The sequence below is a fragment of the Arenimonas daejeonensis genome, from assembly GCF_007993735.1.
Classification (GTDB): Bacteria; Pseudomonadota; Gammaproteobacteria; order Xanthomonadales; family Xanthomonadaceae; genus Arenimonas; species Arenimonas daejeonensis.
This window is the reverse complement of record NZ_CP042453.1, coordinates 450,069-507,739: the sequence shown is the minus strand read 5'-3', so window position 1 is coordinate 507,739 and position 57,671 is coordinate 450,069. Positions and strand designations below refer to the sequence as shown.

The 57,671-nt window shown below is 69.5% G+C and carries 38 protein-coding genes and 17 pseudogenes (2 of these 55 cut by a window edge); 29 read left to right on the top strand and 26 right to left on the bottom strand.

Going from position 1 to position 57,671, the window contains the following annotated elements; all coding sequences use genetic code 11:
* From FRZ33_RS02495 to FRZ33_RS02485, 4 genes are all read left to right on the top strand, one after another.
* Positions 1-51, top strand: partial view of a hypothetical protein gene (locus tag FRZ33_RS02495; RefSeq protein WP_158637057.1) — the final stretch only. It extends 879 nt beyond the left edge of the window; the window shows 51 of its 930 coding nt (coding positions 880-930); its start codon lies beyond the left edge, outside the window; its stop codon occupies positions 49-51.
* Complete coding sequence (locus tag FRZ33_RS16685; RefSeq protein WP_265468704.1) at positions 48-590, top strand: hypothetical protein; 543 nt, start codon at positions 48-50, stop codon at positions 588-590. Before FRZ33_RS02495 ends, FRZ33_RS16685 begins: the two co-directional genes overlap by 4 nt.
* Positions 536-1,144: a TRAP transporter substrate-binding protein gene (locus FRZ33_RS16680; RefSeq protein ID WP_265468703.1), complete on the top strand. Its 609-nt coding sequence runs from the start codon at positions 536-538 to the stop codon at positions 1,142-1,144. The genes FRZ33_RS16685 and FRZ33_RS16680 overlap by 55 nt, the downstream gene beginning before the upstream one ends.
* Before the next feature lie 111 nt (positions 1,145-1,255).
* A complete protein-coding gene (locus FRZ33_RS02485; protein WP_158637056.1) occupies positions 1,256-2,155 on the top strand; it encodes a c-type cytochrome in 900 nt (299 codons plus the stop codon).
* Positions 2,156-2,283: 128 nt separating this feature from the next.
* On the opposite strand, the gene FRZ33_RS02480 is transcribed toward FRZ33_RS02485, so the two are convergent.
* The 4 genes from FRZ33_RS02480 to FRZ33_RS02465 are packed head-to-tail and all read right to left on the bottom strand — an operon-like array spanning position 2,284 to position 4,913.
* Complete coding sequence (locus FRZ33_RS02480) at positions 2,284-2,709, bottom strand: GNAT family N-acetyltransferase (protein WP_146907406.1); 426 nt, start codon at positions 2,707-2,709, stop codon at positions 2,284-2,286.
* Entirely contained in the window at positions 2,702-4,084 is a 1,383-nt protein-coding gene (locus FRZ33_RS02475) for a TRAP transporter large permease (protein ID WP_227978029.1), read from the bottom strand. The genes FRZ33_RS02480 and FRZ33_RS02475 overlap by 8 nt, the downstream gene beginning before the upstream one ends.
* Positions 4,081-4,602: a TRAP transporter small permease subunit gene (locus FRZ33_RS02470; protein WP_146907404.1), complete on the bottom strand. Its 522-nt coding sequence runs from the start codon at positions 4,600-4,602 to the stop codon at positions 4,081-4,083. Before FRZ33_RS02470 ends, FRZ33_RS02475 begins: the two co-directional genes overlap by 4 nt.
* Positions 4,593-4,913 carry a DUF2782 domain-containing protein gene (locus FRZ33_RS02465; RefSeq protein WP_227978028.1) on the bottom strand — a complete coding sequence of 107 codons (321 nt, stop codon included), beginning with the start codon at positions 4,911-4,913 and terminating at the stop codon, positions 4,593-4,595. Before FRZ33_RS02465 ends, FRZ33_RS02470 begins: the two co-directional genes overlap by 10 nt.
* Positions 4,914-5,019: 106 nt before the next feature.
* On the opposite strand from FRZ33_RS02465, the pseudogene polA reads away from it, so the two are divergent.
* Positions 5,020-7,753 (top strand): annotated as a pseudogene (polA, locus tag FRZ33_RS02460) (DNA polymerase I).
* A gap of 286 nt (positions 7,754-8,039) precedes the next feature.
* On the opposite strand, the gene hemF reads toward polA, so the two are convergent.
* Positions 8,040-8,942 (bottom strand): oxygen-dependent coproporphyrinogen oxidase, encoded by a 903-nt coding sequence (gene hemF / locus FRZ33_RS02455; protein WP_146907402.1) that lies wholly within the window; start codon positions 8,940-8,942, stop codon positions 8,040-8,042.
* 67 nt (positions 8,943-9,009) lie between these two features.
* On the opposite strand from hemF, the gene FRZ33_RS02450 reads away from it, so the two are divergent.
* A complete protein-coding gene (locus FRZ33_RS02450; RefSeq protein ID WP_146907400.1) occupies positions 9,010-9,966 on the top strand; it encodes a chorismate transformation FkbO/Hyg5 family protein in 957 nt (318 codons plus the stop codon).
* Positions 9,967-10,066: 100 nt separating this feature from the next.
* Here the strand turns inward: FRZ33_RS02450 and FRZ33_RS02445 are convergent.
* Positions 10,067-12,432: pseudogene (locus FRZ33_RS02445) on the bottom strand (S9 family peptidase).
* Between the two features lie 118 nt (positions 12,433-12,550).
* On the opposite strand from FRZ33_RS02445, the gene FRZ33_RS02440 reads away from it, so the two are divergent.
* Together FRZ33_RS02440 and FRZ33_RS17535 are read left to right on the top strand one after the other, a co-directional pair.
* On the top strand, positions 12,551-12,805 hold the full coding sequence (locus FRZ33_RS02440; RefSeq protein ID WP_146907399.1) for a YcgL domain-containing protein: 255 nt from the start codon (positions 12,551-12,553) through the stop codon (positions 12,803-12,805).
* Positions 12,798-16,097: pseudogene (locus FRZ33_RS17535) on the top strand (ankyrin repeat domain-containing protein). Before FRZ33_RS02440 ends, FRZ33_RS17535 begins: the two are co-directional and overlap by 8 nt.
* 7 nt (positions 16,098-16,104) lie before the next feature.
* On the opposite strand, the pseudogene FRZ33_RS02425 reads toward FRZ33_RS17535, so the two are convergent.
* Positions 16,105-17,916, bottom strand: a pseudogene (locus FRZ33_RS02425) (monovalent cation:proton antiporter-2 (CPA2) family protein).
* Positions 17,917-18,050: 134 nt separating this feature from the next.
* On the opposite strand from FRZ33_RS02425, the gene FRZ33_RS02420 reads away from it, so the two are divergent.
* Positions 18,051-18,848, top strand: a complete 798-nt coding sequence (locus FRZ33_RS02420) for an energy transducer TonB (RefSeq protein WP_146907393.1) — start codon at positions 18,051-18,053, stop codon at positions 18,846-18,848.
* Positions 18,849-18,891: 43 nt separating this feature from the next.
* On the opposite strand, the pseudogene rho reads toward FRZ33_RS02420, so the two are convergent.
* Together rho and trxA are read right to left on the bottom strand one after the other, a co-directional pair.
* Positions 18,892-20,585, bottom strand: a pseudogene (gene rho, locus FRZ33_RS02415) (transcription termination factor Rho).
* A gap of 186 nt (positions 20,586-20,771) precedes the next feature.
* A complete protein-coding gene (gene trxA, locus FRZ33_RS02410) occupies positions 20,772-21,098 on the bottom strand; it encodes a thioredoxin TrxA (protein WP_146907391.1) in 327 nt (108 codons plus the stop codon).
* Between the two features lie 170 nt (positions 21,099-21,268).
* Between trxA and rhlB the strand changes: the two are divergent.
* The 7 genes and pseudogenes from rhlB to FRZ33_RS02375 all read left to right on the top strand — a co-directional run bounded on the left by rhlB (position 21,269) and on the right by FRZ33_RS02375 (position 27,967).
* A pseudogene (gene rhlB / locus FRZ33_RS02405) lies at positions 21,269-22,965 on the top strand (ATP-dependent RNA helicase RhlB).
* A 125-nt stretch (positions 22,966-23,090) separates the two neighbouring features.
* The gene (gene ftsE, locus FRZ33_RS02400) at positions 23,091-23,777 is read left to right on the top strand and encodes a cell division ATP-binding protein FtsE (RefSeq protein ID WP_146907389.1); all 687 of its coding nucleotides are present in this window, start codon (positions 23,091-23,093) and stop codon (positions 23,775-23,777) included.
* Positions 23,774-24,754, top strand: a complete 981-nt coding sequence (gene ftsX, locus FRZ33_RS02395) for a permease-like cell division protein FtsX (RefSeq protein WP_146907388.1) — start codon at positions 23,774-23,776, stop codon at positions 24,752-24,754. The genes ftsE and ftsX overlap by 4 nt, the downstream gene beginning before the upstream one ends.
* Position 24,755: 1 nt before the next feature.
* A pseudogene (locus FRZ33_RS02390) lies at positions 24,756-25,597 on the top strand (response regulator).
* Between the two features lies 1 nt (position 25,598).
* Positions 25,599-26,311: pseudogene (gene ung, locus FRZ33_RS02385) on the top strand (uracil-DNA glycosylase).
* A 120-nt stretch (positions 26,312-26,431) separates the two neighbouring features.
* Positions 26,432-27,308 (top strand): annotated as a pseudogene (rpoH, locus tag FRZ33_RS02380) (RNA polymerase sigma factor RpoH).
* A 191-nt stretch (positions 27,309-27,499) separates the two neighbouring features.
* Complete coding sequence (locus FRZ33_RS02375) at positions 27,500-27,967, top strand: DUF1203 domain-containing protein (RefSeq protein ID WP_146907386.1); 468 nt, start codon at positions 27,500-27,502, stop codon at positions 27,965-27,967.
* Here the strand turns inward: FRZ33_RS02375 and FRZ33_RS02370 are convergent.
* On the bottom strand, positions 27,940-29,220 hold the full coding sequence (locus FRZ33_RS02370; protein WP_146907384.1) for an NAD(P)/FAD-dependent oxidoreductase: 1,281 nt from the start codon (positions 29,218-29,220) through the stop codon (positions 27,940-27,942). The two genes, FRZ33_RS02375 and FRZ33_RS02370, sit on opposite strands and share 28 nt — an antisense overlap.
* 13 nt (positions 29,221-29,233) lie before the next feature.
* The gene (locus FRZ33_RS02365) at positions 29,234-31,426 is read right to left on the bottom strand and encodes a primosomal protein N' (RefSeq protein WP_146907383.1); all 2,193 of its coding nucleotides are present in this window, start codon (positions 31,424-31,426) and stop codon (positions 29,234-29,236) included.
* 462 nt (positions 31,427-31,888) lie between these two features.
* On the opposite strand from FRZ33_RS02365, the gene FRZ33_RS02360 reads away from it, so the two are divergent.
* Together FRZ33_RS02360 and FRZ33_RS02355 are read left to right on the top strand one after the other, a co-directional pair.
* Positions 31,889-32,746, top strand: coding sequence for a sigma factor-like helix-turn-helix DNA-binding protein (locus FRZ33_RS02360; protein WP_146907381.1), 858 nt, complete (start codon positions 31,889-31,891; stop codon positions 32,744-32,746).
* A complete protein-coding gene (locus tag FRZ33_RS02355; protein ID WP_158637054.1) occupies positions 32,736-33,398 on the top strand; it encodes a DUF3106 domain-containing protein in 663 nt (220 codons plus the stop codon). Before FRZ33_RS02360 ends, FRZ33_RS02355 begins: the two co-directional genes overlap by 11 nt.
* On the opposite strand, the gene FRZ33_RS15025 is transcribed toward FRZ33_RS02355, so the two are convergent.
* From FRZ33_RS15025 to FRZ33_RS02345, 3 genes are all read right to left on the bottom strand, one after another.
* Complete coding sequence (locus tag FRZ33_RS15025) at positions 33,392-33,709, bottom strand: DUF4286 family protein (RefSeq protein ID WP_158637053.1); 318 nt, start codon at positions 33,707-33,709, stop codon at positions 33,392-33,394. The genes FRZ33_RS02355 and FRZ33_RS15025 overlap by 7 nt on opposite strands.
* Positions 33,706-34,191 carry a hypothetical protein gene (locus tag FRZ33_RS15020; protein WP_158637052.1) on the bottom strand — a complete coding sequence of 162 codons (486 nt, stop codon included), beginning with the start codon at positions 34,189-34,191 and terminating at the stop codon, positions 33,706-33,708. The genes FRZ33_RS15025 and FRZ33_RS15020 overlap by 4 nt, the downstream gene beginning before the upstream one ends.
* Before the next feature lie 96 nt (positions 34,192-34,287).
* Positions 34,288-34,875, bottom strand: coding sequence for a DUF3667 domain-containing protein (locus tag FRZ33_RS02345; protein ID WP_158637051.1), 588 nt, complete (start codon positions 34,873-34,875; stop codon positions 34,288-34,290).
* Between the two features lie 58 nt (positions 34,876-34,933).
* Between FRZ33_RS02345 and FRZ33_RS02340 the strand changes: the two are divergent.
* Both FRZ33_RS02340 and sppA read left to right on the top strand, forming a co-directional pair.
* Positions 34,934-36,297, top strand: a pseudogene (locus FRZ33_RS02340) (MATE family efflux transporter).
* Between the two features lie 61 nt (positions 36,298-36,358).
* Positions 36,359-38,224, top strand: a complete 1,866-nt coding sequence (sppA, locus tag FRZ33_RS02335) for a signal peptide peptidase SppA (RefSeq protein WP_146907376.1) — start codon at positions 36,359-36,361, stop codon at positions 38,222-38,224.
* Positions 38,225-38,275: 51 nt separating this feature from the next.
* On the opposite strand, the gene FRZ33_RS02330 is transcribed toward sppA, so the two are convergent.
* Positions 38,276-38,512, bottom strand: coding sequence for a hypothetical protein (locus FRZ33_RS02330; protein WP_146907374.1), 237 nt, complete (start codon positions 38,510-38,512; stop codon positions 38,276-38,278).
* 57 nt (positions 38,513-38,569) lie between these two features.
* Between FRZ33_RS02330 and FRZ33_RS02325 the strand changes: the two genes are divergently transcribed.
* On the top strand, positions 38,570-39,346 hold the full coding sequence (locus tag FRZ33_RS02325; protein WP_146907373.1) for an SDR family oxidoreductase: 777 nt from the start codon (positions 38,570-38,572) through the stop codon (positions 39,344-39,346).
* 3 nt (positions 39,347-39,349) lie between these two features.
* Here the strand turns inward: FRZ33_RS02325 and FRZ33_RS02320 are convergent, their stop codons facing one another.
* Positions 39,350-39,895, bottom strand: coding sequence for a DUF4124 domain-containing protein (locus tag FRZ33_RS02320; protein WP_158637050.1), 546 nt, complete (start codon positions 39,893-39,895; stop codon positions 39,350-39,352).
* Between the two features lie 83 nt (positions 39,896-39,978).
* On the opposite strand from FRZ33_RS02320, the gene FRZ33_RS02315 reads away from it, so the two are divergent.
* A complete protein-coding gene (locus FRZ33_RS02315) occupies positions 39,979-41,556 on the top strand; it encodes an amidohydrolase family protein (RefSeq protein WP_146907370.1) in 1,578 nt (525 codons plus the stop codon).
* 109 nt (positions 41,557-41,665) lie between these two features.
* Here the strand turns inward: FRZ33_RS02315 and FRZ33_RS02310 are convergent.
* The 6 genes and pseudogenes from FRZ33_RS02310 to FRZ33_RS02290 form a co-directional block, all read right to left on the bottom strand.
* Positions 41,666-44,130: pseudogene (locus FRZ33_RS02310) on the bottom strand (DNA topoisomerase I); the annotation flags it as partial.
* 168 nt (positions 44,131-44,298) lie between these two features.
* Positions 44,299-44,718: a pilin gene (locus tag FRZ33_RS15015; protein WP_158637049.1), complete on the bottom strand. Its 420-nt coding sequence runs from the start codon at positions 44,716-44,718 to the stop codon at positions 44,299-44,301.
* The gene (locus tag FRZ33_RS15010; protein WP_158637048.1) at positions 44,715-44,954 is read right to left on the bottom strand and encodes a DUF4339 domain-containing protein; all 240 of its coding nucleotides are present in this window, start codon (positions 44,952-44,954) and stop codon (positions 44,715-44,717) included. The genes FRZ33_RS15015 and FRZ33_RS15010 overlap by 4 nt, the downstream gene beginning before the upstream one ends.
* 109 nt (positions 44,955-45,063) lie before the next feature.
* Positions 45,064-45,536 (bottom strand): annotated as a pseudogene (locus FRZ33_RS02300) (DUF494 family protein).
* Between the two features lie 35 nt (positions 45,537-45,571).
* A pseudogene (gene dprA, locus FRZ33_RS02295) lies at positions 45,572-46,687 on the bottom strand (DNA-processing protein DprA).
* A 64-nt stretch (positions 46,688-46,751) separates the two neighbouring features.
* Positions 46,752-47,858: a LysM peptidoglycan-binding domain-containing protein gene (locus FRZ33_RS02290; protein WP_146907366.1), complete on the bottom strand. Its 1,107-nt coding sequence runs from the start codon at positions 47,856-47,858 to the stop codon at positions 46,752-46,754.
* Positions 47,859-47,944: 86 nt separating this feature from the next.
* On the opposite strand from FRZ33_RS02290, the pseudogene def reads away from it, so the two are divergent.
* From def to FRZ33_RS02265, 5 genes and pseudogenes are all read left to right on the top strand, one after another.
* Positions 47,945-48,507 (top strand): annotated as a pseudogene (def, locus tag FRZ33_RS02285) (peptide deformylase).
* 7 nt (positions 48,508-48,514) lie between these two features.
* Positions 48,515-49,435 (top strand): methionyl-tRNA formyltransferase, encoded by a 921-nt coding sequence (fmt, locus tag FRZ33_RS02280; protein WP_146910549.1) that lies wholly within the window; start codon positions 48,515-48,517, stop codon positions 49,433-49,435.
* Positions 49,432-50,750 (top strand): annotated as a pseudogene (gene rsmB, locus FRZ33_RS02275) (16S rRNA (cytosine(967)-C(5))-methyltransferase RsmB). The gene fmt and the pseudogene rsmB overlap by 4 nt, the downstream one beginning before the upstream one ends.
* A gap of 152 nt (positions 50,751-50,902) precedes the next feature.
* Positions 50,903-52,282 carry a Trk system potassium transporter TrkA gene (gene trkA / locus FRZ33_RS02270; RefSeq protein ID WP_146907364.1) on the top strand — a complete coding sequence of 460 codons (1,380 nt, stop codon included), beginning with the start codon at positions 50,903-50,905 and terminating at the stop codon, positions 52,280-52,282.
* Positions 52,279-53,736 carry a TrkH family potassium uptake protein gene (locus FRZ33_RS02265; protein ID WP_227978027.1) on the top strand — a complete coding sequence of 486 codons (1,458 nt, stop codon included), beginning with the start codon at positions 52,279-52,281 and terminating at the stop codon, positions 53,734-53,736. The genes trkA and FRZ33_RS02265 overlap by 4 nt, the downstream gene beginning before the upstream one ends.
* Here the strand turns inward: FRZ33_RS02265 and FRZ33_RS15795 are convergent.
* From FRZ33_RS15795 to FRZ33_RS02250, 4 genes and pseudogenes are all read right to left on the bottom strand, one after another.
* A complete protein-coding gene (locus FRZ33_RS15795) occupies positions 53,711-53,962 on the bottom strand; it encodes a PH domain-containing protein (RefSeq protein ID WP_265468747.1) in 252 nt (83 codons plus the stop codon). The two genes, FRZ33_RS02265 and FRZ33_RS15795, sit on opposite strands and share 26 nt — an antisense overlap.
* A 364-nt stretch (positions 53,963-54,326) precedes the next feature.
* A pseudogene (locus tag FRZ33_RS15790) lies at positions 54,327-55,037 on the bottom strand (PH domain-containing protein); the annotation flags it as partial.
* A 170-nt stretch (positions 55,038-55,207) separates the two neighbouring features.
* Positions 55,208-55,717 carry a PH domain-containing protein gene (locus tag FRZ33_RS02255; protein ID WP_146907363.1) on the bottom strand — a complete coding sequence of 170 codons (510 nt, stop codon included), beginning with the start codon at positions 55,715-55,717 and terminating at the stop codon, positions 55,208-55,210.
* Positions 55,714-56,637 carry an LpxL/LpxP family acyltransferase gene (locus tag FRZ33_RS02250; RefSeq protein WP_146907361.1) on the bottom strand — a complete coding sequence of 308 codons (924 nt, stop codon included), beginning with the start codon at positions 56,635-56,637 and terminating at the stop codon, positions 55,714-55,716. Before FRZ33_RS02250 ends, FRZ33_RS02255 begins: the two co-directional genes overlap by 4 nt.
* 54 nt (positions 56,638-56,691) lie before the next feature.
* Here FRZ33_RS02250 and dtd point away from each other — a divergent pair, with 54 nt between their 5' ends.
* Both dtd and rpoD read left to right on the top strand, forming a co-directional pair.
* Positions 56,692-57,129, top strand: a complete 438-nt coding sequence (gene dtd / locus FRZ33_RS02245) for a D-aminoacyl-tRNA deacylase (protein ID WP_146907359.1) — start codon at positions 56,692-56,694, stop codon at positions 57,127-57,129.
* Between the two features lie 110 nt (positions 57,130-57,239).
* Positions 57,240-57,671: pseudogene (gene rpoD / locus FRZ33_RS15570) on the top strand (RNA polymerase sigma factor RpoD) (it continues 1,417 nt past the right edge of the window).

Genomic DNA, 57,671 nt, shown 5'->3' with positions numbered 1-57,671 from the left:
GCGACGCATCGCATACTGGCCGCCCTGTTTCCGGGCTGGCCCTTTCCATGAAACGACGTGAACTCCTGCGCGGCGCCGGCCTGGCTGCCGTCGCCACCGGTCTGGCGGCCTGCGCCCCGCGCCCGGAGGGCGAGGCGGGCACGACCGCCGCCGCCGAACGCCTGCACTGGAAGATGGTCACCTCCTGGCCGACCAACTTCCCGGGCCTGGGCACCGGTGCGGCCAAGCTGGCCGAGATGATCACGCTCGCCAGCGGCGGCCGCCTCACCGTCAAGGTCTATGGCGCCGGCGAACTGGTGCCGGCCTTCGAAGTGTTCGACGCGGTCAGCCGCGGCACCGCCGAGATGGGCCATTCCGCGTCCTACTACTGGAAAGGAAAGGCCGCGGCGGCGCCGTTCTTCTGCGCGGTGCCGTTCGGGCTCAATGCCCAGGAGATGAACGGCTGGCTCTACCAGGCGGTGGTCTGGAGCTCTGGCGCGAACTGTATGCGCCGTTCGGCCTGGTGCCGTTCCCGGCGGGCAATACCGGGGTGCAGATGGCTGGCTGGTTCCGCAAGCCGCTCGAATCGCTGGCCGACCTCAAGGGCCTGAAGATGCGCATCCCCGGCCTGGGCGGCGAGGTGATGGCGCGGGTCGGCGCAGCGCCGGTGAACGTGCCGGGCGGCGAGATCTTCAGTGCGCTGCAGTCGGGCGCGATCGACGCGGCCGAATGGGTCGGCCCCTACAACGACCTGGCCTTCGGCCTGCATCGCGCCGCCAAACATTGTTATTACCCGGGCTGGCAGGAGCCGGGCCCGACCCTGGAATGCATGGTCAACAAGACCGCCTTCGACGGGCTGCCCAAGGACCTGCAGGCCATCGTCGAGGCCTGCTGCCGTGCGGTGAACGACGCGATGCTGGCGGAATACACCGCCCGCAACCAGCAGGCGCTCGACGCCCCGGTGCGCGAACACGGCGTGCAACTGCGACAGCTGCCCGACGATGTGCTGGTGGCATTGCGCAAGGCCTCGGACAAAGTGCTGGAAGAAGTCGCCGCGTCCGATCCGCTGGCGCGCCGGGCGCTGGATTCCATGCGTGCCTTCCGGGCCCAGGCCAAGGCCTGGCACGCCGTGTCGGAGGAGGCCTATTACGCCACCCGGGATTGACCGGGCCGGAAGTCACGGTCTGCGTTCGCCGGCCCAATCCCTGCTGAACGCATGCCGGCCGGACTCCGCCCGGACCTGCGTACTCAGGGACCAGGTCTGGAGAACAATGTCATGAACAAGTGGTTCAAGCGGTCGGCCTGGATGGTCGGCTTTTTCCTCGGGGCGATGACGCTGCTGTACGCGGCGGCGTGGGCAAAGACCGAGCGCGCACTGGCGCGGCAGTACACGATTTCCGACGCGCCGCTGCAGTTCCGCGGTGATGACGCCGAGCAGGCCCGCGGCGCGCACCTGTACACCGTGCTGGGCTGCGTCGAATGCCATGGCGAGGGTGGCGTCGGGCGGGTGGTGTTCGACGCCGGCCCGGTCGCGCGCGTGACGGCGCCCAATCTCACGCCGGCCGCGGTGGCCGGACGTTACAGCGCCGACCAGCTGGCGGCGGCGATCCGCCACGGCGTCGGTCCCGACGGGCGTCCGCTGCGCTTCATGCCGGTCGGCGACTTCAAGAACCTTTCCGATGCCGACACCGCGGCGCTGGTGGCGCACCTGCAGAGGCTGCCGTCGTCGGACAACAGCCCGGCGCCCTTCGAGGTCCGCCCGCTCGGTCGGGTGCTGTACGCCATCGGCAAGCTCGAACTGGTGCCGGCCGAAGACCTTGACCACGCGCCGCGCGTGCGCATTTCGCCGCCGCAGGGGCCGAACGCCGACTATGGTGCCTACCTCGCGCAGACCTGCACCGGCTGCCATGGCCAGGATCTCGCCGGGCAGCGCGTGCCGGGCACGCCGCCCGAGCTGCCCGAAGCCGCCAATCTCACCCCGCACGCCAACGGGCTGCAGGGCTGGACCGAGGCCGACTTCGTCAAAGTGATCCGCCAGGGTGTGCGCCCCGACGGCCGTGAACTGCACGGCTTCATGCCCTGGAAGGTCTATGCGTCGATGACCGACGACGAACTGCGGGCGATCTGGCTGCACCTGTCGTCATTGCCGCCGGAGCCAGGTGCCGGCAAGAGCTGACGCCTTTCTCCCTCCCCTGTTTACAGGGGAGGGCCGGGGAGGGTGAGCCCTTGCCCGGAAACATCCGGCTCCGAGGTTCCACCCCCTCCCAACCTCCCCCTGCAGGCAGGGGGAGGGGCTGTCCCGGCTCAGTCGAGGTAGGCGTCAGGCTTGTAGCGTTCCATGAAACGTTCGGGCCGCGACAGCGGCATGAAGCCGTGCTGCGCATATAGCGTGTGCGCATCCGACGTGGCCAGCATGAAACGGCGCAGCTTCTGCAGCTCGGGATGCGCGTCGATCGCGGTCATCAAGGCTTTCGAGATGCCCTGGCCACGATGGTCTGGCAGCACGAACACATCTGCCAGATAGGCGAAGGTCGCACGGTCGCCGATCACGCGCGCGAAGCCGACCTGGCGGCCGTCGAGCAGCGCGCTGAAACACAGCGAGTTCGCCGCCGCGCGTTCCACCACGTCGCGCGGAATGCCCGGGCACCAGTAGGCCTGCGTACTCAGGAAGCCATGCACGATGTCGAAATCGATGTCGGCCGGGTCGGTGCTGATGCGCAGTTCAGCCATACAGCCACTCCGGAAGTGCGGTCGCCAGCGCCGGGAAGGTCGCGACCAGGGCCAGCATCAACAACTGCAGCACGATGAACGGCGCCACGCCGCGGTAGATGTCGGCGGTGCGCACGTCCGGCGGCGCCACGCCGCGCAGGTAGAACAGCGCGAAGCCGAAGGGCGGCGTCAGGAACGAGGTCTGCAGGTTGATCGCCATCATCACGCCAAGCCACACCGGGTCCACGCCCAGCGCCAGCAGCACCGGGCCGACAATGGGCACGACCACGAACACGATCTCGATGAAGTCGAGCACGAAACCGAGCAGGAACATCAGCAGCATCACCGCGACGATCGCGCCCCACTTGCCGCCGGGCAGTCCCGCCAGCGCCTCGTGCACCAGGTCGTCGCCGCCGTATCCGCGGAACACCAGCGAGAACAGCGCCGCACCGACCAGGATGGCGAACACCATCGCGGTCACCTTCACCGTTTCCCGCCCGACCTCGAACAGGCGCGCCAGCCCCAGCCGGCCGTGCAGCGCCGCGAACACCGTGGCGCCGACGGCACCGACCGCCGCGGCTTCGGTGGCGGTGGCGTAACCGCCGAGGATCGAACCCAGCACCAGCAGGATCAGCGCCAGCGCCGGCACGATCGCCTTGACAAGCTGGCCGGTTGAGCGCGACTGGGTGTCCTTCAGCGCCGGCGCGCGTTCCGGCTGCCGCCAGGCCACCCACAGCGCGTAGGCCAGGTACAGCGCCACCAGGCCGAGCCCCGGCACCAGTGCGCCGGCGAACAGGTCGCTCACCGACACCGTTTCTGGCGCGAAAATCCCCTGCTTCAACTGCGCCTGCTGATAGGCGTTGCCGAGCTGGTCGCCCAGCAGCACCAGCACGATCGAGGGCGGGACGATCTGGCCCAGCGTGCCGGACGCGCAGATCGCGCCGCTGGCCAGCCGCGGGCAATAACCGTGGCGCAGCATGGTCGGCAGCGAGATCAGACCCATCGCCACCACGGTCGCGCCGACGATGCCGGTGGACGCCGCCAGGATCGCACCCACCAGCAGCACCGCCACGACCAGGCCACCGCGCACGCGGCCGAATAACGAAGCCACTGCCTCCAGCAGCGCCTCGGCGATGCGCGAGCGTTCCAGCATCACGCCCATGAACACGAACAGCGGCACGGCGACCAGGGTTTCGTTGCCCATCACGCCGAACACGCGGTTCGGGAAAGCCTCGAGGAAACTCGGGTCAAAATTTCCCAGCAGCAGGCCGATGCCGGCGAACAGCAGCGCCACGCCGCCCAGCACGAAGGCCACCGGGAAGCCGCTGGCCAGCCCGGCGAAGAGGCCGAGCACCAGCAGCACGATCATCAGGACATGCTGGTCGTGCAGGCTCATTCCGCCCCGCGCGCCAGCGCGCGCTGCAGGGCGCGCAGGGTGTGTGCCAGGCCCTGCAGGGCCAGCAGCGCCGCCGACAGCGGGATCAGCGATTTCAGCAGGTACCAGGCCGGCAGGCCGCCCGGGTCACGCGAGCCTTCGCGCGCGGCCCAGCTGGCGCCGACGTAGTCCCAGCTGATGACGACCATGAACACGCAGAAGGGAAGCAGGAACAGCAGGCCGGCTCCGAATTCGACCCAGGCGCGCGCGCCTGCCGGCAGCCGTTGCGAGAACACGTCCACGCGCACGTGCGCGTCGTGGCGCAGCGCGTAGGCCAGGCCGAGCAGGAACAGCGACGCATGCAGCCACAGCACGGCTTCCTGCGCCGCCACCGAGCCGATGCCGAAGCCGTAACGCGCCAGCACCAGGCCGAACACCAGTGCGACCAGGGCCACGGCGAGCACGGCGGCGAATCGTCCCGCCGCTTCGCTGGTGGCATCCGCGGCGTGCAGGAGCGGCGCCAGTGAATTCAATCCCATTCGTACACGGTCCAGTACACCGGCGAAACCTTGGGCAGGCTGTCGTGGCGGTTGAAGCGGCCGTTGCCGTCGGTGTCGTGCAGGTAATAGGCCGGGCCGCGCTCGGGCGTGATCTTGACCATGTAGAGCACGCCGTTCTGGCGGTATTCCTCGACCCGGTCGCCGTTCTGTTCGACCCGGATCGCGACGGTCGGCGGTTCGTCCTGGACCGCTTCGGCCTGCACCTTTTCCGGGATGGGCACATCATCGGCCTTGGCGGTGTCGGCGTCCTGGACAGCCAGGGCCAGCAGCAGCGGAAGCATCGGGCTCATGGCGGTTCTCCTGAGGGTGCGGGGGCACCGGCAGAATGGCAAATGCGCGGGGGCGCTCAAGGGCCCGCGGGCTTAGAATCGCCGTCTCGCCACCGCAGGCCCCGCCATGTCCCGCCTCGTCCTGATCGACGGCTCGTCCTATCTGTTCCGCGCCTTCCACGCGCTGCCGCCGCTGACCGCCCCGGACGGGTCGCCCACCGGCGCGCTGTTCGGCATCGTCAACATGCTGCGTGCCACGCTGAAGGAGAACCCGGACTACACCGCTTTCGTGCTGGACGCCTCGGGCCCGACCTTCCGCGACGCGATGTACCCGGAATACAAGGCCAACCGGCCGCCGATGCCGGACGAACTGCGCGCCCAGGTCGAGCCGATGAAGCGCATTGTCGAAGCGCTCGGGTTCCCGCTGCTGTGCGTTCCGGGCGTCGAGGCCGACGACGTGATCGGAACCCTGGCCCTGCAGGCGCACGCCGCTGGCATCCCGGTCACCATTTCCACCAGTGACAAGGACTTCGCCCAGCTGGTGCGGCCCGGCATCACGCTCACCAACACCATGACCGGCAGCGTGCTCGACGACGCCGGTGTGATGGAGAAGTTCGGCGTGCGCCCGGACCAGGTGGTGGACCTGCTGGCGCTGATGGGCGACACCGTTGACAACGTGCCCGGCGTGGAGAAATGCGGGCCCAAGACCGCGGCGAAGTGGCTGGGCGAATACCAGACGCTGGACGCCGTGATGGCCGGCGCCGACCGGATCGGCGGCAAGATCGGCGAGAACCTGCGCGCCGCGCTGCCGCGCCTGCCGCTGAACCGCCAGCTGGTCACCATCAAGACCGACGTGCCGCTGGACCAGGCCCCACCGAGATGAAGCTTCGTGGCCGCGATCTCGAAGCCTTGCGAGAGCTTTATGGCCGCTACGGCTTCGGCGCCGCCCTGCGCGAGGTCGAGGGCGGCACGGCCGCGGCCCCGGCACGTGGCGCGAAAACGCCTGCGCCCACGGCGATCCCCGAGGCCGCGCCCGACGCGGCACTTTCAGTGACCGGCGAATACGAATGCGTGACATCGGAGGAACGGCTGCAGCACTGGCTGGGTGTGCTGCAGTCGGCCGCGCTGGTGTCCTTCGACACCGAAACCGATTCGCTCGACCCGATGCGCGCCAACCTGGTGGGCCTGAGCTTCGCGGTCGAAGCCGGCCATGCCTGCTATATCCCGGTCGGCCACGATTATCCTGGCGCACCGGAGCAGTTGCCGCGCCAGCACGTGCTCGACACGCTGCGCCCGATCCTGGAGGACGCCGGCAAGCCAAAGGTGGGCCAGCACGGCAAGTACGACCTGCACGTGCTGCGCCGGCATGGCGTCACCGTGCGCGGTTATGCCGAGGACACGATGCTGGAGAGCTTCGTGTACAACGCCGGCGGCCTGCGCCACGACATGGATTCACTGGCGCAGAAATACCTGGGCTATCAAACCATCAAGTACGAACAGGTCGCCGGCAAGGGCGCCAAGCAGATCCTGTTCTCCCAGGTCGCCCTGGACGACGCCACGAAATACGCCGCCGAGGATGCCGACGTCACCCTGCGCCTGCACCAGGTGCTGTCGGCGAAGCTGGCGGAGATGCCCGTGCTGCAGTCGGTCTACCGCGACATCGAGATGCCGCTGGTGCCGGTGCTGGCGCGCATGGAGGCCGCCGGCGTGCTGGTGGACGTGGCGGAGCTGCGGCGCCAGAGCGCCGACCTGTCGCAGCGCATGATGGCGGCGCAGCAGCGTGCGCACGATATCGCCGGGCGCGCCTTCAACCTCGATTCGCCCAAGCAGCTGGGCGCCTTGCTGTTCGACGAACTGAAGCTGCCGGCGCTGGTGAAGACGCCGACCGGCGCGCCTTCGACCAACGAGGAGGCGCTGGAGGCCATCGCCGACCAGCACGAACTGCCGCGCCTGATCCTGGACTACCGTGGCCTGGCGAAACTGCGCAACACCTACACCGACAAGCTGCCGGAGATGGTGAATCCGGACACCGGCCGCGTGCACACCAGCTACCACCAGGCCGGCGCCGCCACCGGCCGCCTGAGCTCGAACGACCCCAACCTGCAGAACATCCCGATCCGCACCGAGGACGGCCGGCGCATCCGCACCGCCTTCATCGCGCCGCCGGGCAAGCAGATCGTCGCCTGCGACTATTCGCAGATCGAGCTGCGCATCATGGCGCACCTGTCGGAGGACGAAGGCCTGCTGCGCGCCTTCGAAAGCGGCCAGGACGTGCACCGCGCCACTGCCGCCGAAGTGTTCGGCATCACGGTGGACCAGGTCAGCGGTGACCAGCGCCGTGCCGCCAAGGCGATCAACTTCGGCCTGATGTACGGCATGAGTGCCTGGGGCCTGGCGCGACAGCTCGGCATCGGCCGCGGCGACGCGCAGGATTACATCGCGCTCTACTTCGCGAAGTACCCGGGCGTGCGCGTCTACATGGAGCGCATCCGCCAGCAGGCGCGCGAACAGGGATACGTCGAGACCGTGTTCGGCCGGCGCCTTCAGCTCAACGAGATCCACTCGCGCAACCAGGCCCAGCGCGCCGGCGCCGAACGTGCGGCGATCAATGCGCCGATGCAGGGCACGGCGGCCGACATCATCAAACGCGCGATGGTTTCAGTGGACGACTGGCTGGCCGGGCAGGGTGGGCGGGCGACAATGCTGATGCAGGTGCACGACGAACTGGTGTTCGAGGCCGAGGCCGGGTTCGTGGACACCCCGTGCCCGAGGTCCGGGCCCGCATGGCCGGTGCGGCCCAGCTGCGGGTGCCCCTGGTCGTGGATGTCGGCACCGGCCGGAACTGGGACCAGGCGCACTGAGACAGGCTCGAAAGCGACACGCTGTGTGCCGAAAATCACCTTTCCCATCAACCGCTTGGAAGGGAATGAACGCGTCCTGAATCCAACATTTAATTAACGATGCCGTTCACGAACTTCTCATGGTGCGGGATGTCTACTAGGCGCGTCGGATGCAAGGTCCGGCGCAAGGATCACCCCCTCCCTGAGTGGATCCAACCGGAGCCGGGTTCTCCCCAACCCAGGTCTCCACCTGCCCCGCGGACTTCCCCTGGTCCGCGGGGTTTTTATTTGTGCGGCATTCCGACGGTCACTCCGACAGCCAGTCGCGCGGCTTGAGGTAATCGGCCAGGCGCGCCTCGGCGCTGCCGGGTTCCGGCGTCCACTGGTATTCGAAACGTACGCGCGGCGGCAGGCTCATCAGGATCGATTCGGTGCGGCCGCCACTCTGCAGGCCGAACAGCGTGCCCCGGTCCCAGACCAGGTTGAATTCGACGTAACGCCCGCGGCGGTAAAGCTGGAACTCGCGCTCGCGTTCGCCGTAGGGCGTGTCCTTGCGACGCGCGACGATCGGCAGGTAGGCGTCCAGGAAGGCGTCGCCCACCGCGCGGGTGTAGGCGAAGCAGCGCTCGAAGCCGTCGGCGTGCAGGTCGTCGTAGAACAGGCCGCCGACACCGCGCGCCTCGTCGCGGTGTTTGAGGAAGAAGTAGCGGTCGCACCAGGCCTTGTGTTCGGCGTAGCGGGTGGCGCCGAACGGCGCGCACAGGTCGCGCGCCACGCCGTGCCAGTGCCGCACGTCCTCGTCCACCGGGTAGAAGGGCGTCAGGTCGAAGCCGCCGCCGAACCACCAGATCGGGTCGCGGCCCCGGGGACGCGCTTCGAAATAGCGCACGTTGGCGTGCGCGGTGGGGGCATGCGGGTTGCGCGGATGGATCACCAGGGACACGCCGGCCGCGCGCCAGGGTGCGCCGGCCAGTTCCGGGCGGTGCGCGGTGGCCGAGGCGGGCAGGGTGGCGCCGGACACGTCGGAGAAGCCGACGCCGGCCTGTTCGAACACCGCCCCTTCCTTGAGGACGCGGGAGCGCCCGCCCCCGCCTTCCGGACGGGTCCACTCGTCCTGGGCGAAACGGCCGCCGTCCATGCCCTCGAAGCCGGCGCAGAGGCGGTCCTGCAGATCGCGCAGGTAGGCGTGGACGGCGGCGAAATCGGACATGGCGGGGCCGGCAGCGGGGACGCGACATGATAGCCGTCCGTGCCGACCGCTATAATCGCGCCCAGCAATGAACTCCCGACCCCTCGCCCCCGCCCGCCTGCGCATCGTCCCCGATCGGCAGGACGAGGCGCTGATCCCCTTCCTGTTCGATCCCGCGGTGCAGACCCCGCTGGCCGTCGCCTGCGCGCCGCTGGCCGGGCCCCGGAACGAAGCCTGGCTGGCCGGCGCCATCGGCGAATCGGCCGAGACCCATGGCGCCGCCTGGGCGCACGGCGACCACTACGCGTTGGTGGCGGTGGTCGTGGACGAGGCCGAAGGCGACATCGAAACCGCCGCGGCCACCGCCTATGAGCGCCTGCTGGTGGCGGTGCGGCCTTCGGCGCATCCCTACCTGCTGCGGATCTGGAACTACTTCGCGGCGATCAACCGCGGCGAGGGCGACGACGAGCGTTACCGCCGCTTCTGCGTCGGCCGCGCCGGCGCCGTGGACGGCATGTTCAACGACCCGCCGCCGGCCGCGACCGCGATCGGCACCGCCGGAGAACCCGGACGGCTGCAGGTGGTGGCGCTGTGTTCGCGTGCCCCTGCCGTCGCCCTGGAAAACCCGCGGCAGACGCCGGCCTGGCGTTATCCGCGCGAACACGGCCCAGTGTCGCCGGGCTTCTCGCGCGGTGCCGTGCTCGACGCCGATACCGACACACCGCGCCTGCTGGTTTCCGGCACCGCCAGCATCGTCGGCCATGTCTCGCAGCACGTGGGCGATTGCGCCGAGCAGTTGCGCGAAAGCCTGCGCAATCTGGATGCGCTGATGGCCGAAGCGGCCGCGAAGACTGGCCGATCATTCGGCCTGGGCCAGTGCGAGGCGCTGCGCGTGTACCTGCGCCACGAACATGATCTCGCGGCGGCGCAGTCGGTGATGGCCGAATCCGGCATTCCCGCCGGACGCATCAGCTTCCTTCGCGGCGACGTCTGCCGCCGCGAGCTCGACGTCGAACTCGAAGGCGTCTTCGCTGCCGCTGACTGACTCCCTCCCCTGTTTACAGGGGAGGGCTGGGGTGGGGTGAGCCCTTGCTCCGAAGTTCCACCCCCTCCCGGCCTCCCCCGCAGGCAGGGGGAGGGGCAAATCACTTCAGATTGCGTTCGAACAGCTGCAGGATGCGGCGGTACTGGTCGTACCAGCTTTCCGGGTGCTGGTAGGCGTGGCGTTCCAGCGGGTAGCTGGCCATCTCCCAGTTGTCTTTTTTCAGCTCGATCAGACGCTGCGCCAGCCGCACCGAGTCCTGGTAGAAGACGTTGTCGTCGATCATGCCGTGGCTGATCAGCAGGTGGCCGCGCAGGTTCTGCGCGTATTCGATCGGCGAGGACTTGTGGTAGGCCTCGGGATCGAGCTCGGGCGTGTTGAGGATGTTCGAGGTGTACTCGTGGTTGTAGCTGGTCCAGTCGGTGACCGGACGCAGCGCGGCGCCGGCCTTGAACTGATCCGGCGCGCGGAACAGCGCCATGAAGCTCATGAAACCGCCGTAGCTGCCGCCGTAGATGCCGACGTTGGCGGCGTCGCCCTGTGTTCGGCCACCATGTACTTCACGCCGTCCAGGTAGTCCTCGAGTTCCGGGTGGCCCATCTGCCGGTAGATCGCCGTGCGCCAGTCGCGGCCGTAACCCTCGGACGCGCGGTAGTCGAGATCCAGCACGATGAAGCCGCGTTCGACCAGCAGCTGGTGGAACATCTGCTCGCGGAAATACACCGGGAACCTCGCATGCACGTTCTGCAGGTAACCGGCGCCGTGCACGAACATCACCACCGGGTACTTGCGGCCCGCTTCCAGTGTCGCCGGGCGGTAGAGCTTGCCCCAGACGGTGCCGGCGCCGTGGCTGGACGGCACCTTGACGATCTGCGGCGCCAGCCATTCGCGCGCCTTGTAGTCGGCGCTGCGGGTGTCGGTCAGCTTCACCGCGTCGCCGCCCACGACCGGCTGCACCGCCAGCTGCGGCGGCGTGTGGTGCGCCGACCAGCGCAGCAGCAGGCGCGAGCCGTCGGGCGAGAGCGAGAACGACTCGACGCCGTCGAGCGCGGTGACCTCGCGCACTTCGCCACCGGTGCTGGCCACCGCGCAGACTTCGTAATCACCCGGCCAGGCGCGGTTGCAGAGGAAGTAGGCGGTGCTGCCGTCCGGCGACCAGGCCGGCGAAGACGCTTCCCAACTGCCACGCGTCAGCGCCTGCGGACGCTGGCCCGGCACCACGGTGTACAGGTGCGAGTACCCGGTCTGCTCGGACAGGAACCACAAGGTGCGGCCACCCGGCAGCCAGCCGAAGTCGTTGTAGTTCCAGTTGATCCAGGCCGGGTCGGTGAGGCGGTGCGCCGGCACCAGCCGGCCGCCGGCCAGGTCCACGGTGGCGATCCAGCGGTCCTTGTTGTCCACCGCGCGTGCCATCAGCGCGACATTGGCGCCGTTGTCGCTCCAGCTCACGGCATCGATGCGTACCGGGCGTTCGCCCTTGAGCGGATCGAGCTTGGCGGCCTTGCGCAGGTCGGCCAGCGGGTCGGAATCGATGCCGGGCAGGGCGCCCAGCGCCAGGTCGCGCACGCTGCCGTCGGCCAGGTCCACCAGCTTGAGCTGTTGGCCCTGCGGCGGGTTGCGGCCGACGCGCACGCGCACGTCCTCGGCCTCCTCGTAACCGGATTCGGTGACGTACTTGGGCATCTTTCCGGTGCGGCCGGGTTCGGCGCCCTTGGCGTCGGTCACCACCAGCAGCCAGCGGCCATCGGGCGACAGCGCGGTGTTGGCGAGGCTGATCTTGTCGCCCAGATACACCGGTGCGGCGGCGCGGGTCGGGTCGGCCTGACGGTTGGCTTCGGCCTGTTCGCGCAGGGCTTCGCGCTGGGCCTTCTCGCGCGCCAGCGCCGCACTCAGGCGCAACTGGTGCTCGCGCAGGGCGTCGGCGGGCGGAGCGGCGGCAGGGTCGTTCTCGGCCCGCGGCAGCGCCACCGGCTGCGCCAGGCGGGTGTCGGGCGACCAGCGGAACCAGTCGTTGCCTACGCGCCAGATCACGCCGCGGCCATCGGCGGCGAAACGCGCCTCGCCTTCGGTTTCCGCGCTGCGGGTGAGCTGGGTGAGGCCACCGCCAAGCTCGCGCACGAACACGTCGCCGTTGCGCACGAACACCGCGCGACGGCGGCTGGCGTCGTATTCGACCTGGGCCGCGTCCAGCGTGGCGAAGTCGGCGCCTTCGAGTTTTGTCGCCGTACCACCCGTGATCGCTTGCCGCCAGGTGTCGCGCACCGGCGAACCCTCGCGTTTGAGCGTGAAATAGGCCTGCTGGCCGTCCAGCGCCCACCAGGCCGATTCCACCGGCGGACCGATCCAGTCCGGATGGGCCATGGCCTGGTCGAGCGTCAGCGGCGTGCCGGCCGCAGAAACGACGGTGGCGCAGGCCACGGAAAGGGCGAAGGCGGTCAGCCGGGCGAAACGGGTCGGGCGGTGGCGCATGGCGGCTCCGGGGTTCAAACAGGCCGGCAAGCCTAACAAAGCCAGTGGCGGCGTCGCCCGTGCTGCTTTTCCCATCTGGCGTTTGCGGCGACAATCGCCCGAATCTCCCGGCGCGCCCATGCAAACCTACGTTTACAAATCCCTGCGCAAGCCCGACACCTATCTCTACCTGCGCAAACAGGACGATTTCGCCGTATTGCCCGAGCCGGTGCGGGCGCCGCTGGGCGAGCTGGTCTTCGTGCTCGAACTGGCGCTGACCGAAAACCGCAAGCTGGCCCGCGCCGACGCCGCCGTGGTGCGCGCCAACCTGCTGGCGCAGGGTTACCACCTGCAGTTCCCGCCCACCATGCTTGATCCCCTGGTCGATGGCTGAGGCCCGCCGCACCGCCCTGGCCTGGTCCTGGCTGGCGCTTGGCGCCGCCCTGTCGCTGCTGCCCTTGTGGGCGCATCCGGCGGCCCTGCTGGGCAGCTGGCTGGCGCAACCGGCGTTGGCCCCGGGCCTGGGTGCGGTGCGCGGCCTGCGCCCGGTCGCCGGGCTGGACCTGGCGGGTCGCCGGGACGCCGTTTCGCTGGCGGTGCTGTGGGCGGCGGGTTTCGCCGGCCTGGCGCTGGCGGCGGGCTGGCCGCTGGCGGCCTTGCGGGACACCGGTTCGCTGGCGTCGGCTCTGGCCCTGAGCGGCATGGCGGGCGCGGCCCTGCTCTGCCTGTGGCGCGCCTGGCCGGCCTTCGGCCTGTCGGAGCGGGCGGATGCCCGGTTGCCGGCCCTGGCGGCGGCGGTGGGATCGGCGGGTCCGGCAGACGCCGGCCGCGGATTCCTGGTCGCATTGATGGTGTTCGTGGTGCTGGCCGGCGGGCTTCTGCTGGCCTGGCCGGGCCTGGTGCCGGGTCACCTGCGCCTGCCCGCCGTGCTGCTGCAGTTGGCCTCGGCCTTGCTGGCCCACTACGTCCTGCAGCGCTTCGGTGCCGCACCCGCGCAACCGTCGGTGATGTCGCTGCCGATCCATGGCGACGACGATGCCGATGCCGGATTCGCGCCCGACCTGCTCGCGGACGACGATGATCCCGATGCGCAGCTTTATGCCGCCGTCCAGGCCGGCCGGATCGAGGTCGCACTGGCGGCGCTGGACGCTGGCGCCGATCCCACCGCCGTGCCGGCCGCCGACGAGCGCGACCAGCGCACGCTGCCGATGCTGGCGGCCCTGCTTGGCGACCTGCGCCTGCTGCGCGAACTGATCGCGCGCGGCGTCGACCTGAACGCCGAACACGCCGGCCTGACGCCGCTGCTGGCCGCCACCCGCGACAGCTGGCACGGTCGCCCGGAAGCGGTGATGACCCTGCTGGCGAATGGCGCCGATGCCCGTCGCGCCGATGCCGAGGGCAATACCCCGCTGCATCACGCCGCACGCAGCACCGACGCCGCGGTGGCCGCGCTGTTGCTGGATGCCGGCGCGTCGCTGGAAGCACTCAATGCCGAAGGTTTCAGCCCGCTGGGCATCGCCTGCGCCGCGGGCAACTGGCGCCTGGCGCGGTTCCTGATCGAACGCGGCGCCAAGCCCGAACCCAAGGACGGCCAGCCGGCGCTGCTGGCCGCGGCCGCGGGTGACGACGATGCCGCCGGCGTGCAGCTGCTGCTGCGACACAAGGCCCGGGTGGACGCACGCGGCGCGCGCCAGCGCACGGCCCTGTTGAACGCCTGTGCCGCCGGCAACGCCGAGATCGTCGGTGAACTGCTCGACGCCGGCGCCGACCGCAACGCGCGTGATGCCGATGATCTGACCGCCTTGCTGGAAACCGCCCGCGGCGGCCACGCCGGCGTGCTGGCGCGCCTGGCCCAGTCCCGTCCGGACGTGCTGGCCGCCGATGCGCGCGGCCGCAACGCCCTGGTGCTTGCTGCGGAAGCCGGCGTGTCGCCGGAATTCCTGCGCCACCTGATCGCACTCGGCGTGAATCCGGAACAGCGCGACCAGGATGGCCGGCGCGCGCTCGAATACGCCTGGGCAGCGGCCGCTGGCCGCTGGTGGCCGTGCTCGACCCGGCCTATCCGCTGCCGGCCAGCGTCGCCGAGGGCCTGTCGGAAGGCCATTTCGAAAAGACCCCGCGTGAACTGCTGCGCGAGGCCCTGCTGGCCGACCGGCGCGAATCGGCCGAGGCCATGCTGCGCCTCGGTGCCGGCCCGGATGCGCGCGGCCTGGCCTCGCTGCTGCTGGAGTTCGCCGGCGAAGGCGAGGGCGTGGCGCTGGAATGGCTGCTGCGCCATGGCGCCAGCGCCGACCTGCTGATCGACGGCGAGGACAGCGTGCTGTTCCACCTGCTCGGTCGTGGCGGCCACGCGGCTTCGGCCCTGCACCGCCTGCTTGAGCGTGGCCAGCCGGTCGGCGGCCGTGGCGGCCTGGCACGCTGGCTGCAGGCCTGCATGGACGCCGAGCACACCAGTCGAGGTCACGAACACCTGGCCTTGATGCTGCTCGAACGCGGCGCCGACGCCTTTGGTGGTGCGCCCGCCGATCCGCCGCTGGGCCTGGCGATCCGCCTGGGCTGGCTGCGTCTGGCCGAGGCGCTGCTGGCCGCCGGCGCCGATCCCAATGCCCGCGACGGCCGCGGCCACACCGCGCTGCACTGCGCCGCCACGCTGGGCCGCGAGAGCGCGTTGCGCGTGCTGATCCGCCACGGCGCTTCGCCCGCGCTGGCCGCACCCGACGGCCAGACGCCACTGGGACTGGCGCTGGCCGCCGACCGCCGTGAACTTTCGCACTGGCTCGAATGGCGCCAGTGGCAGCTGCCGGGCCGCGCCCTGCAGGCGGCCGACCTGCCGTCCGCGGCGATGGCCGGCGACGCCGAAGCCGTGCTGCGCCTGCTCGAGCTCGGCCTGCCGGTGGACGGCACCGACGCGCAGGGCTGCAGCGCGTTGCTGCGTGCCGCCGGCGGTGGCCATGACGTGGTGGTGGCGCTGCTGCTTGAACGCGGCGCCGACACCGCGCTGGCGGCGCGCACCGGCGCCACGCCGCTGTCCGCCGCGATCAGCATGCGCCATGTCGGCGTGGTGGATAAGCTGCTGCGGGCCGGCGCCGCGCCCGACCTGTCGCTTCCCGGCGATGTGACCCCCTTGATGCTGGCCGCCGCACTCGGCCAGCCGGAACTGATCTCGCGCCTGCTCGCGCATGGCGCCAATGCCCAGGCGCGCGACGCCCAGGGGCCTGGGCCCGCTGCACTGCGCCGCGCTGCACGCGTTTTCGTCGCGCGACCGCCAGCGTGTGCTGGCCCTGGTGGACGTGCTGCTGCTGGCGGACGTCTCGCCGGACGAGCCGACCGCCGCCGGCCAGACACCGTTGCTGCTGCTGCTCGGTGCGCGCGCCGAGCCCGGCACCGCCTGCGACGAGGAAGTACTGCTGGCGGCGCTGGAGCGCCTGCTGGCCGAAGACGTGAACCTGGAAGCGCAGGACCCGCGGGGTTTCACCTCGCTGCACCTGGCGGCCCTGCATGGCCTGCCGCGCGTGGTGCAGCGCCTGCTGCGCGAGGGCGCCAACCGCCAGGCCCGCGACGGCCTGGGCCGGACGCCGCACGACATCGCCGTACTGCGCGGCTTCGTCGACGTGGCCTCGGAGTTCGAGCCGGCACGTAGCGGCGGTGCGCCGTCGCTGGCGCGTTTCCTGCGCGATCCGCGCTGACGGGCGATCAGCGCCCGGCGTCGCCGTCGTCGCCGTCGCCGTCTGTCGGCGCCACGTCCGCTTCGAACAGCGTTTCCAATTCGCGCTGCGCCTCCTGGCCGAGGCCACCAGCGCCGCTTCGTCGTCGTAGACCAGGTGCTACTGGCGCAGCAGCCTCGTCGTGCTCGCGGAACCGCTGGGTGTTGCGCGCGGCTTCCGCGGGCGGCACGCCCAGGGCCTCCATCACCCGCTGGCCCATCACCAGGCTGGAGTGGAAGGTCTCGCGCGTCACCTGCACGTCCATGTCCATCAGCTTGAAGGCGTGCTGGCGGTTGCGGGCGCGGGCGTACACCTTCAGGTGCGGGAACAGGCGCTTCACGATGCGGGCGGTGCGGATGTTGGCGTCCGGGTCGTCGGTGGTGAGCACGAACACCTCGGCGCGGTCGGCGTGCGCGGCGCGCAGCAGCTCGGGCCGGGCCGGGTCGCCGAAGTAGATCTTGTTGCCGAACCGGCGCAGGAACTCGATCTGTTCGGCGCTGGTCTCCAGGCCGTGAACGGGATCTTCTGCGCACGCAGCATGCGGCCGACGATCTGCCCCATGCGGCCGAAACCGGCGATGATCACCCGCGGGTGCTCGTGGTCGATCATGTCGGGTTCGCGTTCGGCGCGGATCTCCGGGTGATCCTTCATCCAGCGCGACACCGCCAGCAGCGCCAGCGGCGTGGCCGCCATGGACAGGCCGATCACGGCGAACAGCCGGTCGCGCATCGCGTCCTCGATCAGCCCGGCCCGGATCGCCTCGGCGAACACCACGAAGCCGAACTCGCCGCCCATCGCCAGCACCGCACCCAGCATCAGCGCGCTGCGCATCGAAACGCCACCGGCCAGCCGCCCGACCAGGACCAGGACCAGCGTCTTCACCAGCAGCAGCATGGCCACGCCGCCGGCGATCAGGGCTGGTTCGTCGGCGATCACGCCCAGGTCGATGCTCATGCCCACGGCGATGAAGAACAGGCCAAGGAACAGGCCCTTGAACGGCTCGATATGCGACTCCAGCTCGTGCCGGAATTCGGAATCGGCCAGCAGCACGCCGGCCAGGAAGGCGCCCAGGCCCATCGACAGGCCCGCCTGCTGCATCAGCCAGGCGTTGCCGACCACGACCAGCAGCGCCGTGGCGGTGAACACCTCGACCATCCGGGCCCGTGGGACCACGCGCAGCAGGTGGCGCAACAGGAAGCGGCCACCAATCACCACGAGCATGATCGCGCCGATGGCGGTGATCACCGCGTCCATCGGCGGCGACGACTGCTGCAGCGCCTTGGCCTGGCCCAGCAGCGGGATCGCCGCCAGCAACGGGATCGCCACCAGGTCCCAACAGCAGGATGGCGAAGGCCACCCGCCCGTGTTCGTGGCCGAGTTCCTTGCGCTCGGCCAGCAACTGCAGGCCAACCGCGGTGGACGACAGCGCCAGGCCCAGGCCCACCACCGCCGGCCCCTTCCAGCCCGCGAACGAAGTGGTCACCAGCAGGCCGATCACGGCCGCCGACAGCAGCACCTGCAGGCCGCCGGTGACGAACACCTGCCGGCGCATCACCCACAGACGCGGTGGACTCAGCTCCAGGCCGATGATGAAAAGCAGCATGACCACGCCGAACTCGGACGTGGCCAGCACGTCCTCCGGGTCGGGCACCAGCTTCAGGCCGTCGGGGCCGATGACCACGCCGGCCACCAGATAACCCAGGATCGCCCCGAGCCCGAGTCGGCGGAACATCGGCACCGCGATCACCGCGGCGACCAGCAGGATCAGGATGATGCCGAGATATCCGTCGGTGCCATGCATGGGCGGATTATGCGTCAAGGAATGGCAGTTCGGCTAACCTGGTCAGGGGCAGGCGACGGCCTGGCCATGCGGCATTGAACCTGGGGCAGGCGCGATGGTGTACTTCCGTCCCAGTTTCCTGCGACGGATTGACGATGAAGAGCATTTTCGCTGCATTGCTGTTGTTGGGCGCCGTGGTCTCGGCGCCGGCGGTGGCCAAGGAAGAGCGGGAGGTATTTACCGCCCAGACCACGGGCGAGATGACCATCGACGAAGAGGGCCGCGTCGCGGAACTTTCCGTGGACCGCAGGAAACTCGGCGACGAAGTGATGCAGGGTTTCGAAGAGCGCATCCGGCAATGGCGTTTCGAGCCGATCGTCGAGAACGGCCAGCCGGTGCGGGCGAAGGCCTACCTGTCGCTTGCCCTGGTCGTGGTCCGCCAGCCCGGCGAGGACGGCATACGCCTGGGCTTCGAGCACGTGCAGTTCAAGGATCCTCCGACCCAGGCGGCGATGCAGAAGGCTTCCAACAGGCTCGTGGCACCGCGCTATCCGACCGAGGAGGTCGCTCGCGGCGTCGGTGCGCAGGTGAACCTGATCCTCCGTCTCGATGCCGAGGGGCGCGTGGCCGAGGTCGCCACGGAAAGCATTGACCTGTTCGGCGACGATGTCGGCACCCAGGCCGGCCGCCACGCCGAAAACTTCAGCCGCGCCTCGGAGAAGGTCGCGAAAGCATGGCGTCTGCCCGGCTACGAAAACGGCGTGGTGACGGTGCCGGTCCGCTTCAGGCCGCCCGGCACCCGCGGCGAACGCTGGATCCGCACGCGCAGCGTGCCGGTCGACGTGCCGGCATGGGTGACGCTGGAAAAATCCTCGCCCGACGTCGTGACGCTGGGCGTGGGCGGCTCGGAGTCGTCCGGACGCTGGAAACTGCTCACGCCGCTGGGCGGTTGAGGCAAAAAGCCCCGCGACCGCGGGGCTTTTTTCTTGCTGGTGATCAGCGTTTCATCGAACTGAAGAACTCGTCGTTGGACTTGGTGTTCTTCATCTTCTCGAGCAGGAATTCCATCGCGGCCAGCTCATCCATCGGGTGCAGCAGCTTCCGCAGGATCCAGATCTTCTGCAGCATGTCCGGCTCGATCAGCAGCTCTTCGCGGCGGGTGCCGGAGCGGTTGATGTTGATGGCCGGGTAGACGCGCTTCTCGGCGATGCGGCGGTCCAGGTGCACTTCGCTGTTGCCGGTGCCCTTGAACTCTTCGTAGATCACCTCGTCCATCTTCGAGCCCGTTTCCACAAGGGCCGTCGCGATGATCGTCAGCGAACCGCCTTCCTCGACGTTGCGCGCGGCGCCGAAGAAACGCTTCGGGCGGTGCAGGGCGTTGGCGTCCACGCCGCCGGTCAGCACCTTGCCCGAGCTCGGCACCACGGTGTTGTAGGCGCGGGCCAGGCGGGTGATCGAGTCGAGCATGATCACCACGTCCTTCTTGTGCTCGACCAGGCGCTTGGCGCGCTCGATCACCATCTCGGCGACCTGCACGTGGCGCGCGGCCGGCTCGTCGAAGGTGGACGAGATGACTTCGCCGCGCACGCTGCGCTGCATCTCCGTCACTTCTTCCGGGCGCTCGTCGATCAGCAGCACGATCAGGTGCACGTCCGGGTGGTTGTGCAGGATGGCCTGGGCCACGTTCTGCATCAGCATGGTCTTGCCGGCCTTGGGCGGCGAGACGATCAGGGCGCGCTGGCCCTTGCCGATCGGCGACATCAGGTCCATGACGCGGCCCGTGATGTCTTCGGAGCTGCCGTTGCCGCGCTCGAGCCGGAAACGCTCGCGCGGGAACAGGGGGGTCAGGTTCTCGAACAGCACCTTGCCCTTCGACGCCTCCGGCGGTTCGCCGTTGATGGTGTCGACGATGTTGAGCGCGACGTAGCGCTCGCCGTCCTTCGGGCTGCGGATGCGGCCGGCGATGTGGTCGCCGGTGCGCAGGTTGAAGCGGCGGATCTGGCTGGGCGAGATGTAGACGTCGTCCGGGCCGGCCAGGTAGCTCGCATCGTCCGAGCGCAGGAAGCCGTAACCGTCGGGCAGGATCTCCAGCACGCCGTCGCCGGCGACACCGGCCGGGTGGCGGGTCAGCACCTTCAGCAGCGCGAAGGTGACGTCCTGCTTGCGCATGCGGGCCACGCCCTCATGCAGGCTCAGCTTGTCGGCGATCTCCAGCAGCTTGTGCGCCGGCATGCGCTTGAGGTCGTTGAGGCTGTAGACCGGGAAGTCCGGCGGCAGCTGCGGCATCGGGCGGTCGTTGCGTTCGCCGCCGCCATTGCCGCCGGCATTGCCGGCCTCGTCGTCACCGCCGCCGCCCTCGCGGGGGCGGTCGCGGTCGCGGAAGCGGTCGCGCTTGTCGCGGAAGCGGTCGCGGCGATGGCGGTTGCGGCCTTCGCGCATGCCGCCTTCTTCGCCGCCACCTTCGCGGGGGCGCCTTGGCTTTCGCCACCGCCACCACCGCCCTGCGACGGTTCACCGCCGCCGCCGGACGCGGGCGCGGCCGCAGGAGCCGGAGCTTCATGGCTGCGTTCGGGAGCGGGGGAGGAAGGCGCGGGCGTATCGGCCGCAGGTGCAGGATTGGGATTGGCGGCACGCGGTTTGCGCGGACGCTTCTCGGCGCTGGGGCCGGTTTCGTTTTCGTTTTCGGACACGGAATTCACCTCGCGAACGCGAGCGTGGGGGAGGAAGGGGATGCTGCAGAAGATCGGCGCCAGCGGCGCGTGATTGAGGTAACGCTAACACCGTGGGGGCCGCGGCGACAAGCCGCGCGGAGCCCGGACCTGCTCGGGGACCGGGGTCGCGGGCGTGTCGGACACCGCCCGCGACCGGTCGGGCGCTCAGAGCGCCTTGTCGATGAACTGCGCCAGCTGGGCCTTGCCGACCGCGCCGACCTGGGTCGCCTGCACCTTGCCGTCCTTGAACATCAGCAGGGTCGGGATGCCACGCACCGCATACTGGCGCGGGGTCATCGGGTTGTGGTCGATGTTGAGCTTCACCACCTTGACCTTGCCGGCGTAGGTGTCGGCCAGTTCGTCGACCATCGGGCCGATCATCTTGCAGGGGCCGCACCACTCGGCCCAGAAATCCACCAGCACGGGCGTATCGGACTTGAGCACCTGGGCCTCGAAGTCGGCATCACCCACATGAAGCACCTGGTCGCTCATGCGTCAAACTCCTGATTTATTTGGGGATGCGGCCGGTTGGGGCCGCCGTTGGGGTAAACTGGGGCGCTTTCGACCGACTTTCAACCGTCTAGCCGCCGCCCCGGATGCCCGCAGTTTGCGACCCGCCGGGCTGGCCGCGCAAGCGCAGAGCCGCGCATCCAGAGAACCCCATGTCCGATAAACCGCTGACCGATATCGCGTTTTCAAACTTCGAGCTGCATCCGTCGCTACAGGCCGGCCTCGAATCCGCAGGTTTCACCCGCTGCACCCCCATCCAGGCGCTGACCCTGCCGATCGCCCTGGCGGGACGTGACGTCGCCGGCCAGGCCCAGACCGGCACCGGCAAGACCCTGGCCTTCCTGGTCGCGCTGATGAACCGGCTGCTGACCCGCCCGGCCCTGGCCGACCGCAAGCCCGAGGACCCGCGCGCCCTGATCCTGGCGCCGACCCGCGAGCTGGCCATCCAGATCCACAAGGACGCGGTGAAGTTCGGCAACGAGCTGGGCCTGCGTTTCGCCCCATCTACGGCGGCGTGGACTACGACAAGCAGCGCGAGCTGCTGCAGCAGGGCGTGGACGTGATCATCGCCACCCCGGGCCGCCTGATCGACTACGTCAAGCAGCACAAGGTGGTCTCGCTGCACGCCTGCGAAGTCTGCGTGCTCGACGAAGCCGACCGCATGTTCGACCTGGGCTTCATCAAGGACATCCGCTTCCTGCTGCGGCGCATGCCGATCCGCACCGAGCGCCAGACCCTGCTGTTCAGCGCCACCCTCAGCCACCGCGTGCTGGAGCTGGCCTACGAGCACATGAACGAGCCCGAGAAGCTCGTGGTCGAGACCGAGTTCATCACCGCGGCCAAGGTGCGCCAGCTGGTGTATTTCCCGGCCGACGAAGAGAAGATCCCGCTGCTGATCGGCCTGCTGACCCGCAGCGAGGGCCACCGCACCATGGTGTTCGTGAACACCAAGGTCTGGGTCGAGCGTGTCGCGCGCGGCCTGGAACGCGCGGGCTTCCGCGTCGGCGTGCTTTCCGGCGACGTGCCGCAGAAGAAGCGCGAGACCCTGCTGGCGCGTTTCCAGAAGGGCCAGCTCGACATCCTGGTCGCCACCGACGTGGCCGCCCGCGGCCTGCACATCGACGGCGTGTCGCACGTCTACAACTACGACCTGCCGTTCGACGCCGAGGACTACGTGCACCGCATCGGCCGCACCGCGCGCCTGGGCGCCGAGGGCGACGCGATCAGCTTCGCCTGCGAGCGTTACGCCATGTCGCTGCCCGACATCGAGGCCTACATCGAGCAGAAGCTGCCGGTGGCCCAGGTCGAGAAGGAGCTGCTGATCCCTGTGCCGCGCGCCCCGCGGGCGCCGGTGGAAGGCGACGAGGACGGCGAGAGCGTCAGCGCCATCTTCCGCGAGGTGCGCGAGGCCAAGGCGGCCGAAGACGAGCGTCGTGGCGGCCGTGGTGGCCGCAGCGGCGGAGGTCGCGATGGTGGCCGGCCTGGCGGCGGCCCGCGCGAACGCAGCGGCCCGCGCCCCGGCGCGCATCGTGAGCGCAAGCCAGCGGTGGTCGCGGCCGAAGGCGCTGTCGAAACGGCCGTCGAACGTCCGGCCCAGCGCCCGGCGCCGTCGTCGCCGATGCAGGTCGATCCGAACGCACCGGCCCGCAAGCGTCGCCGCCGTCGCGGTGGTCGTCCGGTCGGCGACGGTGCCGTCCAGGCCGATACCGGCGGCAAGCCGCGCAGCGAGCGCAAGCCGGAAGGTTCGGCGCCTGCCGCCGCGCCGTCGTCCGAGAAGCCGTCACTGCTGGGCCGGATCAAGGCGGGCCTGAAGTCGCTGGTCAAACGTTCGCCGCCGACCGGTCACTGACGTTGCGGAACCTGTAGGAGGGCCTTCAGGCCCGAAGCGCTTCGCCAAGAGTCTCGGGCCTGAAGGCCCTCCTACATTTCATCGTGTCTGCTAGATTGCGCGTGTCCCCGCCAACCGCGATCCGCATGGCCCTGCTCCGCTTCGACAACGTCACCAAGGCCTATCCCGGCACGCCGCCGGCGCTGAGCGATGTCAGCTTCAGCGTCGAAGAAGGCGAGATGTTGTTCGTCACCGGCCATTCCGGCGCCGGCAAGTCCACCCTGCTGCGGCTGGTGCATCTGTCCGAGCGGCCCAGCCGCGGCACCGTGCTGGTGAATGAGCGCAACCTGGGCAAGGTGCGCGGTGGCAAGGTGCCGCTGCACCGGCGCCAGGTCGGCGTGGTGTTCCAGGACCACCGCCTGCTCACCGACCGCAGCGTGTTCGACAACGTGGCGCTGCCGCTGCTGATCGCCGGCACGCCCGGCGCCGAAGTCGGCAAGCGGGTGCGCGCGGTGCTGGACAAGGTCGGCCTGGGCGAACGCGAACGTTCGCTGCCGCTGCAGCTCTCGACCGGCGAACAGCAGCGCGTGGGCATCGCCCGCGCCATCGTCGCCCAGCCGCAACTGCTGGTCGCCGACGAACCCACCGGCAACCTCGACCCGCAACTGGCGGCCGAGATCATGCAGCTGTTCGCCTCGCTGCCGGCCCCGGGCACCACCGTCATCGTCGCCAGCCACGACCTGGCCCTGGTCAAGCGCATGCGCCGGCGCGTGCTGGTGCTCGACCACGGCAAGCTGCTCGACGACATCTCGCCCGAGGACCTGGCGGCATGAACGCCAAGGCTGCCAAACCCGCCGTGAAGCCGGCCGCCGCCGAACGGGTGAAGACCGGCAGCCTCGGCGGTCGTCTGCGCGCCTGGCGCGAACAGCACCTGTATTCGCTGGTCTCCAGCCTGGGCCGGCTGGCCAAGCGTCCGTTCGCCACCGGCCTCACCGTGGGCGTGATGGCGATCGCCATCGCCTTGCCGCTGGGCCTGGGCCTGGCGCTGGGCAATATCGAGCGGTTCTCCGGCAGCGTCAGCGAATCGCGCGAGATCGGTGTTTTCCTCAAGGCCGACGTAAGCGAGGAGCAGGCGCGTGAGCTCGCCACCGGCATCGGCCAACGCCCCGACGTCGCCGCCGTCACCGTGCGCACGCCGGAAGAGGGCCTCGAGGAATTCCGTGCGATGAGCGACCTCGCCGGCGCGCTCGACGTGCTGGAAGAAAATCCGTTGCCCACGGTGCTGGTGGTCCAGCCCACCGGCGACGGCGACACCCTGGCCGCCGACCTGCGCGAACTGCCGCAGGCCGACATCGTCCAGCATGACGCCGTGTGGCGGCAGCGCCTGTCGGCCTGGCTGGCCTTTGGCGAACGCGTGGTGCAGGTGGTCGCGGCCCTGCTGGGCCTGGGCGTGCTGCTGGTGGTCGGCAACACGGTGCGCCTGGATATCGGCGCGCGCAGCGAGGAAATTGCCGTGCTGCAGCATCTCGGTGCCACCGACGCCTTCGTGCGCCGGCCGTTCCTGTACCTGGGCGCCTGGTACGGCCTGGCGGCCGGTCTTTCCGCTGGCGTCCTGCTGGTGATCGCCGGCGGGCTGCTGCAGGGACGGCTGTCGGCCCTCGTGGCCAGTTATGGGAGCCAGTTCGCACTTTCCGGCCCGGGCTGGCAAGGCAGCCTGGCCCTGCTGGCGGGGGCCGTGGCGATGGGGTGGCTGGGCGCATGGCTCGCAACCGGGCATCATCTACGCCGGACCCGTCCCACGGACGTGTGACATGAACAGCCCCGCTTTCCGAAGCTTCGATACCTCGAATCCGCGCATCATGGTCGTGGACGGCTCCAAGGTCGTGCGCAAGATGATCGAGGGCGTACTGCGCCAGCAGCTGCCGGGCCTGGAGTTCGTCGGCTGCGAAACCGGCGAGGAAGCCAAGGCGGCCCTGCAGGCGGGCGCGGTCAACCTGGTCACCACGGCGCTGCGCCTGCCCGACATGGACGGCCTGGACCTGGCCCGTTACCTGCGCGAACACACGCCCCAGGCCTACATCCCGATCATCGTGGTCTCCGGCGACGTGCAGGAGCGGCTGGAAAGCCGTTCGATCAGCGACGACGTGACCGACTATTTCGACAAGTCGCTCGGTTTCAACGCGTTGGCCGCCTTCATCAAGGGCTATGTGGCACCTGAAACCGAAGCAGGTGGTGAAGTGCTGTACGTCGAGGACAGCCGCGTCGTGGCCATGGCCACCCGCCGCATGCTGGAAAAACATGGCCTCACCGTCACCCACGCCACCGGCGTCGAGGACGCCATCGCCCACCTGGAAACCGCCAAGGCCCAGGCAAGGTGCCCGGCCCGGATGTCGTGCTAACCGACGTCTATCTGAAGGGCGAACTGACCGGCAAGGACCTGCTGCACTCGATCCGCCACGACTTCGCCTATGCCAAGGGCCTGCTGCCGGTGCTGGTGATGACCGGCGACGCCAACCCGGCCAACCAGAGCGACCTGCTGCGTGCCGGCGCCAACGACCTGGTGCAGAAGCCCATCGAGGAACGCCTGCTGGTGACCAAGCTGCTGTTCCAGCTGCGGGTCGGCCGGATGCTGCGCGACAAACTCGGCAAGTAAGGTGGGCGAGATCCGCCTGGAGCCGTCCTGGAAGGCCCGGATCGGCGACTACCTGCAGCGCCCCGACATGCAGGAACTCTCTGCCTTCCTGCGTCAGGAAAAGGCCCGCGGCAAACACATCTTTCCGCCCGGTCCGCAGATCTTCTCGGCCTTCGACGCCACGCCTTTCGACCAGGTGAAGGTGGTGGTCCTGGGCCAGGACCCCTACCACGGCCCCGGCCAGGCCCATGGCCTGTGTTTTCCGTGCTGCCCGGCGTGCCGGTGCCACCCTCGCTGCAGAACATCTACAAGGAACTGAAGGCCGACCTGGGCCTGCCGGTGCCCGACCACGGCTGCCTGCTGCCCTGGGCCCGGCAGGGCGTGCTGCTGCTCAATGCCGTGCTGACGGTCGAGGACGGCCGCGCCGGCGCCCACCAGGGCAAGGGCTGGGAGGGCTTCACCGACGCCGCCATCCAGGCCCTGGACCGCGAGCGCGAAGGCCTGGTCTTCCTGCTCTGGGGCAGCTACGCCCAGGCCAAGGGCAAGCTGGTGGATCCGCGCCGGCACTGCGTCCTGCGCGCCCCGCATCCCTCGCCCCTGTCGGCGCACCGGGGTTTCCTGGGCTGCGGCCACTTCGGCAAGGCCAACCGCTGGCTGCAGGGCGGGGGCAAGGCGCCGGTGGACTGGGCCCTGCCGCCCCGGGCCGAGGTCGAGGCGCTGCTGGCCGGGGCTTGAACCCGGACCTGCCGGCCCCAGATGAATCCGAGCGCTGGGGAGTTGACTGTTCCATGAATGGAACGGACAGGGAACTTCCGGCCTATTTGGCACTCCAACCCGGGTGCTAAACTCCCGCCCATGAAAGAGGACCGCATGACCACCACTGCCCTGATCGCCAACAACCTGCCGATCCCGAGTGCGCTGGGTTCGCTGGACGCCTACATCTCGGCGGTCAACCGCGTGCCCGTGCTCACCGTCGAGGACGAGCAGGCGCTGGCGCGCCGCTACCGCGACGAAGAAGACCTCGACGCCGCCAAGGCGCTCGTGATGTCGCACCTGCGTTTCGTCGTGCACGTGGCCCGGGGTTACTCAGGGCTACGGCCTGGGCATGGGCGACCTGATCCATAAGGCAACATCGGCCTGATGAAGGCGGTCAAGCGTTTCGACCCCGACCAGGGGCGTGCGGCTGGTGTCGTTCGCCGTGCACTGGGTGCGCGCCGAGATGCACGAGTTCATCCTGCGCAACTGGCGCATCGTCAAGGTCGCCACCACCAAGGCGCAGCGCAAGCTGTTCTTCAACCTGCGCAAGTCCAAGAAGCGCCTGGGCTGGATGAACGACGCCGAAGTCACCGCGGTGGCCAAGGACCTCAACGTCTCCAAGCGCGAAGTGCTGGAGATGGAGTCGCGCCTGAGCGGTCGTGACATCGGCTTCGACGCGCCGGACGACGCCAACGACGACGCGCCGCCGTCCCCGGTCGCCTACCTGCGCGACCACGGCGACGACCCGGCGATGGCCTACGAGCGCGCAAGCCACGAGGACGACCAGCTCGAGCTGCTGCGCGAGGGCCTGTCCGACCTCGACCCGCGTTCGCGCGACATCCTCAAGCGCCGTTTCCTGGGCGAGCCGAAGGCGACCCTGCAGGAACTGGCCGACGAGTACGGCGTCAGCGCCGAACGCATCCGCCAGATCGAGGCGAACGCGCTCAAGAAGATGCGGGCCCTGTTCGCGGCCTGAACCACGCAGGTCGGACGACATTGGAAGGCCCCGCTCAGGCGGGGCTTTCTGTTTTCGGGGTCGTGATTCCCGGGATGACACGCCGGGATCCATACGCAGGCAGCGAACGCGCTGAAATGCGCAGGATCCGGATAGCGACGCGCTTCGTCGCGGCCGAACATGGCGACCATCATCCCAACCCCGGAGTCCCTATGTCCTTCCGCATCACCGGCCTTCCGGCCGAAGCTTTCGCCCACCTGCGTGGACTCGATGACCAGGCGTTGGCCGCACACGGTGCCCGCCGCGTGATTGCCGACAGTTTTCCCGGATACCCCTGCCGCATCACGCTCGAGGACGCCCAGCCCGGTGAGTCCCTGCTGCTGCTCAACTGGACCCACCTGGACGGCGACACGCCCTACCGCGGCAACGGCCCGATCTTCATCCGCGAGAACGCATTGGAGACCTTCGACGCCATCGACGTGGTGCCGCTGCAGCAGCGCCGCCGCACGCTGTCGGTGCGTGCCTACGACGCCGCCGGCTTCATGCGCCACGGCCGCGTGGTCCAGGGTGAAACGCTGGAGGCGCAGATCGGCGAGTTGTTCGCCGACGCCGACGTCGCCTTCCTGCACGTGCACAACGCCGGTCGCGGCTGTTACGCCGCCCGCGTGGACCGCGCCTGAGTTTCGCCGCGCCCGACGATGATCCGCGCGTGCCGCTGGTAGGTCCAGTACGACCAGCCCCAGTTCACCAGCACGATGATGCGGTTGCGGAAACCGATCAGGAAGAACAGGTGGGCGACCAGCCAGAACCACCAGGCCAGCAGGCCGGAAAGTTTCAGCTTGCCGAAGTGCACCACGGCCGCCATGCGGCCGATGGTCGCCAGGTTGCCGTAGTCGCGGTAGCGGAATGCGTGGCCGGCGCCGCCGCGCAGGCGGTCGCGGATCACGCCGGCGACGTGCGCGCCCATCTGCTTGGCGGCGGGCGCGACGCCCGGCACCGGTTTGCCGTCCTGCTGCACGCTGGCCAGGTCGCCCAGCACGAACACTTCCGGGTGCCCGGGCAGCGAGAGGTCGGGCGCCACCGGCACGCGGCCCGCGCGGTCGGTCGCCACGCCGAGCTGGCGGCCCAGCGGCGACGCGGCCACGCCCGCCGCCCACAGTACGCTGTGGCTGTCGATGCGTGTGGTGCCCATCGACACGCCGTCGGCGTCGATTGAAGTAACGGGTTCGCCGGTGTGCACTTCGACGCCCAGCTTCTGCAGCTGCAGGCGTGTCTTCTCCGACAGGTCCGGAGGCATCGCCGCCAGCACGCGGGGCCCCGCCTCGACCAGGTGCACGCGCGCGCTGCGTACATCGGCGCGGCGGAACTCTCGCGGCAGGGTATGCCGCGCGATCTCGGCCAGGGTGCCTGCGAGCTCGACGCCGGTCGGTCCGCCGCCGATCACGACGAAGTTGAGCCAAAGGCGCCGACGTTCAGCATCATCCTCCCGCTCAGCCGCTTCGAAAGCCGCCAACACCCGACTGCGGATCGCCAACGCATCGTCGAGCGTCTTCAGCCCAGGCGCATGCTCCGCCCACTCGTCCTTGCCGAAATACGCATGCGTCGCCCCGGTGGCGACCAGCAGGTAGTCGTAGTCGAGCTCGCCCTGGGCCAGTTGCACGCGACGTGCGTCCAGATCGATCGCCAGCGCCTCGTCCAGCCGCACCGTCACGTTCTTCTGCCGGCGCAGGATGTGCCGCAGCGGCGCGGCGATGTCCGGCGCCGACAGACCGGCGGTGGCGACCTGGTACAGCAGCGGCTGGAACAGGTGGTGGTTGGTGCGGTCCACCAGCGTGATGCGCACCGGTGCCGACGCCAGCGCGCGGGTCGCCCACAGGCCGCCGAAGCCGCCACCGAGCACCAACACATGTGGAATGCTGTTCGTTGTTTCCATGGTCAGGGGTCCGTCAGTAGAGATCCGTGGGATCCACGTCCAGCGACCAGCGCACGCGGCGCGCGGACTTCAGCGCCTGCAGCCGCGGCAGCCAGTCGTGCAGCGCCGCGTGCAGCGGCGCGCGCTGGCCGGCGCCGAGCAGCAGCTGGCCGCGCGCCATGCCGGCGCGGCGGGCCATCGGTGCCGGCATCGGGCCGTTCAACCAAAGTCCTTCGCGCGGGGAAAATTCATCGCGCGCCTCGCGCAGGAATGCCTGCATGTCGCCTTCGGTCGGCGCTTCGGCGCGCAGCAGCGCCAGGTAAGCGTAGGGCGGGAACTGCGCGGCCTCGCGTTCGGCCAGCTGCAGTGCGGCAACCGCCGGATACCCACCCGCCAGCAGCGTGTTGAGCAGCGGATGTTCGGGATGATGGGTCTGCAGCACCACCTCACCCGGCAGTTCCGCGCGGCCGGCGCGGCCGGCGACCTGGATCAGCAGCTGCGCGAGTTTTTCGCCGGCGCGGAAGTCGGCGCTGAACAGGCCCTCGTCCACGCCGACCACGGCCACCAGGGTCAGCCGCGGCAGGTCATGGCCCTTGGCCAGCATCTGGGTGCCGACCAGGATGCCGGAGTGTTCGCCGAAGTCCTCGAGGATCTTCCCGATGGCGTCGCGGCGGCGCGTGGTCTCGCGGTCCACGCGCACCAGCCGGGCCTCCGGGAACCGTTCCGCCAGCGCCTGTTCGATACGTTCGGTGCCGGCGCCCTGCGGCATCAGCGCCAGGCTGGCGCAGTCGGGGCAGGCATTCGGCGGCGTCGCGCGCGCGCCGCAGTGGTGGCAGACCAGACGGCGGCCGCCGGTGTGCACGGTCATCGCGGCGTCGCAGCGTTTGCAGTGCGCGCTCCAGCCGCAGTCGTGGCAGATCAGCACCGGGGCGTAACCGCGGCGGTTCTTGAACACCAGCGCCTGTTCGCCGCGCGCCAGGCAGGCGCCGACCGCGGCGAGCAGTTCTTCCGACAGGCCGTTGACCAGCGGGCGCTTGCGCACGTCCAGCACGCGCACCGCCGGCGGCCGCGCCCTGCCGGCGCGCTGGGTCAGGCGCAGGTGGCGGTAACGGCCCTGCAGCGCGTTGTGCAGCGATTCCAGCGACGGCGTGGCGCTGCCCAGGATCACCGGCACGCCGAGCTTGCTGGCGCGTACAAGCGCCAGGTCGCGGGCGTGGTAGCGGATGCCGTCCTGCTGTTTGTAGGAAGCGTCGTGTTCCTCGTCCACCACGATCAGGCCGGCTTCGGGCAACGGGCAGAACACCGCCGAACGCGTGCCCACCAGCACCCGTGCTTCCCCGCGCGACATCGCCGTCCAGGCGCGCGCACGTTCACCGTCGGCCAGGCCGGAGTGGTACGCGAGCACGGGCACGCCGAGCCGGCTGCGGAAACGCGCCAGCGCCTGCGGCGTCAGCCCGATCTCCGGCACCAGCACCAGCGCCTGGCGGCCGGCGGCGAGTGCGTCGGCGATGGCCTGCAGATAGACCTCGGTCTTGCCGCTGCCAGTGACGCCTTCCAGCAGCAGGGCACGGAAGCCCTGGCCTTCGCGGATCGCCGCGAGGGCATCCGCCTGGCCGCGCATCAGCTCTGGCGCGGACGCGACCGGCGCGGGTTCGGGTCTGCCGGCCAGCGCGACACGTTCGGCCAGGCCGCGTTGCGCCAGGCTGCGCGCCGCGGCACGCCAGTCCGGGATCTGCGTGTCGAGCAGGTCTTCGCCCAGCGCGCGGGCGGCCAGGGCCAGCAGCAGCTGCCGCGGTTTGCCTTCGCGGCCGGGGCCCTTGGCTGCGGCCAGGCCGGCCTCGGTCAGCCGCCAGCCGAAGCGGGCGGTTTCCGGCAATTCCTGGCCACCGCGCAGTGGGCCGGGCAGGGCGGTCGCCAGCACCTCTCCCAAGGGGGCGTGGTAGTAGCCCGCGGCCCAGCGCAGGCTCTCGAACAGCTCGCCGGTGAGCAGGGCCTCGGTGTCCAGGCGGGCCAGCACCGGCTTGAGGCTGTCCGGCGGCGCCTCGGGCGGGCCCACGGCCACGACCACGCCAACCTGTTCCCCTTCGCCGCGACCGAAGGGCACCCGCACCCGGCAACCGATCCAGTCCGCCCCGGCGCGCTCTCCGGCCGGCGGCCGGTAGTCGAACAGGCGGGGCAGCGGCACCGGAAGGGCGACGCGCAGCGCGGGTTCGGGGGTCTCGGGCATGGCGCCAGTCTAGCCTGTAGGGCTTGTGGCGGCCCGTGGCCCAACTTGCGGGTCATTGTTGCCAACGGGGTCACGAATGCTTGCTAAGCCACTGTTCACAAAACCGAAACTCCCTTATCCACACGGATTGTGGATAAGTCTGTGGAAGTCCCTCCGATCAGGGCTGCGCACCCCCTTGTGAAAGGGCCTGTACCCGGGTTGGCGATTTTTTAACCAAGGCGTCATAGTTCTTCGCAATCAACAAGTTACGGTTTTCACAATTCGGTCATTCGTGACTTCAGGGACAGAAGCCGTGCGTTTGGTGGCCAGGCTTTGGCGCTGTGCACAACGTTCCACGCCGGAAGCCGCACCGGGCTTGGCGGAGCAGGCTTTTCGCCACTGTCAACCGGGTGGAAGGCGGGCCTTGCTGGCTAGAATGGGGGTGACTTCCGCCCCCCGAGCCCTGTTTCCGCCCCTGCTCCCGTGTCGCCCGCCCTGTCCGCATTCCTGCGGGGCATCGAGCGCCGGGCTTTCGTTTTCGTGGAACTGCAGTGCGGCGACGACGAAGCCGCCGAGGCAGCCCTGGGGCGCGCCATGCGCGCATTCCGCGGCCTGTCCGCGGTCAGCCCCCTGTCGGCGTGGCCGGCGGGCTTCTGGTCGCTGCTGATGGCGCAGACCGAGCTGTCCGGGGGCGAGAGCCAGGTGCCGGAGCTTTCCGCGCTGAGCAGCGGTCCGCGCGCCGCCCTGCTGCTGCGCATCGTCGCCGGCCTGGACTTCCCGCATGCGGCGCAGGTGCTGGGGGTGTCCGAAACCACCTACCGCTTCGCGCTGCAGCGCGCGCTGCAGCAACTGGGCGATGGCGACATCAGTTACGCGGCGCTGAGTGCGCTGCGCGAGCGCCTGCACCGCCAGGTAAAGACCCTGCCCGAAGACCGCACGGCGTCGCTGGCCGCGCTGCGCCAACGTGTACTGCAGGGCGAAGCGGAGGCGGAGCCGCGGCCGCCACAAGCGTCCCCGTGGCCCGGCCGCCTGCTGTGGACAGTGCTGGTGCTGCTGGCGTTGGCCTTCGCCGCCACCTTCCTGCTGTCGCCGGAGCCGCGCGAGGTTGGCCCGCAGGTGCTGCCGCCGGAAAACGTGTCCGCGGTGCCGGTCGAACCCGATCCGGTGACTCATCCCGACTTCGCACTGCTGGCCGCGCCGGACGACGAAGCCCTGGCCACCGAACTCGCTTTGTTGAGCTGGGTCGCCTCCGGGCAGGCCGATCCCCTGCCCGAACCAGCGCCGGCCGCCGATGCGCCGGATGCCCAGCCGTCGACCACGGAGGCCGACGATGCGCCTTGAGCCGCGCACGCTGCTGACGGGCCTGCTGCTGGCGCTGGCGATGATGCCCGCGACCGCCTTCCAGACCCTGGCGCCGGAAGAACGTCGCCTGCTGGCGCCGCTTGCCGGCGCCTGGCCAGACCTGGATGCGGAAACGCAGCAGCGCCTGCGCGCCAATGCCCGCCATTGGTTGTCGTTGTCGTCGGAACAACAGCAGGCGATGCTGCAGCGCATGCGCGACTGGGATGCCCTGCCGCCGGCCGAACGGGCCCGCCGCCGCGGCGCCTATGCCGCCTGGGAAGCGCTGTCCCTGACCGAACGCGAGCGGGTCCGCGCCGCCGCCGCGCGCATCGCCGCGCTCACGCCCGACCAGGGCCGTGCGTTGCGTGATGCCTTCGAAAGCCTGCCCGCCGACCAGCGCCAGGAATGGTGGCTCGGGCCCGACATCGGCGCCGATTTCGCCAAGCTGCGGCCGCTGTTCGCCTACACGCCGGAAAGCGAGCGCGCGGGCCTGCTGGCCCTGCTGCGGGCGTTGAGCCCGGCGGCACGCGCCGACCTGGCCCTGCTGGCGCGCCGCCTGCCCGCGAACGAGCGCGAACGCCTGCGCCGCGAGCTGCTGGCGGCTGCTCCGGGAGCGCGCGAAGCGCTGATCCGCGACCGCCTGGCTCAGTAGTCGGCCAGCACCACCATCACCCGCCGCTGCGCGCTGAAGCGCGCGCCAAAACGTTCGACGCCCTCGGCGCGCATGCGCGGCGCGTGCTCGCGCAGGTAGGCCTCGAGCGCGGCCGCGTCCTGCAGCCGGTAGTGGCAGCAGAACACCACGGTTTCGTCGCCGGGTGCGGGATCACTCACTTGGCTCAGGCGTGCTTCGAGGAACCCGGGCAGCGCCCGCATCTCCCGGGCGTGTGCGTGCAGCCAGTCGCGGTAGTCGTCGGCGACGGCGCGCTCGACCCGCAGCGTCACCTCGTACAGCACTGCGCTCACATCGACACCAGGCTGATCAGCAGGCTGATGCTGGCGCCGAACGAGATCAGGAACACGTAGCACATGCCCAGCACGCAGTACTTCAAGAGGGTCATGATCCAGCCCTGGCGGTACACCCGCTTCTGCATCAGCAGCAGGTAGACCGGCATCCAGGCGATCAGCGCGAACTCCAGCCAGCCCAGCGGCCGCGACAGCCAGGGCATGCCCGAAGTCCAGGTAGACAGCGCGTCCAGCAGCAGCACCAGCAGCAGCGACGCGCACAGGAAACTGTGGCTGTGCAGCGCCACGATCAGGTGCTCCATGTAAATGCGCCGCTTGAACAGGTAAACCACCTTGAGCAGCACCGCGAACAGCGGCAGCAGCACGAACAGCGTGGTCGGCACGGTGGACAGGAAGGCGTCCTTGAGCAGGTTGGGGTCCTTCTGGATGCGTTCGATGTTGCCCTCGGCGCGGCCGATGCGGTCGTTGAGCTTCCTGTTCATGCCCTCGGAGAACCAGCTGATGGTCAGCGGGTTGGTTTCCGGGTCCCAGGGGCGTGCCGTTGAAGCTGATGTTGCCGTCCTCGTCCTCGCTCACCTTCAGCGGCTTGCCGGTGCGTTCGCTTTCCTCGATGTCGCGGATGCGGCGTGCGGCCTCGGCGGCCACGCCCTTTTCCGCCACGTCCAGGCCGACGCCGACGCCGGGCACGTCCGCGGTTTCTTCCTGGCCTGCTTCAGCTCGGCCAGCACTTCGTCGCGGATGCGTTCGACTTCCGGCACCGTGGTGGCCTGGTTGATCTGTGTCGTGCCGCGGTCGGTCTCGCTGGAGGGTGTTTCGGTCTCGGCCTCGTCCACGTCGATGTCGAAACTGAGCTGCGCGGCGAAGAACGCGAACAGGCTGAGGAACACGAACAGCCGCACCGGGCTGACGTAACGCACGCGCCGGCCGGCGAAATATTCCTCGCTCAGGTAGCCGGGCCTGTAGAGCAGCGGGCCGAGCGTGCGCAGGATGCGCGAGTCGAGCTCGAACACCGAATCCATGAAGTCGCCGATGATGCTGCTGAAATGCCGCACCAGGCCCTTGGTCGGCTGGCCGCAGGCGTAGCAGTGTTCGCCCAGCAGCACTTCGCCGCAGTTCTGGCAGCGGCGTACGGGGGTGTCGGCGGGAACGGTTTCCGGGATGGACATGGCGGGCTCCAGGTCGGCAGCGCGTAATATAGCGGGCATCCGGTCCGCGACCCTCCCCATGAGCCAGAACGAAACCCGCGCGGCCCGCCTGCTGCGCGAGATGCGCGTCAGTTTCGTGCTGGCGCTGCCACTGGTGCTGAGCCAGCTTTCTTCGATGGCCATGAACATCGTCGACACGGTCCTGGCCGGACGTTATGGCCCGGTCACGCTGGCCGCGGTCGGTGTCGGCAGTGCGGTGTGGTCGGTGGTGATCCTGGTCAGCATCGGCGTGTTGATGGCGGTGCCGCCGACGGTGTCGCAGCTCAATGGCGCCGGCCGCCGCAGCGAGATCGGCGGCGTGTTCCGGCAGGCCCTGTGGCTGGCGCTGGCGCTGGGCCTGGGCCTGATCCTGGTGGTGCGCGCGGGCGCGGTCGCGTTGACGCCGCTGGGCATCACCCCGGAGGCCCGGCCCGAAGCCGTGGCCTTCCTGCAGGCGATCAGCTGGGGCGCGCCGGGCCTGGCGCTGTATTTCTGCCTGCGCAATCTCAGCGACGGCGTGGCCTGGACCTTTCCGTCCATGGTCGCGGGCCTGTCCGGCCTGGCCGGTCTGGTGCCGCTGGGTTACACGCTGATGTTCATCGCCGACCTCGGTGCGGCGGGCCTGGGTTATGCCGTCGCCACCGTGTTGTGGGGCCAGGCGCTGGGCCTGGCGGTCTACCTGTGGCGTTCGCCGCGTTTCGCCGACCTGGGCCTGTTTGCGCGTTTCGATCCGCCGCGCTGGCGGCCGATCCGCGACCTGCTGGCGCTGGGCCTGCCGATGGGCGTGTCGGTGTTCATGGAGGGTAGCCTGTTCGTCGCCACCGCGTTGATCATCGGCACCTGGGCACGACCCAGATGGCAGCGCACCATAAGGTGGCGATCCTGGCGGCCAGCCTGTTCTTCATGGTGCCGCTGGGCGTGGCCATGGCGACGACGGTGCGGGTCGGGCACGCGGTGGGCGCGGGGGATGCGCCCGGCGTGCGCTGGGCGGCGGCGGCCGGCTATTCGCTGGCGATGGTGGCGCAGACGGCGTCGGCGGTGGTGCTGGTGGTCGGCGGTGCGGCCCTGGCTTCGCTGGTGTCGCCCGATCCTGCGGTGGTGGCACTGGCGGCCCTGCTGATGGCCTATGCCGCGGTGTTCCAGTACCCGGACGGCTTCCAGGCGTTGTCCGCCGGCGCACTGCGGGGGCTCAAGGACACGCGCGCGCCGATGTTCATCACCGTGCTGGCGTACTGGGGCCTGGGCCTGCCGCTGGGCTATTGGCTGGGCATCGTGCGCGGCCAGGGCGCACCCGGCCTGTGGACCGGCCTGATCCTGGGCCTGAGCGTGGCGGCTGGCCTGCTGGGCTGGCGCTTCTGGCGCCTGGCGCGGCGCCCGCTGACGCCGGTGGGGCCCCTGACCTAAGGCTTATGCGGATTTCACCCGGGCTGGGTATGCTGCGGACTGGAATTACCGGAGTTTTCCCATGTCTGAGTCGCAACCCGGCCCGATCCGCCGCGTTCTGGTCGGGATCTGGAACACCGTCAACTTCACCCGGCGGCTGGTCTTCAATCTGATCTTCCTGTTCGTGCTGTTCTTCGTGCTGGTGGCGATCGTCGCCAGCCCGGGCGTGCAGCCGCTGCAGGACAAGTCGGCGCTGGTGCTGCCGATGAAAGGCAACCTGGTCGAGCAGTTCAGCTCGGCGCCGGTGGAGCGCATCATCAACCAGGCGACCGGCGAAAGCGCGCCGGAAATCCAGCTGCGCGACCTGCTGCGGGCGATCAAGGCCGCCAAGGACGACAAGCGCATCGACCGCATCGTGCTGCTGACCGACGGTTTCAACGCCGCCGGTTTCGCGGCGCTGCGCGACCTGGCCGCGGCGCTGCGTGACTTCCGCGCCTCGGGCAAGCAGGTCGTGGCCTACGGCACCGACATGGAGCAGAAGCAGTACTACCTCGCGGCCCAGGCCGACGAGGTGTACATGGACCCGCAGGGCGGCGTGCTGCTGGAAGGTTTCGGCCGCTACCGCATGTATTACCGCGAGGGCCTGCAGGACAAGCTCGGCGTGGACGTGCACCTGTTCAAGGTGGGCGAGTACAAGTCGGCCGCCGAACCCTACGTGCTCGACGGCGCCTCGCCCGAGGCGCGCGAGGCCGACCTGTACTGGATGAACGACGTCTGGCAGCGTTTCCTCGCCGACATCGGCCAGGCCCGCAAGCTAGAACCGTCGGCACTGACCGCGATGATCGAAGAACTGCCCGCGCGCGTCGCTGCCGCCGGCGGCGACCTCGGGCAATTGGCGCTGGACGAGAAGCTGGTGGATGGCCTCAAGACCAGCCACGAAGTCGAACAGATGCTGGTCGAGCGCGGCGCGCTGGACGAAGAGAACAAGACGTTCCGCCAGATCGAACTGCGCGCCTACCTGCAGCAGCTGGCGCGCCAGAACCTGGGCATGGACAGGCGGCCGCAGGTTGCGGTCGTCGTGGCGCAGGGCGAGATCAGCCACGGCGAGCAGCCGCCGGGCACGGTGGGCGGCGAGTCCACTTCGGCCTTGTTGCAGCAGGCGCGCGAGGACGAGAACGTCAAGGCGGTGCTGTTGCGCGTGGATTCCCCGGGTGGCGGCGTGTTCCCGTCCGAGCAGATCCGCCGCGAAGTCGAGCTGATCAAGGCCGCCGGCAAGCCGGTGGTGGTGTCGATGGCCAACGTGGCCGCCTCGGGCGGTTACTGGATCTCGATGAACGCCGACCGGATCTATGCCGACGAATCCACCATCACCGGCTCGATCGGCATCTTCGGCCTGTGGATGACGGCGCCGCGCGTGCTCGACAAGATCGGCGTCAGCACCGATGGCGTGGGCACCACGTCGCTGGCCGGTGCTTTCGACCCCACCCGCCCGCTGGATCCGAACGTCGGCGCGCTGATCCAGTCGGTGATCGACAAGGGTTACGCCGATTTCACCGGCAAGGTCGCCGCCGCGCGCGGTACGACCCCGGAGCAGATCGACGTGCACGCCCGCGGTCGCGTCTGGAGCGGCGCGCAGGCCAAGGAACGCGGCCTGGTGGACGAACTGGGCGGTTTCGAAGCCGCGCTGGCGGAGACGGTGAAGCTGGCCAAGCTCGAACCCGACAGTTACGGCGTGACCTATATCGAGAAGCCGCTGACGTCGTTCGAACAGGCCATCGTCAACATGGGCGGCAATGCCCGCACCCGCGGCCTGCTGCGCGTTCTGGCGCCGACGCCGCTGCTGCTCGACCGCCGCACCCTGGCCACGGTCGAGCGCGAGCTGGCCTGGCTGGACGGCAAGGGACGCAGCCCGTTCCGCGCCGTGGCGCATTGCCTCTGCGCCTACTGACCGGACCCGGGGATTGAATGGACGCCCGGGCTTGCCCGGGCGTCCGCATTTTCAGCCGCCGGCGTTTTCCAGCGTGTCCTGGCGTTCGGCTTCTTCGGCCGCCTGTGTTTCCTCGACGGCGCGTGCCTTGTCGATCGGCGCCTGGATGGCATCGCGCAGTTCGGTGGCTTCCGTTGCGGCGGCGGCCGTCTGCGGGTCGGGCGAGGGCTCGGGCAGCGGTTCGTTGATGGGGTCGCTGCAGGCGGCCAGCAGCAGGACGAGGGGAAACAGCTTCAACGATCGGGACATGGCCGCGCTCCGGGTGGCGATGGCCGGTATCCTACGCCCGGACCTCAGGAGACGCCGATGAGTGCGAACCGCTGGCGACTGGACGGACAGATGGCCCTGGTGACCGGCGCCAGCGTCGGCATCGGCCGCGCGGTGGCCGCCGAACTGCTGGGCCTGGGTGCCGACGTGCTGCTGGTGGCGCGCGATGGCGGCCAGCTCGAGTCCACCCAACTCGAACTCGAAGAACAGTTCCCCGAGGCCGACGTGCGCGCCTTTCCGGCCGACATCGCCGACCCGGAGCAGCGCCGCGAAGTCTTCGACTGGGTCGAGGATCTCGGCGACGGGCTGCAGATCCTGGTCAACAACGTCGGCGCCAACACGCCGCGCAGCGCCCTGGACTATTCGGACGACGAATGGCGGGCGATCTTCGAGACCAACATCTTCTCGGCCTTCGACCTGTGCCGCTTCGCCTTCCCGCTGCTGAGCCAGCACGCGGCCTCGAGCATCGTCAACGTCGGCTCGGTGTCGGGCCTGACCCACGTGCGCACCGGCGTGGCCTACGGCATGAGCAAGGCCGCGCTGCACCAGATGACCCGCAACCTGGCCTGCGAATGGGCCGAGGACGGTGTGCGCGTCAACGCGGTCGCGCCGTGGTACATCCGCACCCGCCGCACCTCGGCGGCGCTCGCTGATGCCGATTACCTGGACGGGGTGATCGAACGCACGCCGATGGGAAGGGTCGGCGAGCCCGAGGAGGTGGCGTCGGCGGTGGCGTTCCTGTGCCTTCCGGCGGCGAGCTACGTCACCGGCGAATGCATCGCGGTGGATGGCGGCTTCCTGCGCTACGGGTTCTGAAACTCAGCGGCAGCTGTCGTTGACGATGCGCTCGAGCCGCTGCACTTCCGATTTCCTGAAGGCGGCAGTGTCGCTGAAGGCATGCAGGGCGTCCGAACGGGCCTGCTTGAGTTTCGCCTTGAACTGCACGCAGGCGCTGGCGTCGTCCATTTCCAGGCACGACTCCTGCACCCAGCGGCAGGCCGTGGCGGCCTGGGGGCCGGTCAAGCCGTAGCCCAGCACCGCCAGCGGCACGCAACGATTGGCGGGGTCGTAATCCTCGCTGTAGCGCACGTCACCGTCATAGTCGGTGCACTGGTAGAGCGGCGGCGGCCTGAGCAGGACGGAGGATGCGTAGTCGGGGGCGGGGAGTGGTTCGTCGTCCGGTGGTTGTGGGGGCGGCGCGGCCGGTTTCGGCGGCGGATCCTGAGGGCGGGTCATGCTGCTGCGCGAGACTTCGGTCTGCCCCGATCCACAGGGACTGTCCTGCACGGTGACCTGGCCGTTGCCGCCCTTGCAGCGGTACACGGTGATGTCGTCCGCCGCGGCCGGGCCGACGGCGATCAGCAAAATGGCTAAGCTTGGCCACCCGCATGTGCGCATGCCCGCATCATCCACCTGCGCCGCCACCAATTCCAGTCCGGACCCCGCCCATGAGCCGAACGTTGTTCCTGCTTGCCCTGTTGCTGGTCCAGCCCGTCGCGGCCGCAATTCCCGCCGCTCCGCCGCGGGCCGAGGGCGATGGCCCCTATCCGCAGCTGATCCTGCGCGGCGCCACCGTCATCACCGGCACGGGCGCGCCGGCCTACGGGCCGGTGGACATCGTGATCGAGGGCGAGCGCATCGTCTCGGTGAACATCGTCGGCAGCGCCAACACGCCGATCGACCCGGCGAACCGCCCGGTGCTGAAGGCGGGTGGCCGCGAGATCGACCTCGGCGGCCAGTTCGTCATGCCCGGGCTGGTGGACATGCACGGCCACATCGGCGGCGACGAGCAGGGTGTCACCGCCGAATACGTCTACAAGCTCTGGCTGGCGCACGGCATCACCACCGTGCGCGACCCGGGCTGCGGCAACGGCATCGACTGGTGCGTGTCCGAGGCGCGCCGAAGTGCCGGGAACGCCATCACCGCGCCGCGCATCTATCCCTATGCCTTTTTCGGCATGGGCCGCGACACGCCGATCACCACGCCCGAGCAGGCGCGCGAGTGGGTGCGTTCGATGAAGGCCAAGGGCGCCGTGGGCATGAAGTGCTTCGGCTACCGGCCCGACATCCTCGAAGCCGCTTTCGACGAACTGGAGAAGCAGGGCATGCGCAGCGCCTGCCACCACGCCCAGCTCGACGTCGCGCGCGTCAACGTGCTGACCACCGCGCGCTGGGGCCTGACCACGATGGAGCACTGGTACGGTTTGCCGGAAGCGCTGTTCGACGGCCAGACCGTGCAGCAGTACCCGGCCGACTACAACTACATGAACGAACAGCACCGCTTCGGCCAGGCCGGGCGACTGTGGGCGCAGGCCAGCGAAAAGGGCAGCGAACGCTACGAAGCGGTGATCACCGAGCTGCTGGAACTCGGGTTCACGCTCGACCCCACCTTCACCATCTACCAGGCCACCCGCGACCTGATGCGTGCGCGTACCGCCGACTGGCACGCGGCCTACACCCATCCGGCGCTGTGGGACTTCTTCACGCCCAACCGCGACAACCACGGCAGTTTCTTCTTCGACTGGGGCAGCGAGGAGGAGGCCGCCTGGAAGGACAACTACCGGCGCTGGATGGCCTTCGTGAACGACTACAAGAATCGCGGCGGCCGGGTCACGGTGGGCAGCGACTCGGGCTACATCTACAAGACCTATGGTTTCGGCACCATCGAGGAACTCGAGCTGCTGCGCGAAGCCGGATTCCATCCGCTGGAAGTGATCCGTGCCGGCACGCTGTCGGGGGCCGAGGCGCTAGGCGCGGCCGATCGCATCGGTTCGGTCGAGGCGGGCAAGCTGGCCGACCTGGTGGTGTTGTCGGAAAACCCGCTGGCCAACCTGAAGGTGCTTTACGGCACCGGCCATCTGCGGCTGGGTGATGACGGGCAACTGCAGCGCGTGGGCGGCGTGCGCTACACGATCAAGGGCGGGCTGGTGTACGACGCGCCGGCGCTGCTGGATGACGTGCGGCGGATCGTCGAGCAGGAAAAGAAAAAGCGCGGCATCGAAAGCCTGCGCCAACCCGGCGGATGAACCGGCCCCGGCGCAGCCGCGCCGGGGCGTTGCCAGCCACCGCCGCTGTCGGCGGATGGCGTGGCGAACCAGCGATCCGATCAGGCCGTCTTCCGCGGCGCCGCCTTTTTGCCGTGGTCTTGCGGACGGCTTTCTTGGCCGGCTTCTTGGCGGCCTTCTTCGCAGGCGCCTTCTTGGCCACGGCCTTTTTCACCGGCGCGGCGGCAGTCTTGTCGGCGCTCTTGGTGGCCTTCTTCGCCGGTGCCTTCCTGGCGGCGACCTTCTTGCCGAAGCGGCCGCCCTTGCGCACCGGTTTGCCCTCGGCCAGCAACGCCTCGCATTCGGCCTGGGTCAGGCTGGCGGGGTCGCGGTCCTTGGGGATCTTGCCGTTCTTCTCGCCGTCGGTGATGTACGGGCCGTAGCGGCCGTTCAACACCTGGATGTCGGTGCCCGGGAACACCTTGATGGTGCGGTTGGCGATCATCTCGAGCTTGGCGCGCACCAGTTCGACCGCGGCCTCGAAACTGATGGTGTACGGGTCATCGGTCTTGCCGAGCGACGCATAGGTGTCGCCCAGTTTCACGAACGGGCCAAAGCGGCCGATCGCGACGGTGACGTCCTTGCCCTCGTGCTGGCCGAGGCTGCGCGGCAGGTTGAACAGCGGCAGCGCCTCCTCCAGCGTGATGGTGTGCATGCTGGTGCCGGGGCGCAGCGAGGCGAACTTGGGCTTGTCCTCGTCCTCGGCGGTGCCGATCTGCGCGAACGGCCCGTAGCGGCCCAGGCGCACCGACACCGGCTTGCCCGATTTCGGGTCGATGCCGAGCACGCGCGAGCCGGTGGCTTCCGAGCGGTCCACGGATTCGCTCTTCTCATCCACGGTCGTCTTGAAGGACTTCCAGAAGCGTTCGAGCAGCGGGATCCATGCCGCCTCGCCGGCCGCGACCGAATCCAGTTCGTCCTCGAGCTTGGCGGTGAAGTCGTAGTCCACGTACTGCATGAAGTGGCCGGTGAGGAACTTCGCCACCGCGCGGCCGACGTCGCTGGGCTTGAACCGGCGGTTGTCGAGATAGACGTATTCGCGGTTCTGCAGCACCTGGATGATGCTGGCGTAGGTGGACGGACGGCCGATGCCGTATTCCTCCAGCGCCTTCACCAGCGAGGCTTCCGAGAAGCGCGGCGGCGGCTCGGTGAAGTGCTGGTCGGTGTGGATGCTGCCCAGTGGCACGGCCTGGCCGGTTTTCATCGGCGGCAGCTTGCGGCCCTCGTCGTCGTCCTCGGCACTCTTGGCGTCCTTGCCTTCCTCGTACACGGCCAGGAAGCCCGGGTCGATCACCGTGGTGCCGCTGGCGCGGAAGCTGTGCTCGCTGCCGGCGGCCAGTTCCACCGACACCGTGTTCATCGTCGCCGGCACCATCTGCGAGGCGACGGTGCGTTTCCACACCAGTTCGTACAGGCGGCGGGCGTCGTCGTCGAGGTACTTGGCGACCGAGGCCGGCGTGCGCAGGGCGGACGTGGGGCGGATCGCCTCGTGCGCTTCCCGGGCGTTCTTGGACTTGGACTTGTATTCGTTGGGCTTGTCCGGCACGGCGCCGGTGCCGAAGTCGCGGGCGATGACGTCGCGGATCTCGGCCACGGCTTCCTGCGAGAGGTTCACCGAGTCGGTACGCATGTAGCTGATCAGGCCGACCGCGCCTTCCTCGCCGATCGCCACGCCTTCATAGAGCTTCTGCGCCACGCGCATGGTGCGCGAGGTGGTGAAGCCGAGCTTGCGCGCGGCTTCCTGCTGCAGGGTCGAGGTGATGAAGGGCGGCGCCGGGCGGCGCTTGCGTTCCTTGCTGACCACGTCGGTGACGCGAAGGGCTTCGCCCGCGGCCTTCACCAGGCGCGCGCGCGCGCCTCGGCGGTCTTGGAGTCGGTGATCGTGAACTGTTCGAACTTCTGCCCGTCGAGTTTCACCAGGCGGGCGGTGAAGGCCTGCTGCGGGTGGTTGAGTTCGGCCTCCATGGACCAGTACTCGCGCGGCACGAAGGCTTCGATCTCCTCCTCGCGCTCGACGATCATGCGCAGCGCCGGCGACTGCACGCGGCCGGCGGACAGGCCGCGCTGCACCTTGCGCCACAGCACCGGCGAGAGGTTGAAGCCGACCAGGTAGTCCAGGGCGCGGCGCGCCTGCTGGGCGTCCACCAGGTCGGAGGCGACCTGGCGCGGATGTTCCACCGCCTCGCGGATGGCGCGCGGGGTGATCTCGGTGAACACGACCCGGTGCAGGGCCTTGCCCTTGAGCAGGCCGCGCTCCTTCAGGATCTCGGAAATGTGCCAGCTGATCGCCTCGCCCTCGCGGTCCGGGTCGGTGGCGAGGTAGATGGCCTCGGCGCCCTTGGCGGCCTTGGCGATGGCGTCCACGTGCTTCTCGTTCTTGTCGATCAGCTCGTAGCGCATGGCGAAGCCGTTGTCCGGGTCGACCGCGCCCTCCTTGGGCACCAGGTCGCGGACGTGGCCGTACGAGGCCAGGACATGGAAGTCCTTGCCCATAAGGTACTTGTTGATCGTCTTGGCCTTGGCAGGCGACTCGACGATGAGGAGGTTCTTGGCCATGGCCGGGGTGCTCCGCGGCGCCCTCAGCGGGGCGCCAAGATGGCACGGCCCGCGGGGGTCGCGGGCCGGGGGTCTTTTTCATTAAGGCACCAGCCCGGCAGGCCCTGTCAAGCAAGGGCCCCGGAGCCCCGGCCCCGGCCGGGGCCGGGACGGGCGTTGCCGGTGGGCTCAGCGGCAGTCGGCCGGCAGGTACTTGCTGTCGATGCTGCCGCTGGTGCAATACCAGTCGCCGGCGCTGTCGCGGCTGTGCCGCAGACGCTGGCCGGCCAGCCTGCCACCGGCGAAATCGCCGGCCATTTCGACTTCGATGATGCACATGCCGGTATGGGCTTCACCGATCTCGCGCATGGCGACTCCCGGGGTGGAAACCGGCGGTAGTTGCAGCTCGTCCGCGTCCCGCGGACAGCGGTCGGTGTTGAGCACGAACTCCTCCACCGCGACCCGCGCGCCTCGGGCCTCGATGTGGGCCGCCACCACCTTGGATCGGATGATGTAGTCCTGATACGCGGGCAGGGCGATGGCCGCCAGGATGCCCAGCACGACGATCAGGAAGAGGCCGCCGCCCACCAGGACGATCGCCGCGATCACGCAGCCGCTGCGCTTCTTTTCCGGAGCCGCGGCGGGTGCAACGGTGGGCGGGGCAGGCGCGGGGGAGGATTTGCGGCCGCGCCCAGCCCCAGCTCCTCCCGGAACTGGCCCAGTGGCGACCACTGCGCCAGGCCTTCGCGCCAGACCAGGCTGGTGTCGTCCAGTTGGCCCTGCCGCAGCGCTTCGGCCAGCGCGGTGCCGTCCACCGGGCCTTGGCGGTTCTGACCGCGGTCCACGTAGTACCAGGGTGCTCATCCCCATGCTCCCCTGTGAAATCGCCGCGTTATGCCGCGGCCCAAAACAAACGCCCGGCCTGGGCCGGGCGTCGCTGTTTCCCGCCTGGTGTCAGTGCACCGGTTCGGGTTCGTCCTCGAACATCTGGCTTTCCATCCAGGCATAGGCCGCTTCCGACCCGGGCTGGTTGAACAGCACCATCAGCACGACCCATTTGAGGTCGTCCACGTCCACGTCGTCCTGGTCCAGGGCCATGACCCGGTCCAGCACCAGCTCGCGCTGGTCGGCATCGATCACGCCGCTGTGCTCCATAACATCAGGAAGCCGCGGCATTCGGTGTCCAGGCGGTCGAGTTCAGGCTCGGCATAGACGCGCACCGGCGTGTTCAGGCGCGGCCCGGCCGCGGCCGGCCGCTGGCGCGCGAGTTCATCGAGCCAGTCGAAGGCCTTGTTGATTTCCGCGGGGCTGAAGCCGGCCTGGATCAGGCCATTCTGGAGCGAGTCGCGATCCCGGACGGCGTCGGGGTCGTCGTAGAAGTAGTGCTCGAACAGGTACAGCAGGACGTCCAGTATGGTCTCTTTCATTACCCTCAGCCTGCGCCCGTGGCGCGGTGGGAAGGTCAGGACCGGCGGGCGTAGCGACCGTTGTCGGCGACCACGCGCCCGTCCAGCTCCATGAGCAGCAGCATGGAGGACAGGGCGGCCACCGTCAATCCTGTACGTGCGGCCAGCACATCCATGCCGGTTGGGTCGTGCCCTGCAGGCCGACCACAGCCGGTTGTGGTCCTCATCCCCTGTCGGCTGTCCCTGGCCTGACCGGGAAACGCCGGTGTTTGACAGGTCCGACAGGCGTCCGCGCAGGGCATCGGCCAGGCTGGACGCGAGCGGGGCGAGGGCGGCGATCAGCTCGGCCGGCTCTTCGACCAGGCGGCACCGTCCCGGATCAGCCGGTGGCAGCCGCGGGCCATGGGGTTGTCGACCGAACCGGGGAGGGCAAACACCTCCCGCCCGGCTTCGGCAGCCAGCCGGGCACTGATCAGGGCGCCGGAGCGCAGGGCGGCCTCGACCACGAAGGTGCCCATGCTGAGGCCGGCGATGATGCGGTTTCGGCTGGGAAAATGGCTTGCCAGGGCGCCCGTGCCGGGCGGGTGCTCACTCACCACGGCACCTTCGGTGGCGATGCGCCTCATCAGAGCGGCATTTGCGGCGGGGTAGGACACGTCCGGGCCAGTGCCGACCACGGCCAGCGTGCGGCCGGTGGACAGGGCACCCAGGTGTGCGGCGGTGTCGATGCCTTCGGCCAGGCCGCTGGTGACAGTCCAGCCGGCGCCCGCGAGTCGGCGCCCGAAGCGCCGCGCCTGGTCGCGTCCGCCGGCACTGGGGCGCCGACTGCCGACGATGGCGATCTGCGGCGACCAGAGCAGGGTGGGGTTCCCTACGCAGAAGAGCACGGGCGGCGGTTGGGGGCTGCGCCGCAGCAGGGCGGGGTAATCGGGGTCGTGCCAGCCGATGAGGTGATGGTCCGGATCGGCCAGCCAGGCCTGGTCGGCGTCCAGCCGTCGCGGATCGGGCGGCTGGAGCGCCGCGGGATCGCCGGCCGCCTGTGCCAGGCCGGCGCCGTGGCGGCAGGCGTGCAGCGCGGCTTCCGGGCTGGCGTGGTGTTCGAGCAGATGGCGGAGCAGGGCGTCGGGCAGTTTCGCCCGGGCGAGCGTGAGCAGTGCGAGGTCGGAGTTCATGGCCCCGACAGCATCGCGGCGCCCGAAGGCGCCGCGATGTAGGAGCTATGCCATCCGACGTGTCTTACTGGCTCGCGTCCGGATGCTTGAGCAGGTCGCCCGGATGCGTCGGGCGGATGCCATTCATCACCAGCGCGTAGCTGACCTTGTCGAAGGTGCGGAACACCATCAGGTGGCCGACGAAATCGTCCGGCATCTCGACCTTGTCGGCCTTGGCCGACATCAGGTTGCCGTGTTTGACGGTATCCGGACGCAGCGCGCCGTCGTGCCAGATCGAGAAGGTGTGGCCGTTGCGGATGCCGTCGCGGGCACCAACAGAGAGCGCCACCACCAGCCGCGGGCCGGCCTGCATGCCGTCGGCGACCGACAGGACCCGGGCGTTCTCGGGGATGCTGTCGGGAGCGCGGGGCATGAACTGCAGATCGTAGGGTTGCGCCTCGGAAGGCAGTACGCGGTCGCCGACCCGGACCTCGCGGCCTTCCTCGCGCAGCACCACAACCGCGACTTCGCCCTGGATCTGGGTCACTTCGCCGGTTGCATGCAGCTGGAGTTCATCACCCAGATGCTCACCGTCGGCTTCGCCGAAGCCGGGCGGGTTGCCCCAATGCGTGTGGGTGCGGGCGCTGCGGTAGTCGAGCACCGAGCGGCCAGGGCCCTCCTCGGCGTCGCCACCACCGAAGGTGTGCACCGGACGGGTGAAGTCGACCACCTGGCCCGGCTGTGCGCCGTCGAGGCCGCGGACGAACACCAACTGGCCGGCCGTGCTGTAGATGCGGTCGTCCTCGAGGCCGATCACATAGGGCAGCGACTGGGCGTCGTCGACCACAGTGAACTGCCTGAGGAAAGGCTCGACATCGGACAGCGGAATCGTATTGACCGATTCGCCGATCTGCGGGCCCTCCGAGGTGATCCTCGGCTCGCCGTCGATGTAGACCAGGCTGAGCACGTCACCCGGGAAGATCAGGTGCGGGTTCTTGACCTGCGGATTGGCCTGCCAGATCTCGGGCCAGAGCCAGGGCTTCTTGAGGAAGCGCCCAGCGATGTCCCAAAGGGTGTCGCCCTTTTTGACCGTGTAGGTCGTCGGATGATCCTCGGCCAACTCCGCAGCGATCGCGGCAGTGGCGAGGGTGAGCAACATGGCAGCGGTAACTGCAAGAAGCCGTTTAAGCATGGCGGCTATCCACCTGATTTTCCCCGGACAGGTTGGGCGACTATAGCCCAAATCCGGGCCGGGATTGCAAGCCCGCCCGGGGTATAATGATGCGCCGGCCCTTGAGGTCCGGTCCCGTATTCCCCATTTCCCCGTCCATGGCCAAGCTCTCCATCCTGGAATTCCCCGATCCCCGGCTGCGAACCGTCGCCAAGCCGGTCGAGCAGGTGGATGACACCCTGCGCCGTCTTATCGACGACATGTTCGAGACCATGTATGCCGCTCCGGGCATCGGTCTGGCCGCGACCCAGGTGGATGTCCACCTGCGCCTGCTGGTATTGGACGTAAGCGAAGACAAAAGCCGGCCAATGGTGTTCATCAACCCGGAGATCCTCGAGTCCGAGGGCAGCCAGGTCTACCATAAGGCTGCCTGTCCGTGCCGGGCATCTACGCCGACGTGAAGCGCGCCGACCGCGTCCTCGTGCGTGCGCTGGACCGCGACGGCAAGTCCTTCGAGGTGGACGCCGACGGCTTGCTGGCGGTCTGCGTCCAGCACGAGATGGACCATCTCGCCGGCAAGGTGTTCGTGGATTACCTCTCGCCGCTCAAGCGCGAGCAGGTCCGCAAGAAGCTGGCCAAGCAGCAGCGCAATTCCGACGCGGCCGCCTGACATGGCGTTGCGCATCGTCTTCGCCGGCACGCCCGGCTTCGCGGTGCCCTGCCTGCGTACTGCCGCCGAAGGCGGCGAAGTGATTGCCGTCTACACCCAGCCCGATCGCCCCGCAGGCCGCGGCCGCCAGTTGGCGCCGTCGCCGGTCAAGGTCGAGGCGTTGGCACGAGGGTTGCCGGTGTTCCAGCCGGAAAACTTCAAACGTGCCGAAGCGCGCGAGCAGTTGCAGGCGCTGCGCCCCGACCTGATCGTTGTCGTGGCCTATGGCCTGATCCTGCCGCAGTCGGTGCTCGACATCCCGCGCCTGGGCTGCTGGAACGTGCACGCCTCACTGCTGCCGCGCTGGCGCGGCGCGGCGCCGATCCAGCGCGCGCTGGAGGCCGGCGACAGCGAAACCGGCGTCTGCCTGATGCAGATGGAAAAAGGCCTCGACACCGGCCCGGTGCTGCTGAGCCTGGCCACGCCGATCACGCCTGAAGACACCGGCGGCAGCCTGCACGATCGCCTGGCCGCGCTTGGCGCCGAAGTGCTGGCCGACGGCCTGAAACTGCTGCGCGCCGGCATGCGGCCGGTGCCGCAGGCACAGCCGGCCGAAGGCGTGACCTATGCGCACAAACTAGACAAAGCCGAGGCGAAGCTGGACTGGGCGCTGCCGGCGACCGCGCTGGCCAACCGCGTTCGCGCCTTCGATCCCTGGCCGGTGGCGGAAGCCGAACTGTCCGGCGAGCGCCTGCGTGTCCATGCCGCCCGTGCCCTGCCAACCAGGCACGACCGGCCACCCGGCACGCTCCTGGCCGCCACCCGCGACGGCCTGGACGTGGCCTGCGGCGAAGGCGCGCTGCGCCTGCTGCGCGTGCAGCGCGAGGGCGGTCGGCCGGTGTCCGCGGCGGACTACCTCAATGCCCGCCCGGCCTTGAAGACCCCATGACGGCCCCGGCCGGCTCGGCGCTGCGGGCGCGTGCCGCGCGGGTGCTGGTGGCGGTGTTGGGCGAGGGGCGCTCGCTGAAAGCCCAACTCGGACCGGCCCTGGCCGCGCTGCAGGACACTCGCGACCGCGCCCTGCTGGAAGCGATCTGCTTCAGCGCCCTGCGCCACCGCCGGCGTTACGAATTCGTGCTTTCCGCCTGGCTGGCCAAGCCCCTGGCCAAACGCGATTTCCCGGTGCATTGCCTGCTGCTCACGGGCCTGGCCCAGATGGACGCCCCGGCCTGCCGGCGCATGCGGCCGTGTCCGCCACGGCGGAAGCCACCCGCGAGCTGGGAAGGGCGCCGCTGGTCGGTTTCGTGAATGCCCTGCTGCGCCGCGCCAGCCGGGAATCCCTGCCGGAAAGCCCGGATCCCGCCGTTTCCGGCAGCCATCCCGACTGGCTGGTCGAACGCCTGCGCGCCGACTGGCCCGGGCAGTGGCAGGACATCCTGGCCGCCAACAACCAGCCGGCGCCGCTCTGGCTTCGCTGCAATCCGCGGGAGCTCGGCATCGACCGCCTGCTGCGCTCTCTGCGCGAGGACGAGGTCGCGGCCGAGGCTACCGAGCGACTGCCCAATGCCGTCCGCGTGCTTGACCCGCTGCCGGTCGAACGGCTTCCGTTCTGGCACACCGGTGCCTTGAGCATCCAGGATGGCGCCGCCCAGCTGGCCGTGCTGGCGCTGGACCCGCAGCCGGGCGAGCGCGTGCTCGACGCCTGTGCCGCCCCGGGCGGCAAGTCGGCGCAGATCGCCGAACGCCTCGATCCGGACCACGGCCGCCTGCTGGCGATCGACATCGAGGCGCGACGGCTGCAGCGGGTGGCCCAGCAGCTCGACCGCCAGGGCCTGGCCACGCCAAACGTGCAGCTGCGGGTCGCCGATGCCGCCGCGACGACGGACTGGTGGGATGGCGAACCGTTCGACGCCATCCTCCTCGATGCGCCGTGTTCGGCCACCGGCATCATCCGTCGCCAGCCCGACATCAAATGGCATCGTCGCGCCACCGACATCCCGGTGCTGGTGCAGACCCAGGCGCGGCTGCTGGATGCCCTTTGGCCCTTGCTGCGGCCGGGCGGGCGCCTGGTGTACGCGACCTGCTCGATCCTTCGCGATGAGAACGAACGGCAGGTGGACGCCTTCCTCGCGCGCACGCCCGATGCCGTCGCCACGCCGCTGGACGAACGTTTCGGCCGCGCCAGCGGCGCCGGCCGCCAGCGCCTGCCGGGCGAGGACGGCATGGACGGATTCTTCTACGCCGCACTGGTCCGGCAGGGCTGAGCCGGGCCGGACCGGGCGTGATCACCAGGCGTGGGCTTTCACTGGCGTTGACGTGGCTGCCGGGGCAGGGTCCTGCCCGGTAGACTAGCCGCACCGGCCGGTGCCGGGATGCGGCTTCCAGCGGAACCAGATCAAAAGAAGGTCATGGCGTCATGAAGATCCTCATCCTGGGCGCGGGCCAGGTCGGCACCTCGGTCGCGTCGGCCCTGGCCTCCGAGAACAACGACATCACCGTGGTGGACACCGACCACAACCGCCTGCGTGAACTGGCGGAAAAACTCGACATCCGCACCGTCGTCGGCCACGCCTCGCTGCCCAGCGTGCTGGCCCAGGCCGGTGCCGAGGAGGCGGAGCTGCTGGTCGCCGTGACCTCCAGCGACGAGGTCAACCTGATCGCCTGCCAGGTCGCCCAGCACCAGTTCCGCACCCCGACCCGCGTGGCCCGCCTGCGCGAAGCGCAATACCTCGAGGTGGCGGCGCTGGCGGATCCGGAGCATTCCGCGGTCAGTGCGGCGATCAGCCCCGAACAATTGGTCTGCCGCCACGTCGAACGCCTGATCGAATACCCGGGCGCGTTGCAGGTGCTGGACTTCGCCGACGGCCGCGCCCAGCTGGTGGCGGTGCGCGCGGTGCCCGGCGGCGCCCTGGTCGGGCACGAGATCCGCGACCTGCGCGAACACCTGCCCACCGGCGTGGATGCGCGCGTGGCGGCGATCTTCCGCAAGGGCAAGGCGGTCAAGCCCGAAGGCAGCACCGTGATCGAGGTGGACGACGAGGTGTTTTTCCTCGCCGACCGCAAGAACATCCTCACGGTGATGAGCGAGCTGCGCAAGGTCGACCCGCGCCCCGCGCGCCGGCTGCTGATCGCCGGCGGCGGCAACATCGGACGCAACCTGGCCCGCAGCCTGGAATCGCGCTATTCGGTGAAGGTGCTCGAACGTTCGCGCGAACGCGCCCGCGGCATCGCCGAGGACCTGCTCAACTCCATCGTGCTGGTCGGCGACTGCGCCGACGAGGACCTGCTGCGCGAGGAGAACATCGACCAGACCGACGTCTACTGCGCCATGACCAACGACGACGAGGCCAACATCCTCTCGGCGATGCTGGCCAAGCGCATGGGCTGCCCGCGCGTGATCTCGCTGATCAACCGGCCGTCGTACGCGGAGCTGGTCGAGGGCGGCACCATCGACATCGCCGTCAGTCCGCAGCTGGTGACGCTGGGCGCGCTGTTGGCGCACATCCGCGAAGGCGCGCCGGCGCGGGTTTATTCGCTGCGCCGTGGCGCGGCCGAAGCGATCGAAGCGGTGGTGCGCGGCGACCGCCGCACCTCGCAGGTGGTCGGTCGCGGCCTGGATGAACTGGAACTGCCGCCGGCCACCACCATCGGCGGCCTGGTGCGCGGCGACAAGCTGCTGATCGCCCACCACGACGTGGTGATCGAACCGGGCGACCACGTCATCCTGTTCGTGATGGACAAACGCGAGATGGCCCAGGTGAGCGCCCTGTTCCAGACCGGGGCGACCTGGCTGTGAGCCAGCGCTTCCGCGCCATCCAGCGCATCCTGGGCGTCATCATCGTCCTGTCGTCGCTGACCAAGCTGCCGCCGGCCTTCCTGGCCCTGGTCTGGAACGAAGAGGGCACGGCGCACGTCTTCTTCGGCAGCTTCCTCGCCAGCGGCTTCCTGGGCCTGCTGCTGTGGGCGCCGGTGCGCCACGTCAACTACGACCTGCGCCTGCGCGACGGCTTCCTGATCGTGACCCTGACCTGGGTGTTCGCCAGCCTGGTGTCGGCGCTGCCCTTCGTGCACGGCCCGCCGCACCTGAGTTACACCGACGCGATCTTCGAGGCCACCTCGGGCCTGACCACCACCGGCGCCACGGTCATCGTCGGTCTGGACGACCTGCCGCAGAGCGTGCAGTTCTACCGCCAGTTGCTGCAGTTCCTGGGCGGCATGGGCATCGTGATCCTGGCAGTGGCGATCCTGCCGATGCTCAAGATCGGCGGCACCCAGCTGTTCCGCGCCGAAAGCACCGGGCCGACCAAGGACACCAAGCTCACGCCGCGCATCGCCGAAACGGCCAAGGCGCTCTGGGGCGTCTATTTCGGTCTTACCGTGTTGTGCGCGCTGGCGTTCTGGTTCGGCGGCATGACCCTGTTCGAGGCGATCTGCCACGCGATGAGTACGGTAAGCACCGGCGGATTTTCCACCTACGACGCCGCGTTCGGGTATTGGGACAGCCCGATCCTGGAGTGGACCGCCGTGGTGTTCATGCTGCTGGGCGGCGTCAACTTCGGCCTGCACTTCGTCGCCTGGCGGCGCGCGTCCATGGCGGTCTACAGCACCGATTCGGAATTACGGTCCTTCCTGCGCATCGTCGCCGTTGCCAGCGTGCTGGTGGCGCTGATGATCTGGGTGGGTGGCGACTACCTGCATTTCGCCGATGCTTTCCGGTACGCGACATTCCAGATCGTCTCCTCGATCACCACCACGGGTTTCGCCGTGTCCGGCTTCGACCAGTGGTCGGGCGCCGCGCCGCTGCTGGTGGTCGGCGTGGCCTTCATCGGCGGTTGCTCCGGTTCGACGGTGGGTGGCCTGAAGGTGGCGCGCGTAGTGATGGTGGTCCGGCAGGGTTACCGCGAAATCAAGCAGCTGGTGCACCCGAAGGCGCAGTTCCTTATGAAGATGGGTGGACGCCGCGTGTCGGAAAGCGTGGTGCTGTCGGTCAGCGGCTTCATCGCCATCTGGATGCTGTGCTTCGTGGCACTGATGCTGGCGATGAACCTCACCGGCCTGGACATCGAGTCCTCGTTCGGCGGCGCGGTCGCGACCCTGACCAACCTGGGCCCGGGCCTGGGTGACGTGGCCAGCAATTTCGCCGGGGTCAACGACGGCGCCGTCTGGCTCGGCACGCTCGGCATGATCCTGGGCCGCCTCGAGGTGTTCTCGCTGCTGGTGCTGCTTACGCCGCAGTTCTGGCGCGAGTAGGCGCGGCGTCCATCGCGGCCGCCAGGCGGTCGTGCAGCGCTCGCGCCTCGGCTTCGGCGAGGTAGCGGATGCGCAGCGGCGGCTCGAACGGGCTGGCGCCGGCGGTGTCGAGCAGCAGGCTGGCCATGCCGTGCCGGCGGTCGAACGGCGAGCGCGTCAGCCGCAGCGCCTGCAGCTTGCCGGTTTCGGCGAAGCGCCAGGACTTGTCCAGCCAGCCCTCGCGCACCGCGATCACGCCATTCTCCAGGCAATAACCGGCGTGGCGCGCCCAGATCCGCGCACGCACCAGCAACAGCGGCAGCAGCGCCAGCGCGGCCAGGCCCCAGGCCCTGGCGCCAAGTCAGCACGGCGGTCAGCACCAGCGCGAACAACGCGGGCAGGGCGAACTGCCGCCGCCAGGCGCGCGGATGCAGCGGCCGCCAGTCCTGCAACGGCCAATGGCCGCCGGGCAGCAGGTGGCGGATCAGGCCGTCCATCGTTTCCGGTGTCGCCACCGGCGCCAGGTCGCGCAGCGAGCGCTGGTCGTTGACGGTATCCACCGACGCGCTGTCCACGCGCAGGCTGCGCCGCCCCAGCCAGCGATGGGTCAGGCTTTCGCGCAGGCTCCAGGCCTGGATGCGCCGGCGCGGCATGTTGGCGCGCAGCCGGGTCAGCAGTCCGCGCTGCACGCTGAGCCGGCGGCCGGTTTCGGTCAGGGTGAAGCCGTGGTACTGCAGCAAGGCCAACACGATCGACAGCAGGCGCAGCGCGACCACCGCGAACAGCAGCAGGCTCAGCGCACCGAAGACCCAGCCGGCCACGCCCATAAGCAGGTCCTTGCCCCAGCCCATCAGCAGCTTGATCCAGGACTCCAGGGTGTCGCCGACCAGGTCCGAACTGGCCTGCGCCAGCACGCCGATCGCCGCCGCGACCAGGATCATGCCGCGGTTGGAGATCAGGCCCAGGCGCACGACCTCGCTGGTGGGCAGCGACAGCAGCTCGCGGGACGTCGGCGTTTGTGTCTCGTCGGCTGCACCGTCCGTCGCCGCGGCCTGGCCGTGGCTGCGAACCAGTTCTTCCAGCGCATGCGCGTCGTGCAGCGACAGCACCCGCATCTCGCCCTCCGGGCGCATGCCGCCGGCCGATTCCAGCCGCACTTCCGCCACGCCGAAGATCCGGTGCAGCAGCGACTGGTGCAGGGCGACGTTGTGGATGCGCTGGAACGGGATGTGCCGCAGGCTTTTCTGGAACAGGCCGCTGCGGATGACGATGCCGTCGCCCTCGACCCGGAACCGGTAGGTGAAGTATTGCGCCAGCGACACCAGCACCAGCACGCCGGCGCCCAGCAGGCCCCAGAGTTCCCAAGGAATTGCCACGCCCGGTGAACAGCAGCACCAGCAGCGGGATCGCGAAACTCTTGAGCTGCTGGATCAGCACGAACAGCCACGACAGCGGGTGCAGGCGGCGTTCGGCGCCGCCTTCGGCGATGGCCTCAGAGGGCGTCGTCATGGCGGTCGGCCTCCGGCAGCAGGGCGTCGCGCAGTGCCACCGCGTCGGCGTCCAGGAAGCCGGACTGGCGCAGCGCGTACAGGCGGGTGCCGGCGGTGTGCACGACCAGGGTGGCCAGGCCGTGGCGGCGTTCGATCGGGCCGCGTTCGAGGTCCAGGTGCTGCACGCGCGTGCGCGGCACCAGCACTTCGCTGCGCCAGACCAGACCGCGCCGCACCTGCAGGCCACGATCGTCCAGGCGCCAGGCGGTGCGCGACCAGCGTGCACGCCCGTGCCAGGCGCCGATCCCCGCCGCCAGCGCCAGGCAGGCCAGGCCCAGGGCGATACGCGCCGGCCAGCCGGGAATGAACGCGCCGCCGACCACCGCGGGGATCGCGCCGAAGGGCAGCCAGCCCAGTGCCCCCACCAGCGTGGAGACGCGCCGTGCCGCCTCGGGCAGAGGCTGCCAGTCGGACGTGGCGGCGGGCGTGATGTCGTCTTCGGCTTCGGTCATTGGCGGGGTCGTTTGTAGCAATCCGGGTGGTAGGGGTTGGTTTCGCCGCTGCCGGGTGGGCGCAGCGTCCAGCGTTTGTAGGTCCACTGGTACTGCCAGAGGTCCCGGCGCGCGATCGATTCCACCTGGGCATTCATGGCCGTGGTGGCTTCGACCAGGTCGGGCGAGGCGATGGCCGGCAGGGCGGGTTCGAAATGCAGGTCGAAGCGTCCGTCGGGCCGGCGCTCGGCGTAGGCGAACAGCACGGCGGCGCCACTGCGTTCGGCCAGGCGGGGAATCAGGCTCAGGGTCAGGGCCTGGCGGCCGAAAAACGGCGCGAATTCGCCACTGCCGAGCTTGGGCTGCTGGTCCGGGGTGATGCCGACCACGCCGCCGGCCTGCAGCGCCTTCCACAGCGGACGCAGGGTGCTGGCTTCGGCCGGGACCAGGCGGATGTTCTCGCCGCCGCGGGCCAGGCGCAGGAAGGCGTCGCCGGATGCGGATTCCGGGGTGCGGTAGACCAGGGTGAACGGGCCGCGGGCGGCCAGGAATTCGATCAGCAGCTCCCAGTTGCCGTAATGCGGCGCGCTGATGATCACGCCGCGGCCGGCGGCTTCCGCGGCCGCCAGGTGTTCGAGTCCGGTGACGGTGGCGACCAGCCGCAGGTTGTCGGCACGCGGCCGGGTCCAGATGCGCAGCGTCTCGACCGCGCAGCGGCCGGTCTGGCCCAGGATGCGGCGCAGCGCGGGGTCGCGTTCGGCCGGATCGCGCGGCAGGCCCAGCAGCTCCAGGTTGCGGCGCGCGACCTTGCATTCGCGCGTGTCGAACCGATGCGAGAACGCACCGATGGCATCGCCGAGCCGCTGCGCCCAGGACAGCGGCAATCGGCCGAGGCACCAGGCGGCCGCGTACATCAGCCGGGTCTTCAGGGGGACCTTCATGGCCGGAGTGTAAGCGATGCCTCCGCGCGGCCGCGGCGCCATTACACTCGCGGCATGATCGCCCTCATCCAGCGTGTGCTCGAAGCCAGCGTGCGGGTCGACGACCAGGTCGTCGGTGCCATAGGTCCCGGCCTCCTGGCCCTGGTGGCGGTGGAGCCGGGCGATGACGAAACACGCATCGCGCGCATGGCCGAGCGGCTGCTCGCCTATCGCGTGTTCGGCGACGCGGCCGGCAAGATGAACCTGTCCCTGGCCGACACCGGTGGCGGCCTGTTGCTGGTCAGCCAGTTCACACTGGCGGCCGACACCACCAAAGGCCTGCGGCCCAGCTTCACCTCGGCCGCCCCGCCCGAAGCCGGACGGGCGGGTTTCGAGCGGCTGGTCACCCTCTGCCGCCAGCGGCATGCCCGGGTTGAAACCGGGCGTTTCGGCGCCCACATGGTGGTCAGCCTGGCCAATGACGGCCCGGTGACCTTCCGCCTGCAGTCCTGAGCCCCGTTTTCAGCGGGCTGTTTCCCCTTGGTTAATCAAATACTTAGCCAAGTCCGACGGACTCCTGTACACTGCGCGGTTCCATTTTCCCTGTCGCGGGATACGTTTTCATGGCCAACGATCGTCCGGCTCAGCAGTCCGAAATCAAGCAGCTGATCACCAAGGGCCTGGAACAGGGCTACCTGACCTATGCCGAGGTCAACGACCACCTGCCCGACGACATCGTCGATCCGGAGCAGATCGAAGACATCATCGGCATGATCAACGGCATGGGCATCGAGGTGCACGAAGTCGCGCCCGATGCCGAGACCCTGTTGCTGTCCGATTCGTCCTCGCAGCGCGATTCCGACGATACCGCCGCCGAAGAAGCCGCTGCCGCACTGACCTCGCTCGATACCGAGGGTGGCCGCACCACCGACCCGGTGCGCATGTACATGCGCGAGATGGGTTCGGTCGAACTGCTCACCCGCGAGGGTGAGATCGCCATCGCCAAGCGCATCGAGGAAGGCCTGAACCAGGTGCATTCCTCGCTGGCCAGCTTC

Coding starts and splice junctions, on each gene's coding strand:
- FRZ33_RS02290 (WP_146907366.1), bottom strand. CDS start 47,858: ATGCTTAAACGGCTTCTTGCAGTTACCGCTGCCATGTTGCTCACCCTC.
- FRZ33_RS02470 (WP_146907404.1), bottom strand. CDS start 4,602: ATGGGATTGAATTCACTGGCGCCGCTCCTGCACGCCGCGGATGCCACC.
- FRZ33_RS02315 (WP_146907370.1), top strand. CDS start 39,979: ATGAGCCGAACGTTGTTCCTGCTTGCCCTGTTGCTGGTCCAGCCCGTC.
- FRZ33_RS02440 (WP_146907399.1), top strand. CDS start 12,551: ATGCAAACCTACGTTTACAAATCCCTGCGCAAGCCCGACACCTATCTC.
- sppA (WP_146907376.1), top strand. CDS start 36,359: ATGTCTGAGTCGCAACCCGGCCCGATCCGCCGCGTTCTGGTCGGGATC.
- FRZ33_RS02255 (WP_146907363.1), bottom strand. CDS start 55,717: ATGACCGAAGCCGAAGACGACATCACGCCCGCCGCCACGTCCGACTGG.
- FRZ33_RS02365 (WP_146907383.1), bottom strand. CDS start 31,426: ATGCCCGAGACCCCCGAACCCGCGCTGCGCGTCGCCCTTCCGGTGCCG.
- FRZ33_RS02475 (WP_227978029.1), bottom strand. CDS start 4,084: ATGAGCCTGCACGACCAGCATGTCCTGATGATCGTGCTGCTGGTGCTC.
- FRZ33_RS02420 (WP_146907393.1), top strand. CDS start 18,051: ATGAAGAGCATTTTCGCTGCATTGCTGTTGTTGGGCGCCGTGGTCTCG.
- FRZ33_RS02250 (WP_146907361.1), bottom strand. CDS start 56,637: ATGAAGGTCCCCCTGAAGACCCGGCTGATGTACGCGGCCGCCTGGTGC.
- FRZ33_RS02480 (WP_146907406.1), bottom strand. CDS start 2,709: ATGGCTGAACTGCGCATCAGCACCGACCCGGCCGACATCGATTTCGAC.
- dtd (WP_146907359.1), top strand. CDS start 56,692: ATGATCGCCCTCATCCAGCGTGTGCTCGAAGCCAGCGTGCGGGTCGAC.
- FRZ33_RS16680 (WP_265468703.1), top strand. CDS start 536: ATGGCTGGCTGGTTCCGCAAGCCGCTCGAATCGCTGGCCGACCTCAAG.
- FRZ33_RS16685 (WP_265468704.1), top strand. CDS start 48: ATGAAACGACGTGAACTCCTGCGCGGCGCCGGCCTGGCTGCCGTCGCC.
- FRZ33_RS02355 (WP_158637054.1), top strand. CDS start 32,736: ATGCGCCTTGAGCCGCGCACGCTGCTGACGGGCCTGCTGCTGGCGCTG.
- trxA (WP_146907391.1), bottom strand. CDS start 21,098: ATGAGCGACCAGGTGCTTCATGTGGGTGATGCCGACTTCGAGGCCCAG.
- FRZ33_RS02370 (WP_146907384.1), bottom strand. CDS start 29,220: ATGGAAACAACGAACAGCATTCCACATGTGTTGGTGCTCGGTGGCGGC.
- trkA (WP_146907364.1), top strand. CDS start 50,903: ATGAAGATCCTCATCCTGGGCGCGGGCCAGGTCGGCACCTCGGTCGCG.
- FRZ33_RS02450 (WP_146907400.1), top strand. CDS start 9,010: ATGAACTCCCGACCCCTCGCCCCCGCCCGCCTGCGCATCGTCCCCGAT.
- FRZ33_RS02375 (WP_146907386.1), top strand. CDS start 27,500: ATGTCCTTCCGCATCACCGGCCTTCCGGCCGAAGCTTTCGCCCACCTG.
- ftsE (WP_146907389.1), top strand. CDS start 23,091: ATGGCCCTGCTCCGCTTCGACAACGTCACCAAGGCCTATCCCGGCACG.
- FRZ33_RS02485 (WP_158637056.1), top strand. CDS start 1,256: ATGAACAAGTGGTTCAAGCGGTCGGCCTGGATGGTCGGCTTTTTCCTC.
- FRZ33_RS02345 (WP_158637051.1), bottom strand. CDS start 34,875: ATGTCCATCCCGGAAACCGTTCCCGCCGACACCCCCGTACGCCGCTGC.
- FRZ33_RS15020 (WP_158637052.1), bottom strand. CDS start 34,191: ATGAACAGGAAGCTCAACGACCGCATCGGCCGCGCCGAGGGCAACATC.
- FRZ33_RS02465 (WP_227978028.1), bottom strand. CDS start 4,913: ATGAGCCCGATGCTTCCGCTGCTGCTGGCCCTGGCTGTCCAGGACGCC.
- FRZ33_RS02325 (WP_146907373.1), top strand. CDS start 38,570: ATGAGTGCGAACCGCTGGCGACTGGACGGACAGATGGCCCTGGTGACC.
- hemF (WP_146907402.1), bottom strand. CDS start 8,942: ATGTCCGATTTCGCCGCCGTCCACGCCTACCTGCGCGATCTGCAGGAC.
- ftsX (WP_146907388.1), top strand. CDS start 23,774: ATGAACGCCAAGGCTGCCAAACCCGCCGTGAAGCCGGCCGCCGCCGAA.
- FRZ33_RS02330 (WP_146907374.1), bottom strand. CDS start 38,512: ATGTCCCGATCGTTGAAGCTGTTTCCCCTCGTCCTGCTGCTGGCCGCC.